The sequence below is a fragment of the Corallococcus sp. Z5C101001 genome (genome assembly GCF_007352635.1).
Taxonomy (GTDB): Bacteria; Myxococcota; Myxococcia; order Myxococcales; family Myxococcaceae; genus Corallococcus; species Corallococcus silvisoli.
In genome coordinates this window covers 1-55,866 of record NZ_VKLU01000006.1, presented here as the reverse complement: position 1 = coordinate 55,866, position 55,866 = coordinate 1, and the positions used below count along the sequence as shown (strand labels likewise).

The following is a 55,866-nucleotide window of genomic DNA, read 5'->3' as shown; positions in this document are numbered from 1 at the left end:
CACACATCCTGCCCCGCCACCGTCGCCCGGCGGCTCGAGAGCGGCGCCGGCGGCTCCAGGGGGCCCCCCGGGACAGCGGCCAGCACCTGGGCCGTCCGGGGACCGAGCAGCTTGAGCCAGCCCAGCTCCGGGGTGCCGTCGTGCAGCTCCGCGTCCTCGGAGATGAGGTACTTGTCCAGGAACTCCCGCACCTTGGCGCCCAGGCCGGGCTCCAGGTCCAACAGGAGGTCGTCCGCCCGCTTGAGGATGCGCGCGTCCCCCACCATGGCGCCCTTCACCGTGATGAAGGCGGCGTAGGCGGCCGAGCCCACCGGGAGGTTCTTCACCTCCTGGGTCACCATGCCGTGAAGGAAGGAGGCGCGATCCTCCCCCGTTATCCGGAGGATTTCGCGGTAGGACGCATCGTGGAGTGCCACGGCGTCGCGCGCCGCGCCATACTCCGCGCCCACGTCTCCATACCCGGCCACCACTTCACGGCCACCCACCGGAATGAAGCGGGCACCCGCCTGCTCGTGAACAAAATGCAGCGTCAGCGGTTCCATGCCCGTCGCTATATAGAGGCGCAGGAGCGAATGCCACGATGGATGTGAAGCAGCTTGCGGCCTTCCAGGGCTTCTCCCCCGAGAAGCTCCAGAAGCACTCCGTCTTCCAGTCCGGTCGCTTCTTCCTCGACGTCTACTGCCTGGCCCCGGGCCAGGCGCAGAAGCCCCACCGGCATGCCACGTCCGACAAGGTATACCTCGTGCTGGAGGGAAGCTGCCGCTTCCGCATCGGCGACGAGGAAGCCACGCATGGCGCCGGTGCCACCCTCTTCGCCCCGGCGGGCTCCGAACACGGCGTCGTCAATGACGGCCCGGACAACGCCCGCCTCCTCGTCTTGATGACCCCGCCTCCGGAGCACGCATGAGCAAGAAGGCCCCGACCCCGGCCCCCGTCCCCACCCGTGGCGCACTCGCGCTGCTGGTCCTGGGCATCCTCACCAGCGCTCTCGCCGTGTACCAATGGGTGGAGCTGCTCACGCTGCGCGCCGGCGGCTCCACCAGCTGCGGCATCAGCGAGCACGTCAACTGCGAGACCGTCTGGAACTCCGACTTCGCCAGCGCCGTGCACGACACGCTGGGCGTCCCCATCGCCGGCCTGGGGCTGGTATGGGGGCTGACCGCCGTGGGGCTCGCCGCGCTGTACCTCGCGTGGGCCAAGGCGGGCCGCACCGTGCGTCCCGCCGCCAACGGCCTGCGCCTGCTGGCGCTCGCGGGCGTGGGGTCCGTGGCCGTCTTCGCCATCGTCAGCGCCCGCCTGGGCGTGGTGTGCCCCACCTGCATGGGGACCTACGCGCTGGTGCTGGCCTTCGCGGGCGTCGCGTGGCGTGGCCTGCCCGGCGCCCTGCTGCCCCAGGCGGGTGAGTGGGGCGACACGCTCAAGTGGACCGTGGGCCTCGCCATCGTCGCCTTCGTCGCCATGCAGATGCCCGGCCGGGCCACCCCTCACGCGCCGAAGGCGGGCGCCTTCCTGCCGCCCGTGGCGTCCACTCCGGCGACGTCGCCGGGCACCTCCAGCCCGGACGTGCCGTCCGCGCCCCCGCCGCCGGCCACGCTGGAGGCGTTCCTCGCCAGCCTCCCGCCGGATCAGCTGCAGTTCATCTCGGACGTGCTCGCCATGTACCGGGCCGCCACGCCGAAGCTCGCCGCCTACTCGCCGCGCACGCTCTTCGGTCCCGCGGACGCGCCGGTGAAGGTGCTGGAGTGGACCGACAGCAAGTGCCCCCACTGCAAGGCGCTGGTGGAGGAGCTGGCCCTCATCAAGAAGCACGCCCCCGCGGGCATGCTGTCCGTGGAGGCACGCCAGTTCCCCCTGGATGGCCAGTGCAACCCGGCCATCCCCAACCGCGGGCCGGACGCGCTCAGCGTGCGCTGCGCCGCCGCTCGCGCCACGGTGTGCCTGGAGGGCGCGAAGGACTTCTGGACGCTGCGCGAGAAGCTGTTCGCCGCGCAGGCCTTCCTGGACACCGACAAGGTGATGGAGATCGCCAGCTCCGGCTCCGTGGCGCGCCCGCAGCTGGAGGCGTGCATGTCCGCGCCGGAGACCATCGGCAAGCTGCGCCAGGACGTCGAGTACGCCCTGAAGTACAACATCCAGGGCACGCCGCTGGTGCTGGTGAACGGCCGGGAGGTGCCCCCGTCCGCGGCGTTCATCTACGCGATGGTGCTGGCGGCCGGAAACACCAACGCCCCCGCCTTCGCCACCCTGCCGCCCCCCCGCGCGCGCGGCGCGGGCAACGGCCACGAGGGCCACGCCCACCCGTAAGGGAGGGGGCGCCGCACGCCATGGGCAAGCGCGACAAGAAGGAGGAGGCCCCGCCGCCGGGGCCCTTCAACAACCCCTTCGCCGCCCTGTCCGCGCAGCGCGAGGCGCTGCCCGCGGGGCCGCCTCCGCCGCCTCCCCGGGAGAGGCCCGAACCCAAGGGCCCCGCGCGCGCCGTGGTGCGCATGGAGCGCAAGGGCCGGGGCGGCAAGGAGGTGACGGTGGTGGAGCAGCTGGGGCTGCCCGCGGCCCAGCTCGACACCTGGCTCAAGGCGCTCAAGGGCGGCCTGGGCTGCGGCGGCGTGGTGGAGGAGGACGCGCTGGTGTTGCAGGGCGACCAGCGCGAACGGCTCCCCGCGCTCCTGGAAGCGCGGGGCGTCCGCAAGGTCATCGTCGGCTGACGGCGCCGGTGGGACGTCCCGGGTGGAGGGCCTCCACCCGGGGAACCGCCGCCAGGACTACAGCGCGGCGATGATGGCGTCGGTGAACTCGCGCGTGGTGGCGCTGCCGCCCAGGTCGCCGGTGCGCACCTTCACGTCGCCGCCGTAGACCTTCTGGATGGCGCCGGACATGCGGCGGGCCTCTTCCTTCAGGTCCAGCCACTCCAGCATCATCACCGCGGACATCATCAGCGCGGTGGGGTTCGCGATGCCCTTGCCCGCGATGTCCGGGGCGGTGCCGTGCACGGCCTCGAAGACGGCGGTGCGCTCGCCGATGTTGGCGCCCGGCACCATGCCCAGGCCGCCCACCAGGCCCGCGCACAGGTCGCTGACGATGTCGCCGTACAGGTTCTCCAGCACCATCACGTCGAAGCGGGTCGGGTCCTTCACCAGCTGCATGCAGAGGTTGTCGACGATGACCTCGTCGTAGGCGATCTCAGGGAACTCGCGGCCGACCTTGCGGCAGCAGTCCAGGAAGAGGCCGTCCGACAGCTTCATGATGTTCGCCTTGTGGATGGCGGACACCTTCTTGCGGCCGTTCTTCTTGGCGTACTCGAAGGCGAAGCGCGCGATGCGCGTGGAGGCCTTCTCCGTGATGATCTTCAGGGACTCCACGACGCCCGGCACGATGATGTGCTCCAGGCCGGCGTACAGGTCCTCGGTGTTCTCACGCACCACCACCACGTCCACGTTCTCGTAGCGCGTCTTGACGTTGGGGACGCTCTTCACCGGGCGCAGGGAGGAGTACAGGTCCAGCCGCTTGCGCAGGCCCACGTTCGCGGACGGCAGGCCGCCGCCCACCACGGTGCCGGTGGGGCCCTTGAGGGCCACGCCGCTGCGGAGGACCGCCTCCACCGTCTCGTGGGGGAGGTTGGTGCCGAACTTGGCCACGACCTCCGCGCCCGCGTCCTTGAACTCGAACTCCAGGGGGACCTTGAGGGCTTCGAGGACGCGAATGGTGGCCGCCGAGACTTCCGGGCCAATGCCGTCGCCGTTGATGACCGTCACAGTGCGCGTGTTCGCCATGGGGGCGGTTCACACCACAAATCCGGGGGGGCCGGAAGGACGAAAGCGGCCCGGCTTCACCCAAGGGCATGGCCCCCATCAGCCCGGGGGCCCCTCTCCCCTGGCCGCCGGGCGGGCGGGGAGGGGTAGGACGTGCTCCCCCTCGCGTGAAACACGGCTCGCCGCCGGGGGCATCCCGGGCTGGCGGTGTCTGGATGTCTGTCGTTGCCTCGCGAGCAACGCGTGTGATGCCTCGTGTGGTCTGGGCGTCCTCATCGCCTGACTGAGTCCTCTCTGGAGCGCGCGCCGGGAAGGCTCGGCACGCCACGTGCTCAGGGGCTCCCGCGACCGGCGGGCCGTCCTGGCCCGTCGCACTCCCCAGGATGAGGTTTCCATGAGCTTGCGCAGAACTCCCTTCCGGCTGCCGCGCCCCGTGCGGTGGGCCGTGTTGTCCACCGTGACGCTGGCGGCGCCCCAGGCGCTGGCGGCCGACTGCCCCCAGCCGACGCTGACCCAGTGCACCGACGTGGACTACCGCGCCTCCGAGTGCGGCAAGGTCAACGACGGGTCCTGCCAGGGGTTGCTGGAGTCGGAGTGGAAGGCCCGCTACGAGGTAGCGCCCAAGCGCAACGCGCTCGTGCCCGACAGCATGGGCGGCGGCGTGGAGCAGGTGGCGGTGCAGGACGCCCCCGTCACCGACACGCTCTTCTCCGGCTCGGATGAGACGGTGCTGGGGCAGGTGCAGCGCGGCCAGGTGCTGGCGCGCAAGGGTTACAAGAACCTCACCAAGGCGGAGCAGGCGTACAACAAGCAGCGCGAGGAGTGGGACGGCAACGGCATCGTGGCGCGCTCGTGCCAGGAGTACGTGCACGAGAAGTACTACGACTACAGCCGCTTCGAGCAGGACGCGGGCGCGTTCGGCGACAACTTCCGCGCGGTGTTCGACTTCGCCTACGGCTCCAAGGGCATCGCGGAGCGCACGCTGTACAGCAAGGACGGCCAGAAGCTGGCGCCCCTCTGGGACGGCAAGACGCGCGTGGAGAAGAACGCGTACTTCCGCTTCGTGCCGGGGGCGTACCCCAAGGGCACCAAGGCCTACTCCTTCTCGTCGGAGGCGGCGAAGAAGGCGAACAACGTGGAGGCCCGCCAGGCGGTGCTGCCGTCGGACGCGTGGCACCAGGCCATGAGCAAGTCGCTCGCCAAGGTGGCGGACGACGTGCTCAACGAGTCGCAGCAGCGGCAGGAGACCTTCGTGGCCCTGCTCACGCAGCGCGAGGCCGTCTACCTCGGGTGGCAGCGCGCGGCGGAGGCGCTGCGTGGCCGCGACCTCAGCACGGCGGAGCTGGACGTGAAGGCCGCCGAGCGCCTGTACGGCCTGGACCAGGCCCTGGAGGAGTCGCTGGTGAAGGCGGACGCGGAGGGGTGCCTCGTCGCGGACAGGGTGACGGCGTGTGACTGGAGCCCGCGCCGTTACAAGGCGATGGTGGACGCGGTCATGGTGCCCCGCCGTGAGTTGAACCTGGGCCAGTGCCTGACGGCGACCGGCAACGACTTCGGCGCGGAGAGCTTCATCCGCAACGCGGACCGGCTGAAGATCAAGGGGCTGGAGCTGAAGGACTACACGGTGAGCCCCGTCGCGATGACCACCTACCTCAAGGCGCTGCTGGAATACCTGGCGACGCTTCAGGAGCCGGTGCAGCCCGCGACGATGACCAAGCGCCGTTCGAAGGACTTCTCCGCGAGCGGCTACTCGGGCGACAACCGCTTCGGTGGCGGCTATTCGTTCCGGGCCGGCTGGGAGCTCACCACGCCCGGCACCGCGTTCAATGGCAACTGGTGTGACACCAACGCCAGCATCTTCAGCGAGCTGAACATCTACGCCAACGTGTTCAGCTCCGTGCGCAAGGAAGTGGCGCACCTGGAGGGCCGCGCCTCCACGGAGACCTCCTCCATCCGTGCGCAGCTGAGCGCGCGCCTGTTTGGCTATTCCGTCTACACGTTCGACCGCTCCTACCCGGCGCGCTTCACCTTCATTGAGAACAAGCCCATCGTGGAGAAGGACGCGGCCAAGGTGTCCGCCACGTTCATGGTGTGGATCATCCCCGTCACCGTCACGGGAGGCATGTCCGTGGAGGTGGGCCTCCACGCGTCGCTGGGTGGGGCGCTCGGCCGTGACTGCACGCGCAACCTCATCACGCTGGACCTGATTGGCGACGTGGGGCCGTACACCGCCGCGAACGGCTTCGCGTCCGTGGCCATCGGCGTCCCGGGCTTCCAGGTGGGCGTGCGCGGCCAGGTGCTCCTCGTGCGCTTCGACCTGCCGTTGCAGGGCCGCATCGGCGTCGCGCTGAGCTCTCCCACGCACCCGACGAACCCCAACACGCTGTTCCTCACCCTGGGGAGCAGCCTGGACATGACGCTGCGCACGCTGGATGGGCGGATCGCCGTCTTCGTGGAGGCGCTCTTCATCAAGGCGGAGCTGCCCATCGTGTCCTGGACGGGCTTCGGCACCACCACCCGCCTCTTCAACGACCAGTACGCCCTGCCGCTCGCGCAGCTGTACTAGCCGCACCCGCAGGACCCCGGGGCCGCCTCCCACGGCCCCGGGCGTGGTTCCCCTTTCTTCCCGACTGATTCGCTGGAGTGTTTCATGCGTCGCTCGACCCTCGTTCGTGGCGTGGCTGGCCTGGGTGCCCTGTTGTGTCTGGGGGCGCTGCCCGTCTGGCTGTCTCCGTCCTCCCCATCCGCCGCGGCGGTCGAGACCGCCCAGTCCTCCCGGCGGCTGCCCTTGTCCCGCTGGCGCGTGGGCGAGGCGCATACCTTCCATCTCGTCTGGGATGACCTGACGCGCGTGGCGCTGCCCATGACGGGCCCGGACGCCTCGCGGCCGAGCCTGCTCGAAGGTGCGTTCCACCTGGATGGCGAGCTCACGCTCCAGGCGCTGGAGTCGCGCGCCACGGGCACGCGGCTGCGGCTGACGTTGCAGCGGCTGGAGCGGCACGAGGCGCTGCTCGCGGGCCAGCCGCTGCTGCCCGACGCGGCGGCCGTCCAGACGCACCTGCCGGCCACCGCCAGCGCGTGGCTGGAGTTGGATGCGCGCGGCGGGCTCCAGGCGGTGCGCTTCTCCGAAGCGGAGCCCCCGCTGTTCCGCCAGTTCGCCCAGACATTGGCGGCGGAGCTGTTCCCCTCCGAGCTGCGCGACGCGGCCTCGTGGACCGCCACCGAGTCCACGCAGACGGGGGACGTGGAGGCGGCGTTCGCGTTCGAGGGAGACGATGCCGCGAGGCTGACGCGCCGGAGGACGCGCTACCAGATGCTGCGGGCCGCGGGGGGGGCGACGGTGGCGAAGCAGGAGCTGGGGTCGCTCACGAGCTTCGACCGGGACGGGGACGGACACCTCGTGGCGGTCACGCAGGACGAGGTGCTGGACGCGATGGGGGTGGACGGACGCACGCTGGTGTCGCGGCGGCTGCGGTTGCGGTTGACGTACCAGTCGCGGGAGATGCGGCCCCTGCCGCCCTCGGGGGAGGACAAGGGGGTGATTCGCACGCCGTCGCAGATTGCCTTTGAAGTGGACCCGGAGTTGGCGGCGTTGAAGGGGCAGGCGGATGGGATGACGGTGGATGAGCTGCTGGAGACGCTGGAGAACGCCAGCGGTCCGGAGGCCATCGCGGGGTTGGATGTGTTCGCGCGGCGCGCGGTGGCGGCGCTGAAGCTGGAGCCGGAGCGCAGCCAGGAGCTGGCGCGGTTGTTCCTCAAGCCGGGCGCGCACCCGGGCATGCGGGAGCTGATGTTGGACCTGTTGGTGGGGGCGGGCCATGCCCAGGCGCAGGCCACGCTTCGCACGTTGCTCCAGTCGCCGCAGGCCCGGGAGCACGCGGGCGCGTACGTGATGATGGTTCAGCGCGCGGGGTTCCTGACGAAGCCGGAGCCGGAGACCGGTGTGATGCTGAACGGGCTGCTCGGCCGGGCGAAGGCGGAGCATGACGTGCCGGTGGAGCGCGCGGCGTCCTACGCGCTGGGGGCGTGGTCCTCGCATCTGCGGCCGGACTCGGCGGAGGCGCGCGACGCGCTGCGCACGCTGGAGAACGGCCTGGCGCAGGCCACGGGTGACGAGGCGCGGGCGCACGCGCTCCGAGCCCTGGGCGGGACGGGGGCGGAGCGGCTGGTGGACGTGGCGTCGCCGCACCTGCGCGCGGAGTCTCCGGAGGTGCGGTCCGCCGCGGCGGATGCGCTGCGCCGCGCGCCGCAGGAGCTGGCCACGCGCCTGATGCTGGACGCGCTGGAGACGGAGACGGACCGGGGCGTGCAGCGGGCGTTGCTGGACGCGCTGAACACGCGGCCGCTGGACGCCTCCGCGCTGGAGCACCTGCGGGCCTGGGTGGTGGCTGGGCGTCTGGCGGCGGGCGAAGAGGCCGCGCTGGTGGCCGTGGCGGCCCAGCACCTGGATGGCGGGGCGCCGGTCTTCCAGATGCTCCAGGCGCTCGCGCTGCGTCCGGGCATGCAGGGCCCCACGCGCGCCCAGGTGTTGTCATTGATGGCACAGGTGGGCGCGCAGCTTGGGGGCTGACGCACCCGGTGTGACGGGAGCGCTATCGCTGGACGGTGAGGATCCGCCATCCCCGCACGTCCACGGCGTAGGTAGCGCCCACGTCCAACGTCAGGCCCTCCGTGACACACACGCCCTTGCCGGGCGTGAAGGCCACGAGGACGACCCCATCGGACAGGCTCTTGGCAAGGACGTCATAGGACTCGCGGCGCATGAAGCAGAGTTCATCCGCCGAGGCGTTTCGCGGGGGCTTCGCGTCGCGAGGCAGGAAGTCGTCCATCGCGAGTTGGACGGCGGCGGCGAGGGTGCTGGGGATGAAGGTGTGCTCTCCAGGGGGAAACCCCAGTGGGAACTGGAACGCCGCGGCTTCCGCTGGAGGCGCATGCGTCGGTCGGAATGGGCGGTGGAAGAGATCGCACCCCGTCAGCGAAAGGGTCATGAGCAGGAGAGCGAACTGGTTCATGGTGTTCCCGCGAAGGGACGCTAACTTTCTTCCACGGGCGTGACGACACCCAGGTCCTTGTCGAGTTCCGACTTCAGGAGCCCGATCAAGCTCCTGGGGCTCGAACACGCCCCTCCGGGAAGAACGAACCGTCGAGTTCAACGCCGTCACCACGTCCCTGCTCCGAATCCGCGTCAACAACTCCAACCGGCAGTGGGGCCTCGCGTCCGTCAACGAGCTCAAGGTCCTGGGCTGGCGGCACTGATCCACGCCGCGGAGACCTCCGCGCCGTGAGTCAGTGATTGAAGGGAGACGGCGGGCGCGAGGGCTGTGGGGGGCGCGTGCCCGTCGTGGTGCGTGGGCGCTTGCGGCGCTGGATGGCGTAGGGCCGGTAGAAGCTCTCCCAGAGCGCGGCCCGGCGCCCCCGGGGCCGCGTGCGCAGCTCTCCCAGCGGGGCCCGGATGAAGAACGAAGCGGTGAAGAAATAGCCCGCCGCCAGCGTGAGCAGCACCAGCGACACCATCACCACCGGCCCGGGGATCCACGCCACGTGCGCCCGCTCCGCGAAGTCCGCGAGGTCGGTGGGCGGACGCGGATGGCTGTAGACCTTGAAGAACCACGTCACCAGCAGGACGATGAGGATGGGCCCGTACGCGCGGTTGAGCCGCGTCGCGATGGCAGACCCCAGCGAGAGCTGGATCTGCGGCCGGGACATCTCCGCCGCCAGCTCGCGCAGCGCGTCGGGATCCACCGGCTCACGCCGCAACATCGGCGCCCACCAGCCGTCCTCCAACAGCCGCACGCGCCGGTTCCACAAATCGTAATAGCGATAGCGCCGCGCCTCGATGAGCATGAAGGACACCACCATCCAGATGCCCACCAGGAACGTGACGTGGGAACTCCCCGGTGTCGCGAAGCCGAAGGAGATGACCGCCGCCGTCGTCGTCAGCGCCCAGTTCGTCGTCGTGTCCAGCCGCGTGCGCCACGTGTCCGAACGGCTCAGCTCCCCACGGAAGAGCTGTGCCATGGCCTGCTGGGAGACCTCGGGCTGCTCCAGGTCGTTCTGCCTGCGCTCTTTGCCGCTCATCCGTGCCCGGAAAGGTGGGGACGACCGCCTCCTCCGGCCAGGGCTGACAGGCCGCCAGGCGCTCGAAGCCACTGGCGGCCCCACGCCTGTGCGAAGCCAGACACTCCCAGGCTCCCGGAAGGGCCCGGGTGGCTGGACGCCCGAGGAGTGCGCATCGTGCGCCCTTGAACGTGCCTTCCTCCGAGACCGCCATCAACGCCCTGTCGGGCCTGCTCTCCGACGAGGGCGAGCGCATCACCCGCCTGTGGGCCAAGCGCCTGCGCGCGGAGACCTATGAAGTCGAAGTCCCCGGCCGCGACCTGCGTGCCCCCTTGCGCCACCTGCTGGACGAGCTTGTCCGCCTGCTCGAGGACCGAGGGGAAGACGCCATCCGGCTGTGGCCGGAGGTGGTGCGCTCGCACGGGGCCTTCCGGTACGACCAGAACTTCGAGCCCGAGGACCTGACGCGCGAGTTCAAGTCGCTCCAGGAGGTCCTGCTCTACGTGTACGCGCGCCGCAACGGGGGCGTCATCGACGCGGACGTGGCGGACCTGGTGTCGGAGCTCATCTGGGAGGCGGACGCGTCCGCGCAGGCCTCCTATGCGCGCGTGCTCAAGACGGAGGAGGTCCGCTTCCGCGAGGCGGCGGTGATGGAGTCGGTGCTCAACCACGTGGAGGTGGGCATCCTCCTGGCGGAGACGGACGGCATGGTGTCCTTCGCCTCGCCGCCGGTGAGCCGGTTGATGGGCGTGCCCATGCGCGCGGTGGTGGGCGCGCGCGCCACCGCGTCCCTGGGGCCTGTCCTCACGCAGGTCAACGCCCGGCACCCCACCGGCGAGCCGTTCAAGGTGCACGACATGCCCTTCCTGCGCGCGCTGCGCGAGAAGGGCCCGGTGCGCGGCGTGATGATGATGGTGGAGCGCCCGGGCGGCAGCGACGCCACGCTGGAGATGAGCGCCACGCCGGTGTGGGAAGAGGACCAGGGCCTGGCCGGCGTCATCCAGACCTTCAGCGACCGCACCGAGGCGGCCGTGAAGACCAAGGCCCTGGAGAACGCCCACGACGAGGTGCGCAGGCTCCAGGGGCAGTTGCTGCGACGCACCCGCCAGCAGGCGTTGGGCCAGCTGGCGAGCGGCGCCGCGCACGCGCTCAACAACTTCCTCAACGTGCTGCGGCTGCGCATCACGCTGCTGCAACGCGAATACAAACCCGAGCACGTGGAGGCGCTGGACAAGACGGTGCGCCAGATTGGCGAGCTGGTCGCGCGGCTCCAGGAGTTCAACGTGCAGCGCACCGAGGAGCGCCTGGCCGACGTGCCGGTGGACCAGACCGTGCGCGAGGCGCTGGAGCTGGCCCGGGGCGAGCTGGAGCAGCGCGAGCACCCCGTGCACGCGGAGCTGGAGCTGGGCTTCCCCTGGGAGGTGAAGGTGGACGCGGGCTTCTTCCGAGAGCTCATCGTCAACCTGCTCCTGTCCGCGCGCGACCGCATGGAGGGCGGCGGGACGCTGGTGGTGCGCACGCGCCCGGAGGGCGAGGGCTGGCTGGACCTGCGCCTGGAGGATGCCGGCCCGCCCTATGCCCAGGATGAACTGGCGCGGCTGTTCGACCCGCTGCGCCGGGACCCGGGTGCGCCGCAGTTCTCCCTGTTCCTCGCGGTGGCGCGCTCCCAGGTGCAGCGCTGGGGAGGAGAGCTGACGGTGGAGAACCGGCGGGACGGCTCGGGCGCGAGCTTCATCGTGAGGCTGCCGCGCGTCAGCGACGCCCGGGCCGAAGTCCCCGGGGCCCCCGCGCCGCCGCCGCTGGCTCCGGGCGGCGTGCCGCGCCTGATGCGGCCCGCGCGCCGCGTGCTGGTGGTGGACGACGACCTGGACAACGCCCGGATGATGGCCGAGGTCCTGGGTGAGGAAGGCTATGACGTGCAGGTGGCGCACAGCCCGGAGCTGGCGCTGCGCATCTGGGAGAAACAGCCCTTCGACGCCGCGCTCCTGGACGCCGTGATGCCGGAGATGACCGGCTGGGAGCTGGCGCGCGAGCTGCGGCGACGCTCGCCGCAGACCCTGCTCGCCATCGTCACCGGCATGGACGTGCGCGGGCAGAACCGCGCGAGCCTCGCGCAGGTGGACGCGGTGTTTCGCAAGCCCATCGACGTGGGCGCGCTGGATGACTTCCTCTCACGGAGCCGCACCGAGGAAGAGCTCGCCGAGGGAGCAGCCCCACACGACGCTACGCATTGAGCCGCGTGAGACTTCGGCGGCCTTTCACTCTTTCGCCCGGCGCCCTGAAGCGCTGTCAGGTCTTCTGCCCAGACATGGGCTGTGTTCGGATGCTCATGTATGTGTTTTGTTTTCCCTGGCATCCAGGCTTGCAGCCTCTGATGAACGTCAGGACAGCGGCGACGCAGGCGCATGCTGCCGCGGCCGAGGACGATGAAGCCGATGTCGTGAGCAGGTCCGCGCTCCGCGGACGGGCCTCGGAGCCGATGACCGGGGTGATTCAATGACCCTGGATTGCCGCGAAGAGCTACTGCGTGGAGGGTATGGCAGCTGTGGCAAGACCCTGGGGTCGGCTCCCTGGCCTGAGCCCCCTCTGGGAACGTGGGTGGGGCGAAAGCTGGAGGTTGTGCCAATGAGGCATGTCTGAACGCATCTCCATTAGTTGACGAACGGAGGGGTGCAAAAATCCCCCGGCCCATCCATAAGAAATCCCCCGCCGCACTGCTCTCCGCTCGGGCAATCCGAAGTCTCTTTGCACGCCCGCTGACACGTACCTGCCGACCCCGGTGTTGTCAGCGGCCAGAACATGCACTCCAGCCCCTCCTCGCAGACGTCGCTACTCTTGCAGCTCCCTCCATCTTGAACATGTGCTTGGGCCATCTTGGGACCACGGCTCGCAGCACAGGATGAAAGGAGAATCAGAAGCACCAGCAAAGGCCATTCGGGCTTCATGTTCTCACCTGCAAGGCGCTGATGTCCTATTCGCGAGGTCCTTGTTGGCCAACGATTGTGGTGTCGTGGAGTCATATCCGCAATTCAAACACTGGTTGCCCTCTGTCCGATAGACGAGCCCCGTCCATTTGACGGAGAAGTCATGCCCAGTGGTCGGCATCCACGCATCGGTGTCCCTCAAGGAGCAACTCCTCTGGGGGTGCACCTGTGAAATCGTGGAGGGACCCCGGCAGGCTCTGCTGGAGTGGGCCCACCGGTACGACGCGCATTGGCTATTGGAGCGCCACGACTTCCTCTCGCCGGGTCAGGCCCGGCGGGTTCCACGACCTCTCCCCGTCGCCGTGAAGACAGGGGAGGGGAAGGCGGGGCTGGGCGCTCCCGGCTCGGACCATTAGAGTCCGCGCGTGATTTCCCCGGCGGAACTGGAGCGCCTGCGCCGCAAGGTGGAGGCGGGAGACGTGCTCAGCGGCGCGGAGCTGGACGCGCTGCGCGCCGAGGCCGCGAGGAGCCCCGGGCCCACGCTGCGCCTCACGGTGGCGCACGCGCTGGTCAACGCGGACGCGGAGCGTGAAGCACTTCCCTGGATGCAGTCGCTGCGCCGCGACTTCCCGAAGGACCTCCAGGTGCGCCTGGGCCTCGCGCGGGCGCTGCTGGGCCTGGAGCGGCACCGCGAGGCGGAGGTGGAGCTGCGGGACGCGCTGGTCCTGAGCCCTGGGGATCCCGAGGCGCTCAAGGTGCTCGCGGTGCTCGCGCTGCGACAGGGCGAAGGCGCGCGGGCCCGTGCCTACGTGGCCGAGGCCGTGGAGCGTGACCCCTTCGACGCGGAGGCGAAGCTGCTGCGCGCGGAGCTGGAGGCCGCGGACCTGCCTCCGCCCCCGGCGCCCGAGGAGCAGGTGCTGCGTCCGGAGTTCACCGCCGCGCTCACCGCCGCGCTGGGCCGCGCGGGCGTGGGCTTCCGGCGCCAGGGCCGGGACCTGCTGGTGAAGCTGTTCTCCGGGGGCGTGGGCCGCGTGGACGTGGGCTCGCTCTACGCCGCGTATCGCGAGGCACCGGGAGCGCACGGGCTCACCGCGCACGTGGAGGCGCTGGCGGCGCGGCTGGGCGGCCTGTCCTCGGGGGTGTCGTTGGACGCGCTGCGCCCGGTGCTGCGGCCCGCGGGCTTCGTGGCGGGAGCGCAGGGCGCGCTGCTGCGTCCGGGCCCCGCGGGGTTGGAGGTCTTCTACGTGCTGGAGGACGCGGAGTTCGCGCGCTACCTGCCGGCCTCCGCGCTGGGTGAAGCGGGGCTCACGCCCGAAGCGGTGGACGCGGCGGCCTGGCACCACCTGGAGGCGCGTCCCGCCGACGTGCGGCCCGTCGTCATCGACCAGGGCGAGGTGCGGCTGGCGGAGGCCTTCTCCGGGGTGTGGGCCGTGATGGGTGGCGACGGGCATGACGGCGCGCGACTGCTCACGAAGGCGCAGCGCCGGAGGCTGGACGACGCGACGGGCGGAGGGCCGCTGCGCGTGAGCCTGGGACGGCGCGAGATGGCGCTCCTGTGCCGGGACTCGGACAGCGACTCGGTGCGACGGCTCGCCTCGTTGGGGCACGCACCCGACGGCGTCCCCGGCTTGTATGTGTTGGACGGGGACACCCTTCGCGTCGCGTGAGGTCTCCCTGATGCAAGCCCCGCGGCCCGTCAGCCCGCGCTCCCCACCGGCAAGGTCTCCACGAAGTGGACCTCCCGGAACCCCAGGGTCAGCAGCAGCCCCCGCAGCGAGCGCTCCGCGGACTGCCGCGCCTTGTCCTTGAGGCGCGCATCCTGCTGGACCTCCTTCTCGAAGGCGAGGCGGGCCTTCTCCAGCAACTGCGCTGTCTGCGCGCTGTCCAGGTTGGAGTCGATGATCTCCGTCTCTCCCGGCCGCAGCGCCACCGTCACCTGCATGGGAGGCAGGAGCACGTCCACGCGCGTGCCCACGGCGCGCAGGTGGCGGGAGTCGAAGCGCTGGAAGTCGAACCCCAGGTGCGCGTCCGCGAAGACGATGGCGCGGCCGTGCGGGTTCTGGAGCGTGTAGCTGGCCCAGAGCAGCACGTCCTTCCACAGCGCGTCCGTGGCCTGGGGCTCCGGTGTGAAGACGACCTTCTTGTAGAGCGACACGTCCAGCGTCTCCAGCCGCGCCACCTCCCGCATCTGCTCCACCACCGCCGCCGTGTCTGGTAGCCGGGGGGACGCGGGACGCAGCAGCGCCCAGGCCACCAGCGCGCCCAGCGCGGCGGCGGCGACAACCGAGAGGGCTCGCGAGACGTTCGCCATGGGTGGGAAGTCTACTCGCTTCCTAAACGGGGGCGTCCTGGGGCAGCGTGTCGGCCAGGGCTCCTGGCGGGCGCCCGGAAGGGGAACATGGTGGCGCTAACAGATGTGGAGGTGGAAGCCCTGGGCTCGCATGGTTTCTTCGTGCGGGACGGCTTCCTCGGAGATGCACAGGCCCTCGCGGCGCGGGCCGCGGCGCTCGCGCGCGTGGACGCAGGGACCCTCCGGCCCGCGGGCATCCGGCGCGGCGCGGACCGCTCGCTCGACGCCGCCGAGCGCGGCGACCACATCGAATGGGTGATGCCCGGCGCGGCCCCCGAACTCGAAGCGCTGTGGCTCCGCTTCCAGGCCCTGGGCGACGCCGTGTCCTCTGGCGCGTACCTGGGCCTGGGGCGCTTCGACATGCAGCTCGCCTGCTACCCTGTCGGTACGCACTACGCCCGTCACCGCGACGCGTTCCCCGGCCAGTCCAACCGGCGGCTCACCGCCATCTGGTACGCCAACGCGGACTGGAAGCCGGAGCACGGCGGAGTGCTGCGCCTCTTCCCGGAGGACACCGGCGCCCCGGTGGACGTGGCGCCGGTGTTGGACCGCCTGGTGGTGTTCCTGAGCGAGCGGCTGGAGCACGAGGTCCTCCCCGTGCACGCCGCCCGCCTGGCCCTCACCGCCTGGTTCTACGGCAGGGGGCAGTAGAGAAGGGGCTCACCCTCAGTTGCAGGTCTTGCCGCACATCTGCTTCGCCTCGTTCACGCAGATGGTGTCCCAGGAGGTGGTGCAGCAATAGCCATCCACGGCGCAGACGGTGTTCACGCAGCTGCTGCAGTTCTGAGCCAGCGCCTGCCCCGAGGCGCACTCGCCATGGACGCAGGCGAGTGCCATGCAGACGTTGTTGGTGCACGTGGAGCCGGTGGCGCACGTGCCGCAGTTGAGCATGCCTCCACACCCATCCGGAGTGCTGCCGCAGCTCATCACCCCCTTCGCCGCGCACGTCGCGGGTGCGCAGTTCCCCCCTATCGCGCACGTCGTGCCGCACAGCTGCTTCGCCTCGTTCACGCAGATGCTGTCCCAGGTGATGGTGCAGCAATAGGAGTCGACATTGCAGACCGTGTTGGCGCAGCTGCTGCAACCCTGGGTCAGCGGCCCTCCCTGGGTGCACGCGCCGTGCGTGCAGGCACCGACGCCGACGACGAGCGCCGGGTCAGCGTCCAACACCTCCGTGGCGTGGGCGCCTCGCGCGAGGAGCAGCGGCAAGAGGAAGGCGCAGGTGGCCGGATCATCGATGTCGCAGGCCTCCAGCAGGCTGTCCATGCGATCTCCGACGGCCCCATCCACGGCCGGGGCCTGGCTGTTCGTGCGCGACAGCCCCTGCGCGCCTTGAGCGAACTCCGGCGGCCCGCCCACGGTCTCATCCGGCGGAGTGCAGGCCACGCCCCACGGCGCCGTGACACACGTCGACAGCGCGAATGCATGAAGAATGCTTCGTCTCATGATGAACCTCCTCTCTTGGATTTGCGTGCGCCTGACAGACAATGAATGGCGCCCGCGCACCTACGAGGTCCTCCTCCAGAGGCTGACAAAGGATTGGAGGAAGACCGCCCTGGAGTGGCGTGACGCGCTCCAGGGAGAGAGAGGCTCTCAAGACATCCGGGGCTTCGGCCCCGGCCTATCCCGCGTCGAACGCGGCGCCGCCGTCGAACACGGTGCCCGCGTCAAAGGACGGTCCGGGTCCCGCGTCGTACACCGGCCCGCCATCCGACGAACCGGTGCCGTTCTCCAGCACTCCGGTGAGGTAGATGCTCCCCATCCCACCCGGGCAGAGCTCCGCGTTGCGAAGCAGCCTTATCTGCGCGTACGACACTTCGCCTTCGTACACGTCCACCGCGGTGCTCCCGGCGTACACCTCCTGCCCGTCTCGGTTGTAGGCCCGCACGTCCACCAGCCGTTGCCGCCCGACGGGAACGGGGTTCACGTACCCCTCGATGTACCCGTTCCAGACATACAGGGACTCAGGTCCGATGGGCGGGAAGTCCGGCGCGGTCACGGTCGCCGTCGCCGCCACGACCCCGCAGGCGTCTCCCGCGAGGGAGATGCGCATCGTCACGGTCTGGTCACCCGGGAGCGGGTCTTCCTCCACCCCGGATCCGCAAGCCGCGACCATCAACGCGCAGCCCGTTCCCAACGCGACTCCCCAGCTGGCTCGCTTCATGTCGTCCCTCTCCCTGGTGGCGCGAATTCGCCGCGACCTTCCGACACGCGACCCCATCGGGATGGGACATGACCCGCGCACGAAGGGGGCGCGCCGCAATGGCGCCAGGTGGGAGGAGGGCAGGCCGCCTGCTCCTCGGCCAGCCCCCGCGCCGGGGTCGATTCCAGGGGGACGGCGAGGTCCGTGGCGCCTGCCTCCCGGCCTGGGCGTGTCTAGCTTCTCCCCAAGTCATCTTCGTACGGGGGAGTGAGCGCATGTTCCAGAACAGGATGAAGCGGCATTGGATGGTGGGTCTGGCGATGGGGGCGTCGATGGTGCTCCTCGCCGGCTGCGGCGGTGCGAAGGCCGCCCGCGTGGACAACTCGGTGATGGCGCGCATCCCCGAGGACCAGCTGGGCGATGTGCGTGACGCGCAGATGGCCCGCACCCAGGCCGCCGACAACGTGACGCGCGCCGAGGTGGCCGTGCGCGACGCGGAGCGCGAGGCGGAGGTGGCCCGCCGCAATGGCGACGCCGCGGACAGCCGCATGGAAGCGGAGAAGGCCGCCGTGAAGGCCGCCGAGGCCACCGGTCAGCAGCGCCCCATCGCGCAGGCGAGGACGCGGCTGCAGGGCGCCGAGGCGGGGCGTGACGCGGCCCGCGCCGAGGTCTCCTGGCACGACCGCAAGACGGACACCCTCAAGGCCCAGAAGGAGCTGCGCGACGCGGAGCTGAAGGTGGCGGACACGCAGCTCAACCTGACCCAGTACCAGGCGCTGGCGCGCAGCGGGGACGTGCGCGCCAAGGACCTGTCCGAGTCCAACTACCTGTCCGCCGTCGCCGCGGCCAAGCGCGACGTGGAGAGCGCGCGCCACCGCGTGGAGGAGCAGAAGCGCGTGGAGCAGGACGCCCGGGCCGAGTGGCAGCGGCTGCGCTCCCAGGCCCCGCAGGGCTACGGCGGCAGCGGCGCCGCCGACTGACGCCTGATGGCCTGAGGACTTCAAGGACGGCCCCTCGCACCGTGGCGTGCCAGGGGCCCGTCCCGTTCGCGGAAGGGCGTGCCTACTCCACCCGCAGCGTGGCGGAGCCCTTCAGGTCGCGCTGGAGGGTGAGCCAGAGCGCCTGGCCCTGCGTGTCCACCGACGCGAAGTAGTCCGCGTCCGCGGTGAGCGCCTGGCCGTCCAGCGTGAGGCGCTTCGGCGCGTCCGTGGCGGTGTAGCCGTGCACCACCAGCATCGGGTGCGTGAGCGTGCGGCCCGCGGTGTCGAACGTCAGCGTCACGCGGTTGGCGGCGGCGTCCGCTTCCCACGTGGCATAGACGGGGTTGTAGCCGGCCACGTCATAGGCCACGGCGTCCGTGCGCCCCACGCCGCCCGGGCCGCGCGTGCGCACGGTGCCTTCGGAGGCGGTGAGCTTCACGCCCTGCCAGGCCTCCACCTCCGCCACCCGCGACAGCACCGGGTTGGCCGCGTGCGTGCCCAGCACCATGAAGACGGAGTAGCTCTGGTACGGATGGCCGGAGAGCATCGTGCCGTCGTCCCCGAGCCGCGGGTACTGCGCGCGGCCCACCGCGCCGAAGTTGCTGCCCCACGCGAGCCGGTGGGAGTTGGTGACGAAGGGCAGCTCGTACTGGTTGAGCTGGTAGGCCCAGTTGTAGTCCTCCGGCATGGGGCCGTTGGCGTGGCGCGTGCCCCACTGTCCATACAGCCAGTAGCCGCCCGCGGCCTTCTGCTCCCAGGTCTGCGTCTGCACCACGCCCATCTCCGCGTCCGGCGCGGCGGTCCACATGCGCGTGTACGGCACCACGTTGGGCTCGCGGTAGTCCCAGCCGGTGGTCAGCGTCACCGGCGAGCCCAGCGTGACGAAGCGGTAGCGGTCACCCCAGCCCAGGCCCGCGATGTCCGTGTTGGCGTTGCCGTCGAAGCCCAGGTCGCCGTAGGGCGAGCGCACGTCGGCTTCAATCCGGTCCGCGGGGAAGCCGGACGCGTCGTGGGTGATGGCGTAGAGCGGGTGGTCCTGGCCGGTGGCGAACAGGTACTGCACTGTCACCCGCACCACGTTCCCGTCCAGCGACAGCGGCCACTTCAGCTCATGCAGCGCGTGGTGCGCGCCCTTGAAGACGACGCGGCCGGTGCCGCGCACGTCCTGCGTCCACGCGCCCCACGTCTGCCCTCCGTTCAGGTGGCTGGTCACCATGCCCCAGCCGGGCACCTGCGGATTCTGGCCGTCGCAGACGCGCTCCGCGTTGGCGACCTCATACGTGTAGCGGCGGATGTAGCCGCCATTCCAGCCCGCGGGGTCCGCCGCGTCGTTGCGCACCAGCGATACCGAGCGCACGTGGCAGTCGCGGTCGCGCCAGACGTAGCGGTCCGTCTTGAAGCCCTCCAGGTCCTGGGCGCACTGCAGCCGCACCGGCGCGCACGTCCCGCTGGCGGGCTCTGCCGCCGTGCTCGGCGCGCAGGGGTCCCCCGCCACCGGGTTCTCGGTGTCGGGGGGGCGCACGTCCTTGCCGCCGCAGGCCATCCCTCCCAGCGCCAGCAACGCCACGGCGTGTCTCGTGAGGCGACGACGGGACTTCTTTCCGGAGGTCATGGTGTGTCCCAAGGTGGAGTGCCCGGGTCCTTTGACACCCTCACGCCCGGTGATGCAAGCCTCCACTCCGGGCCCGTGCTTGTTTCACGGCTCACGGCTCAGCGGGACGGCGCGAGCAGGACGACGGAGTAGCCCACCGCGGTGCGCGTGCCCGGGTTCTCGTAGGAGTGCTTCTGGTCCCCCCGGAAGACGACGACGTCGCCGGCCTCCAGGACGAAGCGCTCGCCGCTGGCCACCAGCGTGAGCGTGCCGGCCTCGCAGGCCAGGTACTCGCGCGTGCCGGGCGTGTGGGGCACGCCGGTGATGCGCGCCTTGGGCGGCACCTCCATCCGGTCGAACTCCATGCCGGGCAGGGGATCCGGCAGGAGCTTGCGCAGGAAGGCCCCGCCGCGCTGGCGCATGGGCAGGCTGTCCCGGGGGTAGTGCCGGGCGCTCGCCTTGGGCCGGGCGAGCAGCTCTTCCAGCGACACCTGGAGCGCGCCCGCCACCCGGTGCAACACGGAGAGGGTGGGGTTCGCGGCGCCGGACTCCAGGTGCGCCCAGGTGGCCCGGGGCACCCCCGCCAGCTTCGCCAGCTGCACCTGCGTGGCCCCCCGCGTCTCCCGCAGGGTCCGGAGGTTGCGCGCCAGCCTGCCCGGGAGGTCTTCGTCGCTCATGGGCCGGCATCCTGCCAACGGATTGGCGTGGATGCCATCCCATGGGAGCGCCGGACCTGGCGCGCGGGACGGGCTACTGGAGCGTGACGCCCGGCTCCAGCTCCACCTTCACCCAGCCCGGCTTGCGCAGGTCGAAGTTGCGGTACGCGTCGATGGCGGAGGCCATGGACTTCACGTGGCTCAGGATGGCGGTGGGGTCCACCGCGCCGGAGCGCACCAGCTCCAGCAGCTTCGGGACGTACTTGCGGTGGTTGCAGTTGCCCATGCGCAGGGTGAGGTTCTTGTTCATCGCCTCGCCAATGGGGAACGCGTTCATCGTCTGCGGGTACACGCCGATGATGGACAGCGTGCCTGCCTTGGCCAGCGCCTGCACCGCCCACTGCGCGGCCTGGGACGGCGCGTCGCCGGGCACCCAGTTGTCTCCGTGCGGGTTCTGCTTGGGGGCGACCTGCGCCACCTCGCGCTTGAACTCGGGCTTCTCCGCCTTGGCCTTCTTCGCCGCGGGGCCGAAGTGCGCGTGCTGCGCGTCCACGCCCACCGCGTCGATGGCGCGGTCCACGCCGATGCCTCGGGTGAAGCGCTTGAGCGTCTCCACCGGGTCCTCCCGTTCGAAGTCGATGACCTCCGCGCCCTGGGACCGCGCCAGCTTCAGCCGGTCCTCGTGGCTGTCGATGGCGAAGACGCGGCCCGCGCCCAGCAGCTTCGCGCTCACGATGGCGAACAGGCCCACCGGGCCGCAGCCGAACACGGCCACGGTGTCGCCGGGTTTGATCTCCGCCAGCTCCGCGCCGAAGTAGCCCGTGGGGAAGATGTCGGAGACGAGGAGGGCCTGGTCATCCGTGACGCCCTCGGGCACCTTCACCATCGTGACGGCCGCGTACGGGATGCGCGCCTTCTCCGCCTGCATGCCGTCGAAGGGGCCCGTCAGCTCCGGGCCGCCGAAGAAGGCCGTGCCCGCCGAGGGGCCGTTGGGGTTGGCGTCGTTGCATTGGGAGTAATAGCCCGCGCGGCAGTACGCGCAGTTGCCGCACGCGATGGTGGAGCAGACGACGACGCAGTCGCCCACGCTGAAGTTGCGCACGTCCCGGCCCAGCTCCTCGATGACGCCCACGCCCTCGTGGCCCAGGATGGTGCCGGGCCTCATCCCGGGCACGGTGCCGCGAATCATGTGCAGGTCGGTGCCGCAGATGGCGCTGGCGTTCAGCCGGATGATGGCGTCCGTGGGCTCCTGCAACTTCGGCTCCGGGACCTCGTCCAGCCGGATGTCCCCAATGCCGTGGAATACGACGGCCTTCATGGTGCGCTCCTTGCCCGCCAGGGCTTTGAAAGACGGAACGATCCCTGGCGCGTGCCGCGCGGGACCCGTCCGTGCACTCTGGCCACGGCGGGGGCCCCGGGCAGGGCCCACGGTGCTCCCCCCTCCGGAGGACAGGCGGGAGGTCAGCGCCCCTAGCGCCCGGCGGAGTGGACCTGGAATGCGAGCCGCTTGCCGAACACCTTGCGGAACGCGGCGACCTCCCGCTCGGCGTTCCACAGCTCCAGGTCCAGGGGCTGGCGGGCGTGCAGGTGGAGCGTGACGGCCTCTCGGCCATCCGTGACCTTGAAGTCCCGGATGGGCTGGTGGTGGCTGTGGTCCAGCGCGTTCGCCAGGCGCAGGAGCGTGGCCAGCTTGCGCACGCGGCGCGCCTCCGACGGGGTGAGCCCGGCCATGCCGGAGTGGGACAGCTCCGGCTGGGAGCGCCGGTGGTAGCGGGCGACGCGCGCGATGATGTCGCGCTCGCGGTCCGCCAACCCCGGCAGGTCCGCGTTGTGGATGAGGTAGTACGTGTGCCGGTGGTGGCGCTCGTAGCTGACCGCCGTGCCGATGTCGTGCAGCAGCGCGGCGACCTCCAGGTGGGGGCGCACGGACAGGGGCAGCTGGTGCAGGGCAGCCAGCCCGTCGAAGAGGGCCAGCGACATGCGGGCCACCTGGCGGGCGTGCTTCTCGTCGAAGTGGAAGCGCTGGCCCATGGCGAACGCCGCGTCCGCGAGGCTGTGGTCGTCGCGCGTCTCGTCCTGGCGGTAGAGCAGGTCCACCAGCAGGCCGTCGCGCAGGCCCCGGTTGACGACGCTGACGGACTCCACGCCCAGGTGGCGCGCGACGCCCTCCAGGATGACGGCGCCGGAGACGATGATGTCCGCGCGGCGCGGGTCGAACCGCTTGCGGCGGCGCTCCGGCGGCATCCGGGCCAGGGACTCCACCGTCTGGGTGAGCTGGCGCACGGTGGCGTTGCCTCCGTTCTCCGCGGCGGCGAAGCCCACCACGGCCTGGATGGTGCCGGACGAGCCCAGCGCCACGCGGGGCATCGCGGGCAGCTCCTCCGGGAGCGTCTTGTGCAGCACCTCGTCCACGAAGCCGCGCATCAGCCGCAGCTGCTTGGGCGTCACCGTGCGAGACGTGTCGAACACCTCCGTGAGGCGCACGGAGCCCAGCGCGAGGCTCCAGAGCTCGTCGGGCTTCTCGCCGGTGGCGATGGCGACCTCCGTGCTGCCGCCGCCAATGTCCACCAGGAGCGAGCGGCTGTTGACGGGCTTGCGGTGCAGCACGCCCAGGCAGATGAGGCGCGCCTCCTCCTTGCCGCTGACGACCTCCAGCTCCAGGCCGGCCTCCTCGTGCACGCGGCGCACGATGTCCTGGCGGTTGCGCGCCTCGCGCAGGGCGCTGGTGGCCACGGCGCGCACCTGGGCCTTGTGGCGGCGGCAGAGGGCGGCGTAGCGGCGCAGGGTGGACAGGAGCCGGTCCGCGGTCTCCGGGGGCATCACGCCGGTGGTGAACACGCCTTCTCCGGGGCGGATGGGGTCCCGTTCCTGGTGGAGCGTCTCAAGCGAGCCCTCGGCGTCGGGGCGGGCCAGCTCCAGGCGGACGGCGTTGGTGCCCACGTCGATGGCGGCGAGGACGGGGGGCAGGTTCGGACGGGCGGAAGGGGGCATGGGCTCGCGGGCTGAACGCCCGGGAGGGGCACGGTCCTTCCGGGCCGTATCCCCTCCGGGTGGGGGATTCCTAGCGTAGCCGTGTGACAACCGCGTGGCGCTGGAAGATGCAGGGGCCGGCGCGCTTCCCCGCCTGCCAGGTGCTACGGGGGCGGGGCCTGATCGGCGTCGGAGCCGCCTTCCGCGCGGATGCGGCGGTAGTGCTCGCGCAGGTCGCGCCAGGCGGACTCGTACTCTTCGCGGGCCTGCTTCCAGGCCTGCCCGCGCGAGTGGCGCATGTTCCGGAGCAGGTCGCCGGAGCTCCGGAGGCCGCGCTTCACGAACTCGAGCTCCCGGCGCGTGAGCAGCGACGTCTCCGCGGAGCTGCGCTGGTGGGTGGCTTCCCAGCCGTCCACCTGGGCGCCCAGCTCGTCCAGCTCGGCCTCGCGCTTGCGGCGGTAGCCGTCGCGGAGCTGGTTCCACTGGAGGCCGGCGCGGTCCACGTAGGCGCTGAAGCGCAGCCGGGCCTTCTCCGCGCGCTCCTTCACGCGCTCCCAGTCGCGCTGGTCGGCGGCGCGGAGCGCCTGGATTTCACGGTCGACGTCGTTCTGGAGAGCGCGCGCGCCCGTCAGGACCTGCAGCTCGTCCTCGCTCTGCGCGAGGTCCGCCTGGGCTTGGATCTCCCGGAAGCGAGCGGTCGCCTCCTGCTGCTCGGCCTCCAGCTTCTGGATGTATTCATCCCGTTCCGACATGGCGTCCTCCCCATCAGTTGAATGGAAGAAGCATGGGAACGCTCGCGGGGGACTGCAGGACCGGGAGGGCGGGAGGCGGAGCGCTCCGTCGGGGAAGCGGCGCGGATCCCGGGAGGACGGCCAGGGCCCCAGCCCGCGCACGACAGGTAGGCCCCCTGGCGTGAGACAGCGACACCGCGTCTTTCCATCACACCTGTGCGAACGGCTCCGCGGGGAGGAGGGCCCATCGACGCATGAGACGTGAATCGGTACCCTTCGGCCCGTGACCGTCGCCGCCGAGAAGAATGAGAAAGCCGTTCGTCACCGCAAGATAGGCGCCTGCCGCGTGCTGGGAGAGCTGGGCCGGGGTGGCATGGCGCTCGTGTATCGCGGCCTGCATGAGCTGCTTCAGCGCGAGGTGGCCATCAAGGAGCTGCTGCCCGAAGGCCAGCGCGACCAGGAGGCCCTGTCCCGCTTCCGTCGCGAGGCGCTGGCGCTGGCCGCCTTCCGCCACCAGAACATCGTCACCCTGTATGACCTGGTGGAGAAGAACGACAGCCTCTTCATGGTCATGGAGTACGTGGACGGCCCCACGCTCCACTCGCTCATCAAGGACGGCCCGCTGCCGCCGGACGTCGCCGCGGTCATCGGCGCGCGCATCGCCAGCGCGCTGGACCACGCGCACTTCCGCCGCATCATCCACCGCGACCTCAAGCCCGCGAACGTCATGCTCACCAAGACGGGGGAGGTGAAGCTGATGGACTTCGGCATCGCCAAGGACGTGAGCCTCGAAGCGCTCACCCAGCAGGGCATGGCCGTGGGCACGCCGTCATACATGTCCCCGGAGCAGGTGACGGGCGCGCCCATCGACGCGCGCACCGACATCTTCTCCCTGGGCGTGCTCCTCTACGAATCCCTCTCCGGCGTCCGCCCCTTCGTGGGCAAGTCCGCCGGCGAGGTGTTCGCCCGCATCCGCGACGGCAAGTTCACGCCGCTCCAGAAGGTGGCCCCGCAGGTGCCGCCGCCGCTCGCGCGCATCGTGAAGCGCGCGCTGTCGGTGAAGCCGGAGGCCCGCTTCCCGGACGCCGCGGCCATGCGCCGCGAGCTGGACCTGTTCCTGGCCCACGAGGTGCGCGTGTCCCACCCCGCGCTGCTCGTGGCCTTCCTGCGCTACCGCGAGAAGCTCACCGAGACCGAGGCCCTGGCCCACCTCACCCAGCAGGAGCTGGGCGTGCTGGACGTCTTCTCCACGCCCAAGCCCGCGCGCTCCCGGAGCCCGCTCAAGTGGGTGCTGGCCGCGCTCGCCGCCGCGGCCGGCACCGGCCTCTACCTGTCCCAGTCCCAGTGGGCGCCGCTCCTGGAGCAGCTGACCCGCTGAGGACGGGGCCGGGCGGGCTGACTACGCCTGCTGCTTCTTGTCGTGCGTGACGGTGACGAGGGTGCCGATGCCGCCGCGCACGAAGAAGTCGCCCACCACGGTGAGCTTGCGCGGCTGGATGGCCTTGATGATGTCGTCCGCGATGGTGTTGGTCACCTTCTCGTGGAAGGCGCCCTCGTTGCGGTACGACCACATGTAGAGCTTCAGGCTCTTCAGCTCCACGCACAGCTGATCCGGCACGTACTTGATGGTGAAGCGCGCGAAGTCCGGCTGGCCCGTCAGCGGGCACAGGCACGTGAACTCCGGAACGTCGAAGGCGATCTCATAGTCGCGATCGGCGGCCGGGTTGGGGAAGGTCTGGATTTCCTTGGACGGCTGAGAGGACATGCGCTGTCGCATAGCACACGTTCGCCCGCTGTCACCGCCCCGCGGGACGTCGCCTCCCTGGCTGCCCGGCGCCGGCTCTGTTCGGGTTCCAACGGGCAGGGGGACTCCAGGACAAGAGAACGTCCAGGGGCGGTTGGCGAACATGCTCGGGGATTCCTATCTCCCTCCGGCGACCCCTGAAGCGTGTCCCCGCCCCGCGAATGCTGCCACCCAACGACGTCGAGGATGTCCTCTCGTGCCTGCCCCAAGCGCTGCTGCGCGTGGGCTCCGACCTCCGCGTCCAGTGGTGCGAGGAGGGCTTCGCGGCCAAGACGGGCGTGGCGCTGGCGCCCGGAGGTCCGCTGCTGGACGCGCTGGAGCGGGGCCGCGGCCTGGACGCCCTGGAGCGCGCCCTCCGCGAGGGCCGGGCGCACTCAGGCCACGTCATCACCCGCGCGCTCCGGCAGGTGCGCGTGCAGGTGAGGCCCACCCGGACGGGCGGCGCCTCCGGGGCCTGGCTGGTGATGGAGCCCTCCGGCGTGGACGACGAGGGCGCCTTTTCACAGGCCGTGCGGGAGATTGCCCGCGCGGTGGGGGAGTCCCTGGAGGTGGACCGCGTCTGCTCGGCCGCCGTGGTGTCGCTGGTGCGGTGCGCGCAGGTGCGCCGCGCGGAGGTGTTCCTCTACGAGCAGGACGACGCGACGCTGAAGCGTCAGGCGGTGTCGGACCTGGAGGGACATGACGCGCCCCAGGATGCGTTCGACCCGTCGGAGGACCCCTACCGGCAGGCCCTGGCCCTGCGCCAGCCGCAGCTGGGCCTCCAGCGCGGCTCCGGGGACGCGGAGGGGTCGGTGTTCGCGGCGGTGCCGCTGTGCGCGCCGCGCCGCACGGTGGGGCTGCTGCTCATCTACAAGGAACAGGGCGCGTCCTTCTCCGTGCGCGAGCTGGAGATGTGGAGCGCGGCGGCCAGCCAGCTGGCGGTGGCGGTGGAGAACGCGCGCCTGCTGCGCGAGGCCCAGGCGGCCCTGGGCGTGCGCGAGGAGTTCATGTCCATCGCGTCGCACGAGCTGAAGACGCCGCTCACGCCGCTGAAGCTGGGCCTGTACTCCATGGAGCGCCGGCTCTCCGCGGGGCAGCCGGTGGCGCTCGCCAGCGTGCTCAAGTCCAAGCGGCAGGTGGACCGGCTCGCGGGGCTGGTGGAGGACCTGCTGGACGCAAGCCGCCTGGAGCTGGGGCGGCTGGCGCTGGACTCGGCTCCGCTGGAGGTGGGGCAGCTGGTGGCGGAGGTGGTGGACCACTTCCGCCACGCCTTCGAGCGCCCCTTCACGGTGGAGGTCCCTCCCGATGGCGTCTGGATGCTGGGCGACCGGGACCGGCTGGAGCAGGTGCTGGTGAACCTGCTGGAGAACGCGCACAAGTACAGCCCGGCGGGGACGCCCATCGCGGTGCGGGTGGGGCGCACGGCGGACGCGGCGCGCATCCAGGTGCAGGACCACGGCATCGGGATCCCGGGCGCGGACCAGGCGCTGGTGTTCCAGCGCTTCTACCGGGCGCGCAACGTGTCGCACCGCAACTTCGGAGGGCTGGGCCTGGGGCTGTTCATCAGCCACTCCATCGTGAAGATGCACGGGGGCACGCTGGCGCTGCGGAGCCTGGAGGGCGAGGGCTCCACCTTCACGCTGGACCTGCCGCGCATGCCGGCGCACGAGGTGCGCAGGCTGCCCCGGCGCGTGCTGGTGCTGGACGAGGACCGGGGCCAGGAGGCCGCGGCGGAGCGCACCCTGCGCGCCGAGGGCTTCGAGGTCTTCACCGTGGAGAGCGGCGCGGAGGCCCTGCGTAAGGCGACGCACCTGCCCGTGGACCTCATCGTCCTGTCGACGAGCGCCACGCAGCCGCAGGTGGGCACCTTCCTGGAGACGTTCGCCACGCTGCCGCGAGCGCGGCCGGTGCCCATCCTGCTCGCGGGGGACGCGCGGCCGTGGTGGGCGCAGGAGGACGCCGCGCTGTGCTCCAGGCCCTACCGTCCCGCGGAGCTGCTCGCGGGCGTGCGCGACGTGCTGACGCGCGAGCGGCGCCGGGCCCTGACGCCCGTGGAGCTGGAGGCCCCGCTCGTCACCCCGGCGTAAGTCAGCCGGCGTGGAGGACGCGGAAGTCCGTGGGGCGCACTCCGGCGTGCGCCAGGGCTTCACGCGTGCGCGGGTGGAGGAAGGTGGCCAGCTCCACCTCCCGCTGCGCGGCATAGCGGCTGGCGACGACCTCGGGTGGGTATCCCGGGTGGCACATCCACTCCGTGACGCCCTCGGGGGGGAGGGCCGCCAGCGCGGAGGCGAAGCGCTCCTGGGTCCACCAGGCCGCTTCGCCGGACTCGCCGGCGAAGGCGTCATTCGTGGCCACGCCCCGGGCCCGCAGCGCGGCGCGCATGTCCGCGTCCAGGGAGCGCACCGGCAGCCCCGCGCGCCGGGCGACGCGCGACACGCCCTCCAGGACCTGGGGGTGCCGGTGCAGGTGCTTGTGCACGTCCAGGTGCGTGGCGGGCTGACCCAGGAGCCGCTCCAGCCGCTCCAGCTGCGCGAACGCCTCCGCCTCCACCGCGTCCGCGGGGAGCGCGTCCACCCGGGCTCCCGCGAAGCCTCCGTCCCCGGTGAGCCCCTGGCGCGGGAAGCCAGCGCCGACGGGTGGACCCCGGTCCAGGTTGAGGTGCAACCCGATGGCGAACCCCCGCGCCTGCCGCGCGGCCTCCTCGCTCCAGGGCGTGTTGACCATCAGGGTGGCGGAGGAGACGGCGCCCTCGCGCAGGGCCTGGAGGATGCCCCGCGTGATGCCCGGGTCGTAGCCCAGGTCATCGGCGTTGATGATGAGGGCACGGGGCGGCGTGGCGGACTCCTTCAGGGGCGCGGACGGGCCTGGAAGAAGCGCCACATCTCCCGCGACGCGTCCAGGTCCAGCGTGCCGTCATTGTAGAGCGGCTGGCCGGGCCAGGCGTGCTTGCCGCCGGTGATGGTGCACAGGCTCGCGGTGGCGCTCTCCGGCTGACAGCCGGTGGACGCCACGCAGGTGCTGTTGCCATGTTGATACGTCTGCTGCTGGGGGCCGGTGCAGCCGTTGCGCTCGGCGAAGCGGCGCACGGACTCGGGGGCGGACGGGTAGAGCTTGCCTCCGACCGCGAGGAGGTTGTCGCCCCCGTCGTAGAAGATGGTCGCGTCGGCGGTGCCGTGGAAGTGGAGCACTGGCACGGGCCGGGAGGGGTGGCAGTCCGTTACGGCCTCCATGCCCGAGACGGGCGCGATGGCGGCGATGCGCTGCGCGCGCTCACACGCCAGGCGGTAGGAGAAGAAGCCGCCGTTGGAGAAGCCGTTGGCGAAGACGCGGCGGGGATCCGTGCACACGCGCGTGTCCAGGTCCGCGAGCAGCGCGTCCACGAAGCCCACGTCGTTCACCGTGCCAAGCTGCGCCGGTCCGCAGCACGCGTCGGCGTTCCAGCTCCGCGAGTCCAGGTCGCCCCGGCCGTAGACCTCCTGGAAGTTGAGGCCGCGCGGGTACACCGCGATGAAGCCCTCGGCGTCGCCCAGGGGGGAGAGGCCGGTCAGCTGCTCCTGCTCCAGCTCGTTGGAGCTGAACCCGTGGAAGCTGAGGACGACGGGCGTGGGCTTTGTGGCGTCGTAGCCGGCGGGGACGTGGACGCGGTAGGCGCGGGTGCGTCCGTCGTGCTCGACCGTCCAGTCGTAGGTGCCAGCGGTCACGGTGAGGCCCGCGCAGGCGGTGCGGTCCGCGGGCGCCACGTCTCCGGCGCTGGAGTCCAGCGGGGGCGTCCCCGCGTCGGCGGACGGCGAGGCACCCGAGGCGGGGTCACAGGCGGTGGTGGCCAGCAGCAAGCTGGCCAGGATGAGGGGGAGCAGGGGACGGCGCATGCGGGAAGCTATTTCTTCGAGCCGCACTCGGCCGCGAGGGCCAACGCGCGGTCGGGGAACCTTTCCGCCAGCGTACGTTTCACCTCGGCCACCCGGGCGGCATCGCCCTCGTGGACGTGGAGCTGGCAGCGCGCGGTCAGGGCCCGGGGGTCGTCCGGGGCCAGCCGCTCGGCTTCCCGGTACTCGCGCTCGGCGCCGCGAAGGTCGCCCTGACGGAAGAGGACGGCCCCCAGGTACGAGTGGGCCACCGCGAGCGTGGGGGCCTTCTTCTGCGCGCGCTTGAGCAGCGCCACCGCGTCGTCCAGCTTCTCCTGGCGGAAGCGCACGAAGCCCAGCTCCGCGAGGGACGCGGCGTCGTCGTGCTGGCGCGTCCAGGTGGACAACACGGCGGCGGCCTCGTCCAGCCGGCCCCCTTGCGACAGGAGCTGGCCGTAGCGGGGGGCGACCTGCGCGGAGTCCGGCGCCTGCGCGTACGCCTTCGCGAGCGCCGTCAGCGCGCCGGGCACGTCGCCCTGGAGGGCCCGCAGGTCGGCCAGGGCCAGGGGCGCGCGGATGTCCTTGGGCGCGAGCAGGGTGGCCTCGTCGATGGCGCGCTCGGCGCGCTTGCCCATGCGCAGCTCGGTGGCGGCGCGCGCGGCGAGCAGGTGCGCCTCCGCCTCCTTCGGGAAGCGCGCGGTGTAGGCCTCCGCCAGCGCCAGGGCCTGCGGGTGGGCGCCCGCGTTCAACAGCAGGGTGCCCGCGCGGGCCAGCTCGGGGGCCGTGGCGCGCACGTCCCGGGCCAGCCCGTCCAGCGCGGCCACCTTCGCTTCCTTCGTCGTGGCGGACTCGGCGGCGGCGAGCCGCGCGGTGGGGGCGACGTCCGGGCGCCGCAGGGACCACGCGGCTCCCGCGCCCAGCCCGCCCAGCGCGAGCACGCCCAGGGCGATGAAGAGAGCCCGGCGCGACCGGGGCGCCGCCGGGCCGCCCTCCACCTTCGGGGCGCGGGAGGACTTCTGGGGCGGACGCGACGCGGGGGAGGGGGGCGCGGTGGCGCCGGCCTCCGTCGGCGAGGCGGGTGCCGGGCCGGGCCCTCCGGCGTCCGCGGGTCCGGTTCCCTCGCCCGTCAGACCCTGGGGGGCGGGGACTCCGGGGCGGGAGCCGCCGCGCAGCGACACGGTGTGGACCATGGCCGGCGGCACGGGCCAGGAGGGGATGCCCCGCACGCCGAAGGGCGGCAGCACGTCCGCGCCCTGCGTGGCGTCCGTGCCCGAACTGGACGGATCCGCCAGCCTCGCCCGGCGCAGCGCCAGCCGCTTGGGGTCGCTGTCGGGCGGGAACAGCGTGTCCAGGTACGCGGACACCTGCGCCGGCGTGGCGACCTCCGCGGGGCCACCGAGCAGCTCGATGGCGGCGATGAAGGTCTGCAGGCTGTCGAAGCGGTCCGCCGGGTCCTTCGCGAGCGCCATCAGGCACACCGACTCCAGCGCCTGCGGCACCGACGGGTCGAACGCGGTGGGCGGCTTCGGCCGGCCCTCCGAGATGCGCGTCAGCACCTCGTCGGTGGACATGCCCGTGAAGGGCCGCCGGCCGCACAGCTGCTCATAGAGCATCACCCCCGCGGCGAAGAGGTCCGCGCGGTGGTCCACGCTGCGGCCGGCGATCATCTCCGGCGACATGTAGAAGAACTTGCCCTTCAGCGTCCCCGGCTCCGTCCCGGAGCCCAGCGCATCCGCCTTCGCGATGCCGAAGTCGATGACCTTCACCGCGCCGTTCACGCCCACGTGGATGTTGTCCGGCGTGAAGTCGCGGTGGACGATCTTCAGCGGCCGCCCCGCCTCGTCCACGGCCCGGTGCGCGGCGTCCAGCCCCCGGCACGCGTCCACCAGCACGCGCAGCGTGATGCCCAGGGGAACGCGCTGGCCGCGCTCGGCGGCCTCCTGCCGCACCTCCGCGAACGAGCGCCCCTCCAACAGCTCCATGGCGATGAAGGGCTCTCCCCCCTCCATGCCCAGCTCCAGGATGGACACCACGTGGGGGTGGCGCACCTGCGCGGTGATGCGCGCCTCGTTGAGGAACATCTGCACGATGCGCCGGTCCGCGACGAGGTGCGGCATCAGCCGCTTCACCGCCACCGCCGGGCCTCGCTGGCCGTCCGGCGCGATGGCCCGCGCCAGATACACCTCCGCCATGCCGCCTGTCGCGATGCGCGCGCTGAGGCGGTAGCGGCCTGCCCAGGAGATGTCGGGGTCCGACGCCAAGGTGGTGGCAGTCTACGGGGCCGCGCCCCCGGTGCCCAACGTCCTGCCGGCCCGCCTGCCCGGCTGTTCCCAACTCGCGCGGATGTTCCGGCACCGAAGAACCCTCGCCTCGGGGCATGCGCGCCGTGTTGGCGCGGTTGTGACGACGGGTGTGGGTGGAACGAAGCGTGGACCCGATGACGTCCGGCGGGGCGGGAGTGCTAACGTGCGCGGCTTTAAGCGTGACCCCTAAGGGGAGGGGGCCGCCTTCACGAACCTCGCGAATCGTCGCGGATGCAGGGAGGGATGTTGGGCACCGTCCTCAAGGGTGGTTTCGTCGTCGAACTGGAGCCCGCGTCCGTGGAGCGGGTGGACCTGCGCATCGAGGGTGAGCGCATCGTGGCCCGGGGCGAGGACCTGGCGCCCGGCCCCGACGACGAGGTGGTCGCGCTGTCCGGCAAGCTCGTCTTCCCGGGGCTCGTCAACGCCCACCACCGGCTCGCGAGCGTGCTGTCGCGCGGGCTGGTGCGGCCGACCCCGGCGTCCTACCAGGCCCTGCTGGAGCAGGTGCGCTGGCCCTTCGAGAACGCGCTGGACCTGGACGCGGTGCAGGTGGCCGCCACGGCGAGCGGCCTGGAGTCCATCCAGTGCGGCACCACGACCCTGTTCGACCTGCACGCCTCGCCCCGCGCGGTGACGGGCTCGCTGCTGCGCGCGGCGCGCGGCCTCCATGAAGTGGGCGTGCGCGGCGTGCTGTCCTACGCGGTGACGGACCGCATGGGCGCGGTGGGCCGGGAGGAGGGCCTGGAGGAGACGGTCAGCTTCGCGCGCAAGGCCCGCGGCCGCTTCCGCGGACAGGTGGGCGCCAGCGCCTGCTTCACGCTGGGCGACGACGCGCTCCAGGGCCTGGGCGAGGCGCTCAACACCACCGGCGCCGGGCTGCACTTCCCGCTCGCGGAGGATCCGCTGGACGAGCGGCTGTCCACCGAGCGGCACGGCAACCCGCCCGTGACCCGGCTGCTCAACGGCAACCTGCTGTCGCCCCGGGCGATGGCGGCGCACGCGGGCCACCTGGCGTGGGCGGACCTGGCGCAGGTGCTGGCCACGGGGACGTGGCTGTTGCACACGCCGCGCTCCAACCAGGGCCAGGAGGTGGGCTACGCGCCCGCGCTGAAGTTCGGGGCGCGCGCGTCGCTGGGCACGGACGGCACGTCGCCGGACCTCTTCGCGGAGGCGCAGGCGGCGTACCTGCGCTCGCGCGAGGCGGGGCAGCCCATCGACGTGCTGCGCTATCTGGCCAACGGCCACCGGCTGGCGTCGCAGGTGTTCGAGGCGGCCATCGGCCCCATGCGCGAGGGCGCGCTCGCGGACCTGCTGGTGCTGGACTACCAGGCGCCCACGCCGCTGACCGCGGAGACGCTGGCGTGGCACGTAGTGCACGGGCTGGGCAGCCGCCACGTGGAGGCGGTGATGGTGGACGGCGTGTGGCGCGTCTGGGCACGCCGGCCCCTGTCGGTGAACCCCACCGTGGTGGCCGAGCAGTCGCGCGAGGCCGCCGCCGCGGTGTGGGCGCGGATGTCGTAGGCCCGGGCCCTGCCGGGAGGCAGGCTTGTGGCCGTGCCCGGGGCCCGTTAAGTCCCGGGCATGCTCAACTCCCTGCTCGTCGTCGGTTGGCTCAGCGCAGCGATTCCCCAGGTGGGCGAGACCGCCCCGGACTTCACGGTGAAGGACACCGCGGGGACGACCTACACGCTGTCGGAGATGGTGAAGAAGGGGCCCGTCATCGTGGCCTTCTTCCCCAAGGCGTTCACCGGCGGCTGCACGCGCGAGCTGACCGCGTACCGCGACCGCTACAAGGAAGTGGAGCAGGCCCAGGGGCAGGTGCTGGCCTTCTCCACGGACGACGCGGAGACGCTGACGCGCTTCAAGACGGAGCTGAAGGCGCCCTTCGCGTTCATCCCGGACCCCGACGGCAAGGTCGTGAACGCGTACGACGTGAAGATGCCGGTGGTGACGGTGTCCAAGCGCTACACCTTCGTCGTGGGCGAGGGCCGCAAGGTGCTCAAGGTGGAGGAGGGCAAGGACGCCATCGACCCCACGGGCGCCATCGTCGCGTGTCCGCTGCGCAAGGGCGGCGCCGCGAAGCCCGCGTCCGCCCCCGCGGGCAACACGCCGCCCACCCAGGCCGAAGCGCCGTCGAAGTAGTCGCGGTGGCGTGACGCAAGGGCCCCAGCTTTAATGGGAGGGGCCCCGGTCCGCTCGCGGACGGCCGAGTCGTCGCGTGGCAGCGCCTCACTTCCACTCGTGGACGTCCGCGCCGTCGCGTGGCACCGCGAGGCAGTGCCTCACTGCCGCTCGTGGACGTCCGCGCCGTCGCGAAGCGCCGCGAGGCAGTGCCTCACTGCCGCTCGTGGACGTCCGCGCCGTCGCGAGGCAGCGCCTCACTTCGCCTGGGGGGCCTGCGCCATCTCCCGGGGCGGGAACACGAACTGCGCGGCGCCGGCCACCAGCGGTGAGGCGTCGCGCTGGAACATGGCGAGCCTCGCCAGCCGCTCCTCCGTCCAGCCGCGCCCGCCCTGCGCGTCCCGCACCAGGCAGGCGAGGGCCACGCGCCGCGCCTCCGGGCTGGGGCTGCGCGCCAGCCGGGTGCCCACGGCCTCCAGCGTCTCCACGGGCAGGGTCGACACCGCCGTCAGCGCCGCGGCCAGCGCGTCCACGTGGAGCGCCCCGTCCTGTCCCATCGCGTCCAGGTGGCTGGCGAAGGCCGGGGGCGCGAGGGCGACCGCGGCGCAGCGCACGCGCAGCGTGGCCAGACACGGGTCCTGCGCGAGGTGGTCCGTCACCAGGTGCTGGAGCATCGCCAGGGGCACGGGCCGCATCCACTCCCGGCGTTGGAGCGTCGCGTCCAACGCCACGCTCAGCGCGCGGCGGTCCGCCACCACCGCGCCGAACATCCGCTCCATCAGCGGCAGGTCGCGCTCATCCGCCCGGGACACCAGCGCCCCCATCGCGGCGCGCACCTCGTCGTCGAAGGGCGACGCGAGCCGCGCGCCGCACGCGGCGAGGAACACTCGCTCCCGGTCCTTCACGGACAGCCACGCCGCGCGGGTCAGCAGGTCGATGCGTGCGTCCGGCTCCGGCCGCGCCAGCACCTTCGCGAGCAGCGCGGACAGCCGCGCGTCCAGCGCCTCCGTCAGCCGGTTCGCCGGGATGTCGCCCACGCGTGAGGCCATGATGGCGTCCTCGCCGGAGACCGCGCGCTCGAACACGGTCCAGGTGGGCTCGCGGTCCAGGTGGTCCCACAGCGCGCGCAGGAGCGCGATGCGCACGTCGCGGTGCAGGGGCAGCGCGTCCAGCTCCAGGAGCCGCGCGTAGCCCGCGTCCGAGCGCAGCTCGCCCAGCAGGCGCACCACCTCCTTGGCGACGGTGACCTTGGCCAGCGGCACGTCCGCCAGCAGCGTCAGCACCCGCGAGGGCGGCATGCCGTTGAACGCGCGGCGCAGCCCGTAGATGGCGATGCGCGCGCGCCCGTCCTCCAGGCAGCGCAAGAGCGTGGGCACCCCCTGGCCCTGGTCGCACCGGGCCAGCACCCGCAGTGTCCGCTCCTGCACCGCGGGCCGGGGGTCGTCCACCATCGCCTGGAGCGCGTCCATGGGCGCCCAGTCCAGCGCCGCCATGCGAGTCACCGCCGCCAACAGCGCGGGCGTGTCCCGCTCCGGGTCCGCGCACAGCCTGGCGAGCGCGCCCGAATAGGCCCGGTTCTGCTCCGCCGTCCACCGGAAGAACCCCGAGTCGAACGGCAGCAGCCAGCGCGTCGCCCCGGTGGCGAACTGGCCGGTGATGACCGGCGCGTCCAGGTACGGGCCCAGCAGGTCCTGCCGCCGCCGGTGCAGGTACTGGCGCACCACTGGGATGACGATGGCGCTCTCGTCCCGCTTGAGGAGCGCGGGCAGCATCCGGTCGAAGTCCGCCACCGCGCGGTGGCGCAGCACCCACAGCGCGGTCTCGGAGGGGGTGCCCATCCGCAGCGCCACGCGCTCCAGCTCCGCCACCAGCTCCCGGTGCAGGTCCTGCCCGCGCTTCTCCGCCACCGCCAGCGCGACCACCTCGTCGTCCCAGCCCCGGTCCCTCCAGCGCCGCAGCGTGGCCGCGAGCGTCGCCTCGAAGCGCGGCCGGTCCTCCCGCGACAGCCACTGGCTCAACGCCAGGGCCAGCCGCCCGTCGGGCGTCGTGTCGCGCATGGACACCAGCCACTCCGACAGGCCCGGCACCAGCGCCGCGCGCTGGCCCAGGCTCGCCGCGAGCTGGAGCAGGGGGCCGCCGCGTTCGCGCTCCGCCCAGCTCTTCGCCAGCGTCAGCAGGAACGGCGCGGCCCGGCGCACCTCCTCGTCCGTCAACCGGAGGCCCAGCCTCGCGTCCTGGAGGTGGCCGCGCTCCTTGAGGAAGGTGCCCAGCCACTGCGCGCCCCACGCGGGGTCCGCCCCGAAGGCCCGCACCAACAGCCGCTCCGCCGCCTGGGCCGTCATCGGAGACAGGTCCGCGGCGTCCAGCGCATCGCGCAGCATCCGGCCCAGCGCCTCCGTGTGCTCGGTCCGCCACATGCGCCGGGGCCACGCCGCCAGCGCCTGGAGCATCGTCCCGCGCACCGGGTCCTGCTCGTTCTTCCGGGCCAGCACCAGCGCCAGCGCGGGCGCCACCCAGGAGGGCTCGTCCGGACGCAGGCCGGGCAGTGCCAGCACGGCGCCCAGCGCCACGCCGCGCATGGCGGCATCCGGATGCCCCAGCGCGCCCCGGAGCGCGCCCAGGGCCTCCTCCCAGGGCAGGAACCGCGCGTACGGCAGGCGCGTCTCCGCGCGCGTGCCCAGCGCCACCACGTCGTGCAGGTGCCGCCGCGCCTCGCGCTCGCGCAGCGCCGGGGGCAGGTGGCCCAGGCGCTCCAGGGCGATGATGCCGTCGCTGTTGCGCGCCCCCACCGTCCAGCGCTGGTAGACGCGCTCGCGCTCGCCCGGGTCCTGGATGCGGGCCAGCAGCTCCGTGCCCCAGGAGGGGGCCCGGTCCACGGACGCGGCCCAGGCCTCGGTGAGCGTCTGGCGCAGCGGATCCGTCACCTTCTTCAGCACGGCGCCTGCCTGGCCCAGCAGCGTCGGGTCGCGCTGGACGACCCACGCCAGGGACTCCGCGTCCAGCGACGCCGAGGCCTTCACGAACAGCAGGTGCGGGAGGAACGCGGTGGGGTGGCGGCGCAGCAGCGCCACCATTCGCACCGGACGCAGCCGCACCAGCGTCCGCAGGGCCTGCTCGTCGGGGGGAATGCCCCGCTCCAGGAGCAGCGCCACGATGGCCTCCGCCGCGTCGGGCGTCTGCTCCGCCAGCCCCGCCAGGGAGCTGCGCACCTGCCACCGCGTCACCGGATCCGGCTCGCCCGTCACCGCCCGCAGCCGCTCGAGGATCACCTCCCCCAGCACCGCGGGCGCCCCCCGCGCCAGCCTCGCCCAGAACCGGTGGCTGGGCCGCTCCAGCGCCCGCGCCAGGTGCCGCCGAAGCGCCGCCTCCGACGCCAGCGGCACCGCGTCCGCCAGGGCCGCGTGCTCTCCCCGCTCCGCCAGCCCGTCCACGTACGCGTCGATGACCGCCCGGCGGCCCCGCTTCAGCAGCTGGCGCAGCACGGACTGCTCGCGGCGCATGCCGTGCGCCATGCGCAGCACCTCCAGGGCCTGCGCATCATCGCAGACGACGGACGCCAGCTCGAACGCCAGCGAGCGCACCCGGAAGGAGTCGTCCTTCGTGGCCCTCAGCACCGCCTCGCCGTCGCGGCGCGTGAACTGGGCCGCCAACGCCAGCCGCCGTTCGGAGGCGTCCCCTCGCGCCAGCGCGTCCAGCAGCGCCTGGGCCTCCGGGTCCGTCCGGGCCTGGCGGCCCAGGGCCACCATTTGACGCACCCGGGCATCATGGAAGGTCGAAGACAGCTCGGCGCGCAGCGCGGACAGCTGGGGTTCGGACATGGCGCCCAAGGATGCCTGCTCCCCCCGATTCCTGACAGACCCTCCAGCCCGGCCGGCGCCTCCGTCTTGGGCAGACACATCTGCTCTGGCTTGAATTGTTTGTTTTGCGGCTATTGGGTTGCTATTCCAATGATTGGCATGTTAGTCATTTGTTCGCCCCTGCCGGAAGGCTGGCGTCGTGGCCCGGGGGGGACACAACCCCAGACATTGGAGAAGCCCACATGCTGCGTCATGGAATGAAGCGCTTTGCCGTTCCTGCCCTGGGTGTCGCCTCGTTGCTGGCCGGCCTGACCGCCGCCGCGGAGCCGGCGTTCGACTCGCAGCAGGTGGCCCGCGACTTCGTGACCAGCCTGGACCGCGCGGTCCAGGTTCCGTCGCGTCCGGGGCTGTCCGGGGCCCAGGCCCGGGCGGCGAATACCTACCAGACGTTCCTGTTCGCCAACTTCACGAACGTGGTCGTCTATAACAACGGGACGGCCCTCACCGGGGTGAACGTCCCTGCTCCGCTGCCCGCGTCCATGGCGTCCAGCCCCACGAACTTCGTGGGCGTTGGCCAGGCGGAGGTCACGGGCCCGTGGAGCCAGGTCATCTCCTACACGACCAACCCGGCGGACCCGTACGGCGCGGCCAAGACCTGCACCTACGCGGTCTCCACGGCCTTCGTGAGCGGTTCGTGCCAGGCGAACATCAACTTCTATGCCCAGGGCACCCAGGGCGTGGCGTGCGGCTACATCCCGTCGCAGTCGGGCATCGACCCCACGACGTGTCAGCTCCAGCTGGCGCTGGTCATCCAGTAGCGCCCGCCTCCGCGGTCAATTCCTCTCACGGCGGGGGCGGGAGGCGCTCCCACCGTGGGTGTCTGCCTTTGTGGGGACCTGGGGCCGGCCGGCCCGCTGGCTCCAGGGTCAGTGCGTCGCCTCGGTCGGGGTGATGGGGTAGTCGCCCCTGGCGTGCGCGCGGGTGTGCTGGGCGAAGAGGAAGCGCCGGACGGCGGCGCGGGTGATGAGGCCGCACGGGGCCAGTCCCAGCACGGGGGCCACGGGTAGCGCGTCCACGTCCTCCTGGTCCATCACCTGGAGCGCGTGCGCCAGGTCCGAATCCGGGGCCAGCGCGGGCAGCTTGCGCGCCAGGTCGCTGGCCACGAGCAGCGGGTACATGGATTCATCCCGCCACACCTCGCGCAGCTGCTCCACCTGCACCGTGCCGTAGAGGTTGCCCTCCGTGTCCAGCACCGGCAGCGTGCCGGCCTCGGACGTGAGCAGCTGGTCCGTCAGCGAGCGCAGGGGCGTGCCCGCGGGCACCGCCGGGACCTCCGTCATCAGGGCCCGCACGTGCGTGCCCGTGAGCAGGTCCTCGTCGCTCTGCACCTTGGGCGCGGTGCGCTCCGTGAGGTAGTGGCACAGCGCGGACGCGATGGTGCAGGTCACCATCAGCGGCAGGATGATTTCATGGCTGCCGCTCAGCTCGTACAGCATCATCATGCCGGTGAGCGGGCCGCGCGTGAGCGCCGCCACCGCGCCCCCCATGCCCACGATGGCGTACGCGCCGCTGGGCCCGGTGGAGAGCGGGAAGAAGTAGTGCACCAGCGTGCCGAACGCGCCGCCCGCCATGGCGCCGATGACGGCCGCGGGGAAGAACGTGCCGCCGGAGCCCCCCGAGCCGATGGTCAGGGACGTGGCCAGGAGCTTCAGCACGCACGCCGTCACCAGGAAGAGGAAGGGCAGCTGTCCGGCCGCCGCCAGGTTGATGAAGTCGTGCCCGCTGCCCCACACCGTGGGGCTGAGGAACACGAGCACGCCCGTGCACAGGCCGCCCAGCGCCGCGCGCACCGGCAGCGGCTTCTTCCCCAGCCACGGCGACAGCGTCCCGCCCGCCTTCCCATGGAAGAAGTGCTCCACCCCGTGCAGCAGCTTCACGAACGCGAACGCGAGCAGGCCGCACCCGATGCCCAGCGCCGCGTAGGCGAACACCTCCGAGCCGCTCACCAGCTCGTAGTTGACCCGGTTGAGCATGGGCGCTTCGTCCAGCACGCCCCGGCTCACCAGCGTGCCCGCGACGCTGGCCAGGATGATGGGGGAGAACACGCGCAGCTCGAACTCGCGCAGGATGATCTCCATCGCGAACACCGCGCCCGCGATGGGGGCGTTGAAGGACGCGGAGATGCCCGCGCCCGCGCCGCACGCCAGCAGGATGGACAGCTCCTTGCGGCTGAACCCCAGCACGCGCCCCACGCTGGACGCGAACGCCGCGCCGCCATAGACGATGGGGCCTTCCCGTCCCGCGGACCCGCCGCTGCCAATGGTGATGGCGGACGCGATGAGCTTGAGCAACCCCCGGTCCGCCGGCACCACGTTGTCGCCGCTCTTCACCGCGCGCACCACCTCCGGCAGGCCGTGGCCGTGCGTCTCCGGCCGGTCGCGCAAGAGCCGCCCCACCGCGAGCCCGCCCACCGTGGGCGCCAGCAGCATCAGCCACCAGGGCAGGTGCGGCAGCGCCGCGGGCAGGTTGTGCGCGTGGCCGAACACCGCGTTCACGGCCGCCAGCCCCACCAGCGGGTAGTAGAGCGACAGCGCGCCCAGCGTCAGCAGCGACAGCAGCCTCAGGCGCCGCTTCACCTCGTCGCGCGGCCCTCCCGGCTCGATGACCCGCGCCAGCAGCAGCGCGCCCAGCGCCAGCGGCACGCCCACGAGCGCGTATTCCAGGTGCCAGCGCGCGGACGCGAGCGACTCCATCAGCGTGCGCAGCCGCTGCGGCCGGAACGTGACCGACAGCTCCGCGGCGCTGAACGTGATGCCGCTCATCACGCCAATCAGGTTGGAGAAGATGCCCGCCGCCAGCCCGCTGTACAGGCCCACCACCGCCCCCGCGATGGGCAACACGGACGGCGTGGGCAGGCGGATGCGGTTGGAGGCGCCCAGCAACACGAGGATGAGGCGCGAAAGGTTCTGCCGTGCCCACGCGGTGAGCGCGGCCACGCGCTGCCTTTGGGCAGGCGGAGGTTCGTCGGAGTTGTTCATTTGGAGCACCTACTAAACGGAGGAGGGCGGTGGGTTTCAAGCTTCTTGATGGCGGCGCGCGGTCCGCGCCGTCCGCCTGCACTCCACTCCACACATCGTCCGAGCGGTGCCCGGCCGCCTGCCCCCGGGGCGTGCTACGACGGCCCCGGTTTCCACCCGAAGCAGGAGGCATCCCACATGCTCAAGCAGGGAGACGTGGCGCCGGAGTTCACCGTGCAGGACTCCACGGGCCAGACGCACCGGCTGTCGGACTACCGGGGCCGCAACGTGGTGCTCTGGTTCTACCCGAAGGCGGACACCCCGGGCTGCACCGCGGAGGGCTGCTCCTTCCGCGACCACAAGGCCCAGTACGAGCAGAAGGGCACCGCCATCCTGGGCATCAGCTTCGACACGCCGGCGGAGAACCAGGCCTTCTCCCAGAAGTTCGGCTTCAACTTCCCCTTGCTGTGCGACGTGGATCGAAAGGTGGGGCTGGCCTACGGGGCCGCGGATGACGCCTCGGCCGCCAACGCGCGCCGGGTGGGCGTGGTCATCGGGCCGGACGGCCGCATCAAGGAGTGGCACGCCAAGGTGGACGCGCGGGCCTTCCCCCAGGAAGCGCTGGCCCGGCTCCAGTAGGGCGCCGCCTCAGGGCGCGAAGGTGCGGGACGGCAGGCGCGAGCGGACGAACACCGCCACGCCCGCCAGCGCCAGCCACGGCAGCACGTGGCCCAGCATCAGGTGGTCCGCCGCGCCGTCGGGGCAGTGCACGTGCAGCACCAGCGTGCCCACCCCCGCGGCGGACAGGCCCGCCGCCAGCGCCCGCATGGGCTGGAAGGCGGAGCGGCAGAGCAGGACCAGCGCCAGGGCCAGCGGCACCACGGACAGGGCCACCTCCGTGCCCATGCACCCCAGGGTGCTGGTGAGCAGGGGCCTCACCTGGACGCCGGAGCCTCCGGCCAGCTGCGCCAGCGCCACGGCCAGCGCGCCCACCGCGACGAGCCCCAGGGGCCACGTCCGCTGCCGGGGCGCGAGCGCCACCATCGCCCCGCCGCCCACGCCCGCGACGATGAGCAGCGCCACGAGCGCGATGCTCAGCGTGGACGCGGAGTTGAGCAGCATCCCGTGCCGGCCCACCACGAGCAGCCCCACCGCGCCCACGCCCAGATAGGTGGCCAGCAGGACCGCCACCTCCTTCCACCACGGCGTGGGACGGGGGTGCGCGGCCAGCTCCGTGAGCGACCGGCGCCGCGCCTGTTCGAGCTTCGCTTCGTCGACGGGGAGGGGCGGTGGCGGGGAGCCCAGGTCCTGGAATCCCTCCACGAGCGCGCGGCAGTCCGCGCACCCGGCCGTGTGTGACGCCAGCTCCGGAGGCAGCGGGCCGGTCAGGCAGTCCAGGACGCGTTCGCACTCGGGCGTCATCACGCGGTCTCCTGATGAAGGGGGGCCAGCAGCTCGCGCAGGCGCGCGTAGCCCCGGTGGGCGCGGACCTTCACGGCGCTCTCGGTGAGGCCCAGCGCCTCGGCGATCTCCGCGAAGCCCATGCCTTCGAAGCGGTGCATGAGGATGGGCAGCCGCTGGCCCTCCGGGAGCCGCGCCAGGGCGTGCTGCACGGCCCGCTCCAGGCCCACGTCGCGCGGCTCCGGGGTGTCCGCCACGACGGTGAGGGGCAGCTCGCCCTCGGGCGTGAGGTCCTCCGGCCGGCGGTGGCGCCGGGCGTGGTCCCGCGCGGCGTTGGTGGCGATGGCGTACAGCCAGGGACGGACGCGGGACCCCACCTGGTACCGGCCGCGCGAGCGAACGAGGGACAGGAACGTGAGCTGGGCCAGGTCCTCGGCGGTGGCGGGGCTGCCCGTCAGGCGGGACAGGTAGCCCTGGATGGGGCGCGCGTAGCGCTGGAAGAGCGCGTCGAACGCGGGCGCGTCGCCCTGGCAGAACCGCCCCATCAGTACCTCGTCCGAGTCGGCCTCGCCTCCCGAGGATGCCGGCATGCCTCCGGTACGCATGGGCTCGGGGGAGGGTTTCACGACAGGGGGCGAAGGGCTCACGGAAGGGGGCGCGGACTCTAGCCCCGGACATGCGTCCAGGGCAGCGGACCTTGAGTCAGGGCGTGGCGGTGGGCTGCAAGCGCGTCAGCCAGTCCTCGAACGCGGCGTGACCGTGCAGGTGCGACAGGTCCTCGTCGGAGGCGGCGTACGCCGCGTCCCGGAAGCCCAGCGCCTCGGCGCGCTGGAGCAGGCGCACCGCGTCCGCCACGTTGCCCGCCCTGGCGAAGGCACACGCCGCGTCGTACGCGATGCCCGCGTCCGGGACGTGGCCGAGCGCCGCCTCGCTCACCGCCGCGGCCTCCGAATAGGCCCCCCGGATGAACAGCGCCCGCTCCGCGCACCGGAACGCGGCCGCCGCGTCCACGCGGGGCAGCCGCAGCGCCTCCGTCACCTGGCCCAGGCGGATGAGCGCGCCCGCGTACTCGTGCATCACGGTGCGGTCCTGCGACTCACCCCACGCCTGCTTCCAGTAGCCCACCGCCCGGGCGTCGTCGCCCACCAGCGAGAAGGCCGCCGCCACCGCGTGCATCTCCACGGGCTGGCCCTGCACCTGGGAGAAGTGGTCGAGCGCGGGCCGCCCATGGCCCTGCTTCAGCGCCACCCAGCCCAGCAGGTAATGGGCCCGGCTGGTGAGGCCCGCGGACAGGCCCGGGGTCTCCAATAGCTGGGTGCCCAGCCGCCACGCGTCGTCCAGCCGGTCCTCGCGCAGCGCCTGCTGCGCCTCGCGCAGGCCCTGGGCCTGGGGGCCCTCCTCCTCCTTCGCCTCGTTGCGCGCGCGCATCACCTCCGCCAGCACGCGGAACGCCTGGAAGCCGAACATGGCGAAAAGGACGCCCATGAACAGGGCCCCGCTCTTGATGGCCAGCAGCACCACGCCCACGCACAGGCCCAGCGCCAGCACGTGGGACACGATGAAGCCCCGCCGCCCGAACATCCGCGTCGCCAGCGCCGTGCTGATGTGGCCCCCGTCCAGCGGCGGCACCGGCAGCAGGTTCAGCACCGCCCACGCCATGTTCGCGAAGAAGAAGTTGCCCAGGAAGAAGTCCGCCATCTCCGAGCGGCCCCGCACCTGCATCAGCACCGCCCAGCACAAGACGCCCAGCGTCAGCCCCGCCAGCGGGCCCGCGAAGCTGCTCACCACGTCCTTGTGCCAGGGCAGCGGCGCGTCCGTGTTGGGCCGGGTGACGCCGCCCATGAAGACCAGGTCCACGCTCGGCCGGTATCCATAGAAGCGGAAGGCCACCGCGTGCCCCAGCTCGTGGACCAGCACGGACACGAAGACGATGAACATCCACGACAGCACGTAGGCCACCACCGCGCCCATGTGGCCGGACGACGAGGGGTCGGCCAGCTGGTCCCCCAGCCACCCGGCACCCGAGTGCCGCCCCGGCACCGGCAGGGAGTTGTAGGCGAGCACCGCGGAGAACAGCAGGTGACTCGTGTGGACGTGGACGGGGACGCTCCCGAGCCGAAAACGGAACATGGAGGGGGACCTTAATCGTTGCCCCCCACTCGCGCAGGGCCGTTCTCACGCCCCGCGCGCTTCTGTTTCCCTCCGTCGGGTATAGGGTGTCGCCGCCATGCTGAAGCTGGGTCCCTACACGCTCCCCAACCCCTACATCCTCGCGCCCATGGCGGGCGTGAGCGAGCGCCCGTTCCGCGTCATCGCCTTCCGGCTGGGCGCCGCCCTGTGCCCCACGGAGCTCGTCAGCGCCCAGGGGCTGATGCGCCAGAACCAGCGCACCCTCAAGTACCTGCGCTACGACGCCCGGGTGGAGAAGCCCTACTCGCTCCAGATCTTCGGCGGCGAACCGGAGGCCATGGCCCAGGCCGCGCAAGTGGGGAAGGCCGCGGGCGCGCAGCTCATCGACATCAACATGGGCTGCCCGGTGAAGAAGGTGGTGCGCAACGGCGCCGGCAGCGGCCTCTTGTGCGACGTGCCCCGCGCGGCGGCCATCGTCCGGGCCATCCGCGAGGCCACCGGCCTGCCCGTCACCTGCAAGATCCGCTCGGGCTGGGACGCGCGCACGCTCAACTATCTGAAGGTGGCCGAGGCCCTCCAGGAGGCCGGGTGCGCGGGGCTCGCCCTCCACCCGCGCACGCGCGAGCAGGGCTACTCGGGGCAGGCCGACTGGTCCCACATCGCGGACCTCAAGCGCCACTTCCCGGAGCTGCCCATCATCGGCAATGGGGACGTGAAGACGGTGGCGGACGCCCACCGCATGCTGGACGTCACCCGCTGCGACTTCGTGATGATTGGCCGCGGCGCCCTGGGCAACCCGTGGCTCTTCCGGGAGCTGGTGGGCGGCCCGCCGGCGTCCCCCCAGGAGCGCTGCGCGCTGGTGCTGGAGCACGCGCAGGCCCACGCGGAGTTCGTCGGGGACGCCCTGGGCGCGGTGCGCTCCTTCCGCCGCCACCTGGCCTGGTACGCCCATGGCCTGAAGGGCGCGGCGCACTTCCGCGCGGAGGTGAACGGGCTGGACTCGCCGGAGGCGGTGGAGGACAGCGTGCGCCGCTTCTTCGCGGGCGCGGACACCGACCCCACGGCCCCTCTGGAGGAGCCGGAGGTGGACTACCGGGCCGCGCTGGGCTGAGCGACGGCCGCGGGCGGCACCAGCACGCGCCCCGTGGCCACCGCGCGGAAGTAGTCGCAGGCCGGGGTGGGGCGGCGCTCCAGCGTGTCGAAGTCGACGTGGTAGAGGCCGAAGCGCGGGCCCCAGCCCTCCAGCCACTCGAAGTTGTCCAGCAGGCTCCAATAGAGGTAGCCCTGCACGTCCACGCCCTCCGCGCGCGCGGTCAGCACCTGCTGGAGGTGCGAGTGGAGGTACTCCGGCCGCGCCGCGCCCGCCCGGTCGTCGACGCCGTTCTCCGTCACCCACACCGGCTTGCCGTAGCGCTTCACCTCGTGGAGCAGCTGGAGGAAGCCCTCCGGGCGCCGCTCCCAGCCGATGTCGGTGAGCCCCCGCCCGTCCGGGTCGCGGTACTTGAAGTCGATGAAGGGCGGGCGCGGCATGAAGCGCAGGTGCGCGCGCGTGTAGTAGTTGACGCCCACGAACTCCACGGAGTCGCGCGCCTCCGGGATGCGCACGTTCGTGGACGCGACCCCCGGCATGAAGACGCGCAGGTGGCCGGAGAACAGCGCCTCGTGGAACGCGTGGTTGTAGGCGGGGGCCGCCAACCGCACCAGCGAGCGGTCCAGGGGATGCCACCAGCGGTCCGGCGTGAACGCGAGCATGTTCTGGGAGATGCCCAGCTCCACCCGGCCCAGACGCTGCCCCAGCTCCTCGCGCGCGATGGCGTGCGCGCGCACCATGTTCTCCAGGGCCGCCATCGTCTTCGCCCCGTCCGTGATGCCTGGAGGCATCAGGCCCTGGAGGTAGCCGCCCAACAAGAGGACCATCGGTTCGTTGAAGGAGATGACGAGCGCGTCCAGGCCCTCCAACAGGGGCGCGCACTGGCGCACGTACCGGCGGAAGGCCTCCAGGCTCTCCGGAAGGTGCCAGGGCGTGGACGCGTGGAACCACGTGGGGTGGGTGAAGTGATGGAGCGTCACCACCGGCCGCAGTCCGTGCGCGCGCAGGCGCAGCAGCCGCTCGCGGTACGCCTCCAGCGCCGCCCCGTCGAACCGGCCGCGCTCGGGCTCGATGCGCGCCCACTCCAGCGACAGCCGGAAGGCGCCCGCGCCCACCGCCTTCGCCAGGGCGTAGTCCTCCTCGTAGCGGTTCCAGTGGTCCACCGCGCGGCCGCACCGCGCGCCGGGCTCCTTCAACTTCCCCTGCCGCTCCCAGGCGGCCCAGTCGTTCTCGATGCCGCCCTCCACCTGGTACGCGGACGTGGCGACGCCGAAGGTGAAGGACGCGGGGAAGGTCAGCGGGTCAGCAGCTCGCATGCGGGGCGGCACCGTAGGACTTCGCCTCCACGACGGGAAGCGACGCGATGCGTGCGCGCGGGTTGCTCGGCAGCGGACACCCGGACCCGCCGCGCCGACCCCCGAAATGCGTCCGGAGCCGGAAATTCGGCTCCGCGCGCGACGCGCCGGACCCCCGAAATGACCGCCACGAACGGTTCGAAGCGCCCGGAGGCCAAAAATCGGCCTCGCCGCGCACTGCAATACATCACCATGCGTTGACACACTGGCATGTCGCCCGTACCATTCATTTCAAGCACTCACGTTCAGTCCAAAGTGGGTGCAGGGCTCGCGTCCTCGCGGGCCTCAACACTGAACGGAGGATTCCGATGGCCGCGAAGAAGAAGACCGCGAAGAAGGCCGCGTCGAAGAAGACCGCGACGAAGAAGACTGCCCGCAAGGCCCCTGCCGCCAAGCGCGGTACGGCCAAGAAGGCCCCGGCCAAGAAGGCCGCCGCGAAGAAGTCCGCGCGCAAGACCACCCGCAAGAGCGCCAGCAAGGCCGCTGCGGCCCCGGCGACCCCGGAAGCCTGAAGTACGGCGTCATGACGGACGTCGGTTGACGTCCAGTGAACGGCTCGGCGAAACCCGCCGGGCCGTTTTTCTTTTGCGGGCCAGGGATTCCAAGCCCTTGCGGCCCGCCGTCCGGAAGGGGCCCGTCCATGTCGCTGCGTCCGGTGGAGTTCGAGGAGGTCGTGGCGGAGGTCGCGGCCCGGCTGGTGGGCGCGGTCGCCCAGAAGGCATGGTGCCCGCTGCCCCGGCTGGCCTACCTGGAACTGCGCGTCCCCGGCAGATCGGTGGTCCTGTGCCTGTGCGCGGAAGGGGAGCTGTCGCGCCTGTCCGTCGCGGAGGACCGCTTCCCCACGCCGGGAGAGCCCGCCCCCTTCCAGCGCTGGCTGCGCCAGGAGCTCACCGGCTTCAAGCTCCAGGGCGCGCGCTACCTGGAGGCCTCCCGCGCCGTGGTGCTGGAGTTCGAGCGCGAGGCCGTGCGCCGCCGCCTGGTGCTGGAGGTGGGCGCCCCGGGCGGGCTGCTCCTGCTGAGCGACAACGAGCGCGTGCTGATGCTCTCCGGCGAGGGCTTCGGCGCGCGGCGCAACCTCTACCCCGGCGCGCGGTGGTCCCCGCCGGAGCCCGTGTCCGCCGAAGCGCTGGCGAAGGGCAGGGCGCAGCCCTCGCGCCTGGCCCTCGTGGACGCGGACCCTCTCCCGAACCTGCAAGCCGCCGAACGGGTGCTCGGGCAGAAGGACCGCACCAGCCGCGCGGATGCCATCCGCCGCAGGCTCGCGCAGCCGTACCGGGCGCGGCTGAAGCGCTCCTCCCGCACGCTGGAGAAGGTGCGCGCGGAGGCCCAGCGGGGCCCGGAGGCGGAGAAGCACCGCGAGGTGGGCGAGCTGCTCGCGCAGAACCTGCACCGGCTCAAGCGCGGCGCCTCGCAGGTGACGCTCACCGCCTATACGGAGCAGGGCGTGGAGGAGGTCCAGGTGAAGCTGGACCCGAAGCGCACCCCGAAGGAGGAGGCGGACTGGCACTTCCACCAGTACCGGCGCCTGCTGCGCGGCGTGGAGGCGGCCCGCCACCGCGAGGCGACGCTCGGGCGCGAGGTCGCGCACGCGCAGCTGTCGCTCCAGCAGATTGAAGCGATGGATGACGCCGCGCTGCTCGCGCAGGCGGAGGTGCTCCAGGTGACGCAGGGAGAGGAGGGCCCGAAGGAGGGCCTCCCCTTCAAGGAGTACGTGGGCCACGGCGGCTCGCGCATCTGGGTGGGGCGGGGCGCGGAGGACAACGACGCGCTCACCTTCAAGGTGGCGCGTCCCTGGCACCTGTGGCTGCACGCCCGGGGGCTGCCAGGCAGCCACGTGGTGGTGCCGGTGGAGAAGCACGCGGAGGTGGCGCAGGAGGTGCTGCTGGACGCGGCGCACCTCGCGCTGCACCACTCGGGGGCGAAGGGCGAGCCGCGCGGAGAGGTCAGCTACATGCCGGTGAAGTTCGTGCGCAAGCTGAAGGGCGCCGCTCCCGGGCAGGTGACGTACGCGCGGGAGAAGACCTTCGTGGTGCGCATGGAGCCGGAGCGGCTGGAGCGGCTGCTCAAGTCGCGTCACGGGGGCGACCCGGCCCTGCCCTGAAGTCGGAAGGGGTGGGAGGGAATCAACCCCGCTTGTCACGCGCTGCGTGTGGGCGTGGTCGCCGGGCGGACGGGCGTCCAGCCCCTGGCCTTGAGTCCGGAGAAGTGCCGGGTACGATGCCCCCCGCGTGACGCCCGAAGCCTTCCGCCAGATGTCCCTGTTCCCGCGTGGCTCGTCCGCGGAACGCGCCTCCGTTCCCGCGCAGCGCGTGCCGGAAGGGCCCGCGCCCCTGCCGCCGCGCAACCGCGTTCCAGAGGAGGCGCCGCGCGTCCTCACCGCGTCGCGCGAGGAGCTGTGGTCGCGCGCGGAGTCGCTCGCGTGGCGCCTGAGCGCGAACCTGGGCATGCCCGTGCGCCTGGCCGTGACGGACAACCGCTCCACCATGGTGTCCTTCCGCCGGGGCTCGCAGGTGCTCCAGCTGCGGCTGCACCACATGTTCCTGGATGCGCCGGAGCAGGTGGTGCGCGCGGTGGCGGACTACGCCGGCCGGGGCCACCGCGCCGCGGGCGGCCTGCTGGACGAATACATCCGGGGCCAGCAGCCGCTCATCCGCCAGCTCCGCCGCGAATCCGACGCGGAGTTGAATCCGCTCGGCCGCTGCTTCGACCTGCGCGCGCTCTTCAACGGCGTCAACGAAGCGCACTTCCAGAACGCCATCCAGGCGCGCATCGGCTGGGGCCGCATGCCCCCTCGCCGCCGCCGCAAGTCCATCCGCCTGGGCGTCTACGACCATCAGACGCGGGAGATCCGCATCCACCCCGCGCTGGACAAGCCGGACGTGCCCGCCTTCTTCGTGGAGTTCATCGTCTTCCACGAGATGCTTCATCAACTGTTCCCCAGCAGCAACCGCACCGGCCGCCGCGTGCATCACCCGCGCGCCTTCCGTGAGCGCGAGCGCACGTACCCGCATTACGCCGCCGCGCTGCGTTGGGAGCGCGAGAATCTGGGCGCGCTGTTGCGCGGTTGATCGTCCGCCGAGCCGCCTGGACATTTACTGGTTTACCTGCTCGGCCTCCTCTTGGGACTGCTTGACCGAAACGCGGTGGAGCCGGATGTTCGCGCTCCTATGCGACGAGCAAAGATTGTCTGCACCCTCGGCCCCGCCAGTCAGACCCCGGAGATGTTGGAAGCGCTGCTGGAGGCCGGCATGGATGTGGCCCGGCTCAACTTCTCCCACGGCAGCCACGAGCAGCATCAGGCGAACATCGACATGCTGCGCGCGGCCTCGCTGAAGGTGCGCAAGGCGGTGGGCATCCTGGGCGACCTGCAGGGTCCCAAGATTCGCACGGGCCGCTTCATCACCGGCAGCACGGAGCTGAAGCCGGGCGGCACCTTCCACATCACCACCGACGAGACGGTGAAGGGCACGGACGAGATCGTCTCCACCACGTACCCGCACCTGGCGGCGGACGTGAACCCGGGCGACCGCATCCTGCTGGACGACGGCCTCTTGGAACTGCGCGTCGTGGAGACGGACAAGAAGCAGCTCATCAAGACGGAGGTCATCCACGGCGGCACGCTGAAGAACAACAAGGGCATCAACCTGCCCGGCGTGGCGGTGCGCGCGGACGCGCTCACGCCGAAGGACCGCGAGGACCTCATCTTCGGCCTCAAGGCGGGCGTGGACTACATCGCGCTGTCCTTCGTGCGCCAGCCGTCGGACCTGGACTCCGCGCGCCAGGCCATGGCGGAGGTGGGCCGCACGGTGCCCATCATCTCCAAGCTGGAGAAGCCGGAGGCCATCGCGCGGCTGGACGCCATCCTCGACAAGACGGACGGCGTGATGGTGGCCCGCGGCGACCTGGGCGTGGAGATCCCCCCGGAGGAAGTGCCGGCCGTCCAGAAGGACATCATCCGGCGCTCCAACCTGCGCGGCCTGCCGGTCATCGTGGCCACGCAGATGCTCAACTCCATGATCGACAACCCGCGCCCCACGCGCGCGGAGGCCAGCGACGTGGCCAACGCCGTCTACGACGGCGCGGACGCGCTGATGCTGTCGGGTGAGACGGCGAGCGGGAAGTTCCCCCTGGACTCCGTGCAGATGATGGAGCGCATCATCCTGGCGGCCGAGTCCTCCGCCCGCGCCCAGTACCTGCCGCGCGTCATCGACGCGCCCCTGGGCCTGCCGCTGCACTTCCCGGACGTCATCGCGCGCGTCGCGTGCGAGGCGGCGAAGGCCAGCGGCGCCACGCTCATCGCGGCCTTCACGCTGTCGGGCGTGACGGCGCGGCTGCTCGCGCACTACCGGCCCACGGTGCCCATCGTCGCGTTCAGCCCGAACCAGGAGGTGCGCCGCCGCCTGTCGCTGCTCTGGGGCGTGGTGCCACGCGTGCTGGAGCCCATCCAGGAGACGGAGACCATGCTCCGCCGCGTGGAGGAGGAGCTGGTGTCGCGGGGCCTGGCGCGCAGGGGCGACCGCATCGTGGTGGTGTTCGGCGCGCCGGTGGGCCAGCCCGGGAAGATCAACAGCCTCCGGCTGCACACCATCAGCGCCTGAGGTGACGCGCCTACGCCGGGCCCTTCTTGAGGGCCCGGCGGGGAATCTCCGCCTCGACGAAGATGGCGAACAGGTCCCGGTCCAGCTGGCCGGCCCCCACTTCCTTGTTGAGGATGTCCAACGCCAGCCCGTGCGGCACGGCCTTCTTGTAGGGCCGGTCGCTCGCGGTGAGCGCGTCGTAGATGTCGCAGATGGACATCATCCGCGACTGCACCGGAATCTCCGGGATGGCGCGCGGGTAGCCCGTGCCGTCCAGCTTCTCATGGTGCGCGTAGGCGATCTCCGGCACGCGGCGCAGGGCGCGCGTCCAGGGAATCTGGGACAGGAAGCGGTAGGTGTGCTCGACGTGGCTCTCGATTTCGCGGCGCTCCTCCGGGGAGAGGGTGCCGCGGGTGATGGAGAGGGATTGGATTTCATGGGGCAGCAGCAGGGGCTGCCCCTGGTCGTGCGCGTCGGTGTACGTGAGCTTGCCCAGCTCCAGCAGCCGCTCGAAGTTGCCCTGCGCGAGCACCGTGGGCCTGTTGCAGGTGAGCAGGAAGGCCATCACCTCATCCAGCTGCGCCAGCTCCTGGGCGAGCCGCGCGTCCTCCTCCTGGTGGATGGCGGGCAGGGCGGCCACGCCGCGCGCCTCCACGGACGCGAGCCTGCGGCGGGAGCTGCGCAGCTGAAGGTCCTTGCGGGCCAGCTGGAAGCGGGCGCGCAGCGTCTCCAGCTCATGCGGGTAGAGCTTCTCCGCCTTGACGAGCACGTTCTCGCGCACGCCCACCTTGCCGAAGTCGTGCAGCAGCGACGCGTACCGCAGCTCCTGGATCTCCACGGCGGAGAAGCGCGTCAGCGCATAGGGGCCGGTGGTGTGGTGCTCCAGCGCCTGGGCCAGGGACACGGTGAGGTCCGCGACGCGGCCGGAGTGCCCCGCGGTGGTGGGGTCGCGCGCCTCGATGGCGACGACGGACGCGGAGACAAAACCCTCGAAGAGGCGGTTGATCTCCTCGTGGAGGAGGGCGTTCTCGATGGCGCCCGCGGCCTGGGCGCCCAGGGCGAGCAGCAGCTCCTCGTCCTCGGCGTCGAAGACGCGCCCGCCGCGCTTGTTGAGGGCCTGGATGACGCCCGTCACGTCCCCGTTGGCGTCGCGCATGGGGACGCAGAGGATGGTGTGGGTGCGGTAGCCGCTGGAGATGTCGAAACTGCTGTTGAAGCGGGGGTCGGCGTAGGCGTCCGGGATGTTGATGACGGCGCCGGTGTGGGCGACCTGCCCGGCGATGCCGCTGCCCATGGGCAGGCGGATTTCATTCTTGGAGCCCTGGGCCACCTTGCTCCACAGCTCGTTGCGCTCGCGGTCCAGGATGAAGAGCGAGCAGCGGTCCGACTCCACGACCTTGGTGGCCTCATAGAGGATGAGGGGCAGCAGCAGGTCGAGGTCCCGCTCGGCGCTCATCGCCTTGGCGACATCCAGGATGGAGGTCAGCTTCGCGAGCCGGCGGGACAGGTTGGGGGAGGCGGGCACGGACTGGGGAAGCACCGGGGCGGGCTCCGTGGGATGCGGCGGATGGCCGCGGGCGCACCGGGTTGTAGCACGCGCCCTGTCTTGGCCGCCCCACCCACCACCCCCTGGGTCCACCTCTGTCCGCCAGGCTTCTGTCCAGCCGGGCAGGGGTACCGTGGCTTCCGGGAAGCGACTATGAAGCGCCGCCATGAGACGCCCTGTCCGCATCGCCCCGTCGCTGCTCTCCAGTGATTTCAGCCGTCTGGCCGAAGAGGTCCGCGCCGTCGAGGCCGCTGGCGCGGACTTGATTCACGTGGATGTCATGGATGGCAGGTTCGTGCCCAACATCACGTTGGGGCCGGTGGTGGTGGAGGCCATCAAGCGGGTGGCGACGAAGCCGTTGGACGTGCACCTGATGATTCTGGAGCCGGAGAAGTACGTGGAGGCCTTCGTGAAGGCGGGGGCGGATGTGCTGACGGTGCACCAGGAGGCGAGCCCGCACCTGCACCGGACGCTCCAGCAGATCCGTCACCTGGGGGCGAAGCCGTCGGTGGTGTTGAACCCGGGCACGCCGCTGGTGGCGATTGAGGAGGTGCTGGGGGACGTGGACATGGTGCTCTTGATGAGCGTGAACCCGGGGTTCGGGGGGCAGTCGTTCATCGAGTCCACGGTGGACAAGGTGCGCCGGCTGCGCGCGATGTTGGACGCGCGGGGGCTGGACGTGGACATCGAGGTGGACGGCGGCATCAACGCGCAGACGGCGAAGCGCGTGGTGGACGCGGGGGCGACGGTGCTGGTGGCGGGCAGCTACGTGTTCGGCGCGAAGGACTACGCCCAGGCCATCCAGTCGCTGCGGCCCTGAGGCTTCAGGCGGCTTCGGTCGGCGCGGGGGGGCGCGCGGCGGCGGTGGCGAGCCGGGCGATGCGGGTCATGAAGGTGGGGTCGCACGGCTTCACTTCGTAGTCGTCGGCGCCCAGCTCGAAGCACACATGGCGGGTGAACTGGTCCTCCACGCCGCTCAGCATGATGACCTTGCAGTCGCGGGTGGCGGGGTCCTTCTTGAGCTGCGCGAGCAGATCGCGCCCGTCCTGGTGCTGGTTGATGTCCAGGATGATGACGGCGGGCTGGTGCTTGCGAGCCAGCTCCAACACATGTTCGGAGGTGGTGTCGGACACGCACACGAGGCCAGAGCGCTTGGCCTCCCGCGCGAGGGCGGACACCACGAGGGGCTCATCATCCGAGATGAGGACAGTTGGAGGCATCAGGGTCCTCTGTGGGGGAACAGGGGCGGATCAACGTGCTACACCTTGGAAGTACAGGAAGGCCCGGATCTTGTGAAGAGGGTGAACATTGTCCCGTCCTGAAGGGTAGGTAGGACAACAGTCGGGGGACCGGGGAGGGGGTGGAGGGGTGGGGAAGGGCGGTTTGAAAGTGGGCGTTGACTCAAGGAAGTGGCTCGGATAGATCCGCCCACGCTTCGTCGGCCCGAGGGCAGTTCCCGGCGCGGCACGGATATCGGGGAGTGGCTCAGCCTGGTAGAGCACTTGGTTCGGGACCAAGGGGTCGCAGGTTCAAATCCTGTCTCCCCGACCATTCAGTGACGGGCTGGAGGCCTTCTGGGTCTCCAGCCCGTTTCTATTTTGGGGCTTCCGGCTTCATGCCCTCCAGCATTCGGATGGCCGCTGACTTGGCCGCTGGGCTCAGGTGCATGTAGCGCTGGGTCGTGGAGAGGTTCTGGTGGGCGTGATCCGCTCTCGTGGACAGGTTGACTATGCCGCTGCCCGTTCGAACTGGGCCGGCGAAGCGTAGACGATTGCCGAGTGCATGCGTTGCTGGTTGTAGAAGACCTCGATGTAGTCGAACAGCTTCCCCTTCGCGTCGTTGGCGCTCTCGAAGGCCTCACCCAGTTCGTTCTTGAGCGTGCTGAACCAGCTCTCCATGGCCGCGTTGTCGTAGCAGTTGCCCCGACGGCTCATGCTGCAGCGCAGGCCGTGCCGTTCCAAGACACGCTGGTAGTCTCCTCCTCCCCGACAATACGGCGGACTGCACTCGCGGAGGCGAGGCCGCCGCCTGCGGCATCTACCACCTCATCACCGACTATCTGGGCAAGCCCGTCCTCACGCTGGACGAGCAGGGCCGTGTCTCAGGAACCGGAGAGTACGACGCCTTCGGCCACGTCAACCGCGTCAGCGTGGACGTTGAGACGCCGCACCCGTACACCATCGCAACCTCCGGCCCCTTCGGCACCGTGATGAAGCAGCCTGCCGTCGCGGGCACCACTCTCCAGCAGCGCGTCCTCTTCGATGCTCTGGACCTGTGGAGTGACTTCGAGCAGTGCACGGACGAGTACAGTCAGGGCCGCAACGACACCGTGTCCCTACGCGATGAATCCACCGGTACGGACCTGGCGACGCTGACGCCCTGGGACAAGGGACGCTCCTGGACATCCTGGTTCACCCCTGGGGCGTCCGGCGTCCGCGCCGCCCTCAACAACACGGGCTACAAGTTCTGCACCATCGTCGCGGAGTACTGCAGCTGCGGAGGGGTGGGCACGAAGACGCAGAAGGGCGCCGTCATCTCCGGCTATGAGTACCGCCGGGTCCAGACGGGCGCGTCCCCCTTCTGGACGCCCCTGCGATTCCCGGGGCAGTACCATGACGTGGAGACCGACCTCTTTGAGAACTGGAACCGTTACTATGACCCGAGTATCGGGCGATACCGGTGAGCGTCAAGGTAGTTGTCGCGTGAGAGGGTTCAGCCGATGTGCTTCAGCTCCTGCACTCCCGATGAGGGGT

General features: G+C 71.6%; 47 protein-coding genes and 1 tRNA gene (1 of these 48 only partly in view). 23 read left to right on the top strand and 25 right to left on the bottom strand.

What is annotated here, in order from left to right:
* A protein-coding gene (locus FOF48_RS15375) for an aminomethyltransferase family protein (protein ID WP_143902316.1) crosses the window boundary here: on the bottom strand, positions 1-542 show its 5' portion. The gene continues 538 nt to the left of window position 1, outside the view; the window shows 542 of its 1,080 coding nt (coding positions 1-542); the start codon lies at positions 540-542; its stop codon lies off the left edge, out of view.
* Between the two features lie 38 nt (positions 543-580).
* Between FOF48_RS15375 and FOF48_RS15370 the strand changes: the two genes are divergently transcribed.
* Genes FOF48_RS15370 through FOF48_RS15360 form a run of 3 tightly spaced genes read left to right on the top strand, consistent with a single transcriptional unit; the run spans position 581 to position 2,702 of the window.
* Positions 581-907: a cupin domain-containing protein gene (locus tag FOF48_RS15370; protein WP_143902314.1), complete on the top strand. Its 327-nt coding sequence runs from the start codon at positions 581-583 to the stop codon at positions 905-907.
* Entirely contained in the window at positions 904-2,304 is a 1,401-nt protein-coding gene (locus FOF48_RS15365) for a vitamin K epoxide reductase family protein (protein WP_143902312.1), read from the top strand. The genes FOF48_RS15370 and FOF48_RS15365 overlap by 4 nt, the downstream gene beginning before the upstream one ends.
* Positions 2,305-2,324: 20 nt before the next feature.
* Complete coding sequence (locus FOF48_RS15360) at positions 2,325-2,702, top strand: translation initiation factor (RefSeq protein WP_143902310.1); 378 nt, start codon at positions 2,325-2,327, stop codon at positions 2,700-2,702.
* Between the two features lie 57 nt (positions 2,703-2,759).
* Here FOF48_RS15360 and FOF48_RS15355 read toward each other — a convergent pair whose 3' ends face one another.
* Entirely contained in the window at positions 2,760-3,767 is a 1,008-nt protein-coding gene (locus tag FOF48_RS15355) for an isocitrate/isopropylmalate dehydrogenase family protein (protein ID WP_143902308.1), read from the bottom strand.
* A 373-nt stretch (positions 3,768-4,140) separates the two neighbouring features.
* Between FOF48_RS15355 and FOF48_RS15350 the strand changes: the two genes are divergently transcribed.
* Positions 4,141-6,312 (top strand): hypothetical protein, encoded by a 2,172-nt coding sequence (locus FOF48_RS15350; protein WP_143902307.1) that lies wholly within the window; start codon positions 4,141-4,143, stop codon positions 6,310-6,312.
* 84 nt (positions 6,313-6,396) lie between these two features.
* Positions 6,397-8,316 (top strand): HEAT repeat domain-containing protein, encoded by a 1,920-nt coding sequence (locus FOF48_RS15345; protein WP_143902305.1) that lies wholly within the window; start codon positions 6,397-6,399, stop codon positions 8,314-8,316.
* A gap of 22 nt (positions 8,317-8,338) precedes the next feature.
* Here FOF48_RS15345 and FOF48_RS15340 read toward each other — a convergent pair whose 3' ends face one another.
* Positions 8,339-8,758, bottom strand: coding sequence for a hypothetical protein (locus FOF48_RS15340; RefSeq protein ID WP_143902303.1), 420 nt, complete (start codon positions 8,756-8,758; stop codon positions 8,339-8,341).
* Positions 8,759-9,032: 274 nt separating this feature from the next.
* Positions 9,033-9,824, bottom strand: coding sequence for a DUF2270 domain-containing protein (locus tag FOF48_RS15335; RefSeq protein ID WP_143902301.1), 792 nt, complete (start codon positions 9,822-9,824; stop codon positions 9,033-9,035).
* Between the two features lie 170 nt (positions 9,825-9,994).
* On the opposite strand from FOF48_RS15335, the gene FOF48_RS15330 reads away from it, so the two are divergent.
* Together FOF48_RS15330 and FOF48_RS15320 are read left to right on the top strand one after the other, a co-directional pair.
* Positions 9,995-12,037, top strand: a complete 2,043-nt coding sequence (locus tag FOF48_RS15330; RefSeq protein ID WP_186001927.1) for a response regulator — start codon at positions 9,995-9,997, stop codon at positions 12,035-12,037.
* A gap of 1,115 nt (positions 12,038-13,152) precedes the next feature.
* Complete coding sequence (locus FOF48_RS15320; protein WP_143902295.1) at positions 13,153-14,394, top strand: tetratricopeptide repeat protein; 1,242 nt, start codon at positions 13,153-13,155, stop codon at positions 14,392-14,394.
* Positions 14,395-14,423: 29 nt separating this feature from the next.
* On the opposite strand, the gene FOF48_RS15315 is transcribed toward FOF48_RS15320, so the two are convergent.
* Positions 14,424-15,038 (bottom strand): DUF4230 domain-containing protein, encoded by a 615-nt coding sequence (locus tag FOF48_RS15315; protein ID WP_143902293.1) that lies wholly within the window; start codon positions 15,036-15,038, stop codon positions 14,424-14,426.
* Positions 15,039-15,125: 87 nt separating this feature from the next.
* On the opposite strand from FOF48_RS15315, the gene FOF48_RS15310 reads away from it, so the two are divergent.
* Positions 15,126-15,728 (top strand): 2OG-Fe(II) oxygenase, encoded by a 603-nt coding sequence (locus FOF48_RS15310; protein WP_255442219.1) that lies wholly within the window; start codon positions 15,126-15,128, stop codon positions 15,726-15,728.
* Between the two features lie 15 nt (positions 15,729-15,743).
* On the opposite strand, the gene FOF48_RS15305 is transcribed toward FOF48_RS15310, so the two are convergent.
* Entirely contained in the window at positions 15,744-16,523 is a 780-nt protein-coding gene (locus FOF48_RS15305) for a hypothetical protein (protein WP_143902291.1), read from the bottom strand.
* A gap of 175 nt (positions 16,524-16,698) precedes the next feature.
* Positions 16,699-17,241, bottom strand: coding sequence for a hypothetical protein (locus FOF48_RS15300; protein ID WP_143902289.1), 543 nt, complete (start codon positions 17,239-17,241; stop codon positions 16,699-16,701).
* Between the two features lie 254 nt (positions 17,242-17,495).
* Here FOF48_RS15300 and FOF48_RS15295 point away from each other — a divergent pair, with 254 nt between their 5' ends.
* Positions 17,496-18,200: a hypothetical protein gene (locus FOF48_RS15295; protein WP_143902287.1), complete on the top strand. Its 705-nt coding sequence runs from the start codon at positions 17,496-17,498 to the stop codon at positions 18,198-18,200.
* Between the two features lie 82 nt (positions 18,201-18,282).
* Here FOF48_RS15295 and FOF48_RS15290 read toward each other — a convergent pair whose 3' ends face one another.
* The 5 genes from FOF48_RS15290 to FOF48_RS15270 all read right to left on the bottom strand — a co-directional run bounded on the left by FOF48_RS15290 (position 18,283) and on the right by FOF48_RS15270 (position 24,169).
* Entirely contained in the window at positions 18,283-19,767 is a 1,485-nt protein-coding gene (locus tag FOF48_RS15290; RefSeq protein ID WP_255442218.1) for a hypothetical protein, read from the bottom strand.
* A 143-nt stretch (positions 19,768-19,910) separates the two neighbouring features.
* Positions 19,911-20,468 (bottom strand): helix-turn-helix domain-containing protein, encoded by a 558-nt coding sequence (locus FOF48_RS15285; protein WP_143902283.1) that lies wholly within the window; start codon positions 20,466-20,468, stop codon positions 19,911-19,913.
* Positions 20,469-20,541: 73 nt separating this feature from the next.
* Positions 20,542-21,765 carry a zinc-dependent alcohol dehydrogenase gene (locus FOF48_RS15280; RefSeq protein ID WP_143902281.1) on the bottom strand — a complete coding sequence of 408 codons (1,224 nt, stop codon included), beginning with the start codon at positions 21,763-21,765 and terminating at the stop codon, positions 20,542-20,544.
* A 152-nt stretch (positions 21,766-21,917) separates the two neighbouring features.
* Entirely contained in the window at positions 21,918-23,438 is a 1,521-nt protein-coding gene (locus FOF48_RS15275; protein ID WP_143902279.1) for a Ppx/GppA phosphatase family protein, read from the bottom strand.
* A 143-nt stretch (positions 23,439-23,581) separates the two neighbouring features.
* Positions 23,582-24,169, bottom strand: coding sequence for a hypothetical protein (locus tag FOF48_RS15270; RefSeq protein ID WP_143902278.1), 588 nt, complete (start codon positions 24,167-24,169; stop codon positions 23,582-23,584).
* A gap of 352 nt (positions 24,170-24,521) precedes the next feature.
* On the opposite strand from FOF48_RS15270, the gene FOF48_RS15265 reads away from it, so the two are divergent.
* Positions 24,522-25,526, top strand: a complete 1,005-nt coding sequence (locus FOF48_RS15265) for a serine/threonine-protein kinase (protein WP_235685872.1) — start codon at positions 24,522-24,524, stop codon at positions 25,524-25,526.
* Positions 25,527-25,547: 21 nt separating this feature from the next.
* Here FOF48_RS15265 and queF read toward each other — a convergent pair whose 3' ends face one another.
* A complete protein-coding gene (queF, locus tag FOF48_RS15260) occupies positions 25,548-25,913 on the bottom strand; it encodes a preQ(1) synthase (RefSeq protein WP_143902274.1) in 366 nt (121 codons plus the stop codon).
* Positions 25,914-26,113: 200 nt separating this feature from the next.
* Here queF and FOF48_RS15255 point away from each other — a divergent pair, with 200 nt between their 5' ends.
* Positions 26,114-28,018: an ATP-binding protein gene (locus FOF48_RS15255; RefSeq protein ID WP_143902272.1), complete on the top strand. Its 1,905-nt coding sequence runs from the start codon at positions 26,114-26,116 to the stop codon at positions 28,016-28,018.
* A 1-nt stretch (position 28,019) separates the two neighbouring features.
* On the opposite strand, the gene FOF48_RS15250 is transcribed toward FOF48_RS15255, so the two are convergent.
* From FOF48_RS15250 to FOF48_RS15240, 3 genes are read right to left on the bottom strand one after another with little or no spacing between them, the layout of a single operon-like run.
* Positions 28,020-28,811 (bottom strand): carbohydrate deacetylase, encoded by a 792-nt coding sequence (locus FOF48_RS15250; RefSeq protein WP_255442215.1) that lies wholly within the window; start codon positions 28,809-28,811, stop codon positions 28,020-28,022.
* Positions 28,778-29,800, bottom strand: a complete 1,023-nt coding sequence (locus FOF48_RS15245; RefSeq protein WP_143902270.1) for a PHB depolymerase family esterase — start codon at positions 29,798-29,800, stop codon at positions 28,778-28,780. The genes FOF48_RS15250 and FOF48_RS15245 overlap by 34 nt, the downstream gene beginning before the upstream one ends.
* A gap of 8 nt (positions 29,801-29,808) precedes the next feature.
* Complete coding sequence (locus tag FOF48_RS15240; RefSeq protein WP_255442291.1) at positions 29,809-31,968, bottom strand: serine/threonine-protein kinase; 2,160 nt, start codon at positions 31,966-31,968, stop codon at positions 29,809-29,811.
* Between the two features lie 357 nt (positions 31,969-32,325).
* On the opposite strand from FOF48_RS15240, the gene FOF48_RS15235 reads away from it, so the two are divergent.
* A complete protein-coding gene (locus FOF48_RS15235) occupies positions 32,326-33,600 on the top strand; it encodes an amidohydrolase family protein (RefSeq protein ID WP_143902858.1) in 1,275 nt (424 codons plus the stop codon).
* A gap of 60 nt (positions 33,601-33,660) precedes the next feature.
* Entirely contained in the window at positions 33,661-34,221 is a 561-nt protein-coding gene (locus FOF48_RS15230) for a peroxiredoxin (RefSeq protein ID WP_143902266.1), read from the top strand.
* A 236-nt stretch (positions 34,222-34,457) separates the two neighbouring features.
* On the opposite strand, the gene FOF48_RS37540 is transcribed toward FOF48_RS15230, so the two are convergent.
* Positions 34,458-38,018: a hypothetical protein gene (locus FOF48_RS37540; protein ID WP_304503216.1), complete on the bottom strand. Its 3,561-nt coding sequence runs from the start codon at positions 38,016-38,018 to the stop codon at positions 34,458-34,460.
* 221 nt (positions 38,019-38,239) lie between these two features.
* Here FOF48_RS37540 and FOF48_RS15220 point away from each other — a divergent pair, with 221 nt between their 5' ends.
* Positions 38,240-38,815, top strand: coding sequence for a hypothetical protein (locus FOF48_RS15220; protein ID WP_143902264.1), 576 nt, complete (start codon positions 38,240-38,242; stop codon positions 38,813-38,815).
* Positions 38,816-38,923: 108 nt separating this feature from the next.
* Here the strand turns inward: FOF48_RS15220 and FOF48_RS15215 are convergent, their stop codons facing one another.
* The gene (locus FOF48_RS15215; RefSeq protein ID WP_255442212.1) at positions 38,924-41,035 is read right to left on the bottom strand and encodes a chloride channel protein; all 2,112 of its coding nucleotides are present in this window, start codon (positions 41,033-41,035) and stop codon (positions 38,924-38,926) included.
* Positions 41,036-41,212: 177 nt separating this feature from the next.
* Here FOF48_RS15215 and FOF48_RS15210 point away from each other — a divergent pair, with 177 nt between their 5' ends.
* The gene (locus FOF48_RS15210; protein ID WP_143902262.1) at positions 41,213-41,653 is read left to right on the top strand and encodes a peroxiredoxin; all 441 of its coding nucleotides are present in this window, start codon (positions 41,213-41,215) and stop codon (positions 41,651-41,653) included.
* A 9-nt stretch (positions 41,654-41,662) separates the two neighbouring features.
* Here the strand turns inward: FOF48_RS15210 and FOF48_RS15205 are convergent, their stop codons facing one another.
* The 3 genes from FOF48_RS15205 to FOF48_RS15195 form a co-directional block, all read right to left on the bottom strand.
* Entirely contained in the window at positions 41,663-42,436 is a 774-nt protein-coding gene (locus tag FOF48_RS15205) for a DUF1109 family protein (protein ID WP_143902260.1), read from the bottom strand.
* Positions 42,436-43,005 (bottom strand): RNA polymerase sigma factor, encoded by a 570-nt coding sequence (locus tag FOF48_RS15200; RefSeq protein WP_186001926.1) that lies wholly within the window; start codon positions 43,003-43,005, stop codon positions 42,436-42,438. The genes FOF48_RS15205 and FOF48_RS15200 overlap by 1 nt, the downstream gene beginning before the upstream one ends.
* Before the next feature lie 112 nt (positions 43,006-43,117).
* On the bottom strand, positions 43,118-44,545 hold the full coding sequence (locus tag FOF48_RS15195; protein ID WP_143902258.1) for a site-2 protease family protein: 1,428 nt from the start codon (positions 44,543-44,545) through the stop codon (positions 43,118-43,120).
* Positions 44,546-44,642: 97 nt separating this feature from the next.
* Here FOF48_RS15195 and dusB point away from each other — a divergent pair, with 97 nt between their 5' ends.
* Positions 44,643-45,656, top strand: a complete 1,014-nt coding sequence (dusB, locus tag FOF48_RS15190; RefSeq protein ID WP_143902256.1) for a tRNA dihydrouridine synthase DusB — start codon at positions 44,643-44,645, stop codon at positions 45,654-45,656.
* Here dusB and FOF48_RS15185 read toward each other — a convergent pair.
* Entirely contained in the window at positions 45,635-46,951 is a 1,317-nt protein-coding gene (locus tag FOF48_RS15185; RefSeq protein WP_143902254.1) for a glycoside hydrolase family 1 protein, read from the bottom strand. The two genes, dusB and FOF48_RS15185, sit on opposite strands and share 22 nt — an antisense overlap.
* A 347-nt stretch (positions 46,952-47,298) precedes the next feature.
* Between FOF48_RS15185 and FOF48_RS15180 the strand changes: the two genes are divergently transcribed.
* The 4 genes from FOF48_RS15180 to pyk all read left to right on the top strand — a co-directional run bounded on the left by FOF48_RS15180 (position 47,299) and on the right by pyk (position 51,588).
* On the top strand, positions 47,299-47,502 hold the full coding sequence (locus FOF48_RS15180; protein WP_014399699.1) for a hypothetical protein: 204 nt from the start codon (positions 47,299-47,301) through the stop codon (positions 47,500-47,502).
* Positions 47,503-47,630: 128 nt separating this feature from the next.
* Positions 47,631-49,091, top strand: coding sequence for an NFACT family protein (locus FOF48_RS15175; RefSeq protein ID WP_143902252.1), 1,461 nt, complete (start codon positions 47,631-47,633; stop codon positions 49,089-49,091).
* A gap of 151 nt (positions 49,092-49,242) precedes the next feature.
* The gene (locus tag FOF48_RS15170; RefSeq protein WP_143902852.1) at positions 49,243-50,058 is read left to right on the top strand and encodes a hypothetical protein; all 816 of its coding nucleotides are present in this window, start codon (positions 49,243-49,245) and stop codon (positions 50,056-50,058) included.
* Positions 50,059-50,157: 99 nt separating this feature from the next.
* A complete protein-coding gene (gene pyk / locus FOF48_RS15165) occupies positions 50,158-51,588 on the top strand; it encodes a pyruvate kinase (RefSeq protein WP_143902250.1) in 1,431 nt (476 codons plus the stop codon).
* Positions 51,589-51,598: 10 nt separating this feature from the next.
* On the opposite strand, the gene FOF48_RS15160 is transcribed toward pyk, so the two are convergent.
* Positions 51,599-53,107 (bottom strand): HD family phosphohydrolase, encoded by a 1,509-nt coding sequence (locus FOF48_RS15160; protein WP_143902248.1) that lies wholly within the window; start codon positions 53,105-53,107, stop codon positions 51,599-51,601.
* A 172-nt stretch (positions 53,108-53,279) separates the two neighbouring features.
* On the opposite strand from FOF48_RS15160, the gene rpe reads away from it, so the two are divergent.
* A complete protein-coding gene (gene rpe / locus FOF48_RS15155) occupies positions 53,280-53,933 on the top strand; it encodes a ribulose-phosphate 3-epimerase (RefSeq protein ID WP_143902247.1) in 654 nt (217 codons plus the stop codon).
* Between the two features lie 4 nt (positions 53,934-53,937).
* On the opposite strand, the gene FOF48_RS15150 is transcribed toward rpe, so the two are convergent.
* Positions 53,938-54,333, bottom strand: a complete 396-nt coding sequence (locus tag FOF48_RS15150; protein ID WP_143902245.1) for a two-component system response regulator — start codon at positions 54,331-54,333, stop codon at positions 53,938-53,940.
* A 254-nt stretch (positions 54,334-54,587) separates the two neighbouring features.
* On the opposite strand from FOF48_RS15150, the gene FOF48_RS15145 reads away from it, so the two are divergent.
* Positions 54,588-54,664: transfer RNA gene (locus FOF48_RS15145), tRNA-Pro, on the top strand.
* 176 nt (positions 54,665-54,840) lie between these two features.
* Here FOF48_RS15145 and FOF48_RS15135 read toward each other — a convergent pair.
* Positions 54,841-55,074, bottom strand: a complete 234-nt coding sequence (locus tag FOF48_RS15135; RefSeq protein WP_255442211.1) for an integrase core domain-containing protein — start codon at positions 55,072-55,074, stop codon at positions 54,841-54,843.
* 188 nt (positions 55,075-55,262) lie between these two features.
* Here FOF48_RS15135 and FOF48_RS15130 point away from each other — a divergent pair, with 188 nt between their 5' ends.
* Positions 55,263-55,796, top strand: a complete 534-nt coding sequence (locus FOF48_RS15130; protein WP_143902241.1) for an RHS repeat-associated core domain-containing protein — start codon at positions 55,263-55,265, stop codon at positions 55,794-55,796.
* Positions 55,797-55,866 lie beyond the last annotated feature (70 nt).

Excerpts from the sequence above, each read along its gene's own strand:
- FOF48_RS15370 (WP_143902314.1), top strand. The coding sequence starts at position 581 with ATGGATGTGAAGCAGCTTGCGGCCTTCCAGGGCTTCTCCCCCGAGAAG.
- FOF48_RS15365 (WP_143902312.1), top strand. The coding sequence starts at position 904 with ATGAGCAAGAAGGCCCCGACCCCGGCCCCCGTCCCCACCCGTGGCGCA.
- FOF48_RS15360 (WP_143902310.1), top strand. The coding sequence starts at position 2,325 with ATGGGCAAGCGCGACAAGAAGGAGGAGGCCCCGCCGCCGGGGCCCTTC.
- FOF48_RS15355 (WP_143902308.1), bottom strand. The coding sequence starts at position 3,767 with ATGGCGAACACGCGCACTGTGACGGTCATCAACGGCGACGGCATTGGC.
- FOF48_RS15350 (WP_143902307.1), top strand. The coding sequence starts at position 4,141 with ATGAGCTTGCGCAGAACTCCCTTCCGGCTGCCGCGCCCCGTGCGGTGG.
- FOF48_RS15345 (WP_143902305.1), top strand. The coding sequence starts at position 6,397 with ATGCGTCGCTCGACCCTCGTTCGTGGCGTGGCTGGCCTGGGTGCCCTG.
- FOF48_RS15340 (WP_143902303.1), bottom strand. The coding sequence starts at position 8,758 with ATGAACCAGTTCGCTCTCCTGCTCATGACCCTTTCGCTGACGGGGTGC.
- FOF48_RS15335 (WP_143902301.1), bottom strand. The coding sequence starts at position 9,824 with ATGAGCGGCAAAGAGCGCAGGCAGAACGACCTGGAGCAGCCCGAGGTC.
- FOF48_RS15315 (WP_143902293.1), bottom strand. The coding sequence starts at position 15,038 with ATGGCGAACGTCTCGCGAGCCCTCTCGGTTGTCGCCGCCGCCGCGCTG.
- FOF48_RS15310 (WP_255442219.1), top strand. The coding sequence starts at position 15,126 with ATGGTGGCGCTAACAGATGTGGAGGTGGAAGCCCTGGGCTCGCATGGT.
- FOF48_RS15305 (WP_143902291.1), bottom strand. The coding sequence starts at position 16,523 with ATGAGACGAAGCATTCTTCATGCATTCGCGCTGTCGACGTGTGTCACG.
- FOF48_RS15300 (WP_143902289.1), bottom strand. The coding sequence starts at position 17,241 with ATGAAGCGAGCCAGCTGGGGAGTCGCGTTGGGAACGGGCTGCGCGTTG.
- FOF48_RS15295 (WP_143902287.1), top strand. The coding sequence starts at position 17,496 with ATGTTCCAGAACAGGATGAAGCGGCATTGGATGGTGGGTCTGGCGATG.
- FOF48_RS15285 (WP_143902283.1), bottom strand. The coding sequence starts at position 20,468 with ATGAGCGACGAAGACCTCCCGGGCAGGCTGGCGCGCAACCTCCGGACC.
- FOF48_RS15280 (WP_143902281.1), bottom strand. The coding sequence starts at position 21,765 with ATGAAGGCCGTCGTATTCCACGGCATTGGGGACATCCGGCTGGACGAG.
- FOF48_RS15275 (WP_143902279.1), bottom strand. The coding sequence starts at position 23,438 with ATGCCCCCTTCCGCCCGTCCGAACCTGCCCCCCGTCCTCGCCGCCATC.
- FOF48_RS15270 (WP_143902278.1), bottom strand. The coding sequence starts at position 24,169 with ATGTCGGAACGGGATGAATACATCCAGAAGCTGGAGGCCGAGCAGCAG.
- FOF48_RS15265 (WP_235685872.1), top strand. The coding sequence starts at position 24,522 with ATGGCGCTCGTGTATCGCGGCCTGCATGAGCTGCTTCAGCGCGAGGTG.
- queF (WP_143902274.1), bottom strand. The coding sequence starts at position 25,913 with ATGTCCTCTCAGCCGTCCAAGGAAATCCAGACCTTCCCCAACCCGGCC.
- FOF48_RS15255 (WP_143902272.1), top strand. The coding sequence starts at position 26,114 with ATGCTGCCACCCAACGACGTCGAGGATGTCCTCTCGTGCCTGCCCCAA.
- FOF48_RS15245 (WP_143902270.1), bottom strand. The coding sequence starts at position 29,800 with ATGCGCCGTCCCCTGCTCCCCCTCATCCTGGCCAGCTTGCTGCTGGCC.
- FOF48_RS15240 (WP_255442291.1), bottom strand. The coding sequence starts at position 31,968 with ATGGCGGAGGTGTATCTGGCGCGGGCCATCGCGCCGGACGGCCAGCGA.
- FOF48_RS15230 (WP_143902266.1), top strand. The coding sequence starts at position 33,661 with ATGCTCAACTCCCTGCTCGTCGTCGGTTGGCTCAGCGCAGCGATTCCC.
- FOF48_RS37540 (WP_304503216.1), bottom strand. The coding sequence starts at position 38,018 with ATGTCCGAACCCCAGCTGTCCGCGCTGCGCGCCGAGCTGTCTTCGACC.
- FOF48_RS15220 (WP_143902264.1), top strand. The coding sequence starts at position 38,240 with ATGCTGCGTCATGGAATGAAGCGCTTTGCCGTTCCTGCCCTGGGTGTC.
- FOF48_RS15215 (WP_255442212.1), bottom strand. The coding sequence starts at position 41,035 with ATGAACAACTCCGACGAACCTCCGCCTGCCCAAAGGCAGCGCGTGGCC.
- FOF48_RS15210 (WP_143902262.1), top strand. The coding sequence starts at position 41,213 with ATGCTCAAGCAGGGAGACGTGGCGCCGGAGTTCACCGTGCAGGACTCC.
- FOF48_RS15205 (WP_143902260.1), bottom strand. The coding sequence starts at position 42,436 with ATGACGCCCGAGTGCGAACGCGTCCTGGACTGCCTGACCGGCCCGCTG.
- FOF48_RS15200 (WP_186001926.1), bottom strand. The coding sequence starts at position 43,005 with ATGCCGGCATCCTCGGGAGGCGAGGCCGACTCGGACGAGGTACTGATG.
- FOF48_RS15195 (WP_143902258.1), bottom strand. The coding sequence starts at position 44,545 with ATGTTCCGTTTTCGGCTCGGGAGCGTCCCCGTCCACGTCCACACGAGT.
- dusB (WP_143902256.1), top strand. The coding sequence starts at position 44,643 with ATGCTGAAGCTGGGTCCCTACACGCTCCCCAACCCCTACATCCTCGCG.
- FOF48_RS15185 (WP_143902254.1), bottom strand. The coding sequence starts at position 46,951 with ATGCGAGCTGCTGACCCGCTGACCTTCCCCGCGTCCTTCACCTTCGGC.
- FOF48_RS15180 (WP_014399699.1), top strand. The coding sequence starts at position 47,299 with ATGGCCGCGAAGAAGAAGACCGCGAAGAAGGCCGCGTCGAAGAAGACC.
- FOF48_RS15175 (WP_143902252.1), top strand. The coding sequence starts at position 47,631 with ATGTCGCTGCGTCCGGTGGAGTTCGAGGAGGTCGTGGCGGAGGTCGCG.
- FOF48_RS15170 (WP_143902852.1), top strand. The coding sequence starts at position 49,243 with ATGTCCCTGTTCCCGCGTGGCTCGTCCGCGGAACGCGCCTCCGTTCCC.
- pyk (WP_143902250.1), top strand. The coding sequence starts at position 50,158 with ATGCGACGAGCAAAGATTGTCTGCACCCTCGGCCCCGCCAGTCAGACC.
- rpe (WP_143902247.1), top strand. The coding sequence starts at position 53,280 with ATGAGACGCCCTGTCCGCATCGCCCCGTCGCTGCTCTCCAGTGATTTC.
- FOF48_RS15150 (WP_143902245.1), bottom strand. The coding sequence starts at position 54,333 with ATGCCTCCAACTGTCCTCATCTCGGATGATGAGCCCCTCGTGGTGTCC.